We start from the raw sequence: 56,228 nt of genomic DNA, 5'->3' as shown, positions 1-56,228 counted from the left end.
GTGGTGGTGGTCTCGGTGGCGCTCTCGGTGTCGGTCACCGTGGCCGGCGGAGCCACCGCGGGAGCGGACGTCGTGGTCAGCGGAGTCAGCGTCGTGGTGGGGGTGGTTTCGGCGTCGTCACCGGTGATGGCCTTGGCCAGCCCGAACACGATCAGGGCGATCAGGACCGCGCCGACGGCGCCGAAGGACACCAACGCGACGGGTTTGCGGTACCAGGGCGCCTCAGCCGCGTCCTCGGGCGGCGGGGGCTGGTCGTAATCGCCGTAGCCGTAGTTGCTGAGCTGGGTCGGCTCATCTTCGGAGTAGTAGTTCTGGTCGTCAGAATCGCCGTATCGCGCCACGAAGATCGATAGTAGGCGCTCGGCGCTTACGTTCCGGGGTACAGCGTGCGTGTCACGTTGGTCCGCGGGCGGTTGCGGGTGGTTTCCGGTTCGTCGTCGCCTCCGCCATCCTCCTCGGTGGTCCGGGGGGCGCGGGTGGTGGAGCGACGGGACGACTCCGACTCCGACGTGGTGGTTGTTGTCGTCGTCGTCGTCGCATCCGGATTGATGTCGCTGGTCATCGGGGGGCTGGTGCTGGTGATCGTGCCCGTCGTCGTCGGGGTCGCCGATTCGCTGCCGCCGGTCGCCGACGACGACGAGGGCGGGATGTAATAGAGCGGGGCCTGCTCGGGCTCGGTGAACTCCCGGGACACCCACGAGATCACGCCGAACAGGACCGCGAGGGCCGCCACGGCGGCGACGCTGGCGCCGAGCAGAGTCGACGTCCGGTTGTGCCACGCGGTGGGCGGCACCTCCGCGGAGTCGTCGTCCCGTCGGGTCACGGGCACCGATAGTAGCCGTGACCAGCCATGCCGTCCGGGTCAGCCGATCTGGGGCACGATCTGCTCGGCGAAGAACTCGACGTGGTCCAGATCGGACATGTCCAGGACCTGCAGGTAGACCCGCTGCACCCCGGCTTCCAGGAACGGGCCCAGCTTGTCGACGACCTCGCCGGGCGTTCCGACGGCCGGCGAATTGGAGCGCAGCTCGTCGACCTCTCGGCCGATCGCGGCGGCACGGCGGGCGATCTCGTCCTCGTCGCGCCCGACGCACACCACGAACGCCGCCGAATAGGTCAGGGAGTCCTTGTCTCGGCCCTGTTTCTCGACGGCCGCAGCCACCCGGGCGTACTGCTCGGTCAGCGTCTCCAGAGGAACGAACGGGATGTTGAACTCGTCGGCGAAGCGCGCCGCCAGGGCCGGGGTCCGCTTGGCGCCACCGCCGCCGATGATGATCGGCGGATGCGGGTTCTGCGCCGGCTTGGGCAGGGCGGGTGACTCACTGATGGTGTAGTGCCGCCCGGCGTAGTCGAAGGTCTCACCCTGCGGGGTCGCCCACAGCCCGGTGATGATCTCCAGCTGCTCGGTGAGCCGGTCGAAACGCTCTCCGAGGGCGGGGAACGGAATGGCGTAGGCCTTGTGCTCAGCCTCGAACCAGCCGGCGCCGATCCCGAATTCGACACGGCCGCCGCTCATCTCGTCGACCTGGGCCACCGAGATCGCCAGCGGTCCGGGGTGCCGGAAGGTCGCCGAGGTCACCATCGTGCCCAGCCGGATCGACGAGGTCTCACGCGCCAGGCCGGCCAGCGTCACCCACGAATCTGTCGGGCCCGGCAGCCCGTCGCCGGCCATCGCGACGTAGTGGTCGGAGCGGAAGAACGCCGAATAGCCCGCCCGCTCGGCAGTCTGGGCGACAGCGAGCTGATCGGCGTAGCCGGCGCCCTGCTGGGGTTCGACGAAGACGCGGAAATCCACAGGGGTCGACGCCGCGGTTGTCACCGGATTTGTCTCAGCCACGCTTTCCCACCCTAGGCTCACAGCCCGCCGCGGGCCTGCTTGAGCCGCTCGATCACCTCGGGGGCGCCGTCGAACGACACCCACGCCTGATCGCGGCCGGCAGCGAACATCAGCAACTCGCCGGTGTCACCGGTCACCGACACCTCCGGTCCGCGCCCGACCGTCGCCAGCGTGTCGCCCTGCGGGGTGCGCAGGACGACTTTGGCCGGGGCCTTGCGCAGCGTCATCCGGGCCATCATCGCGACGGGCCTGCGCAGCGCTCCGGTGGTCTCCTCGTCGAGGGGCCGCGGCTCCCAGTCGCCCTGGGCGCGGCGGACATCCTCGTGGTGGATGAACATCTCGGCGGGGTTGGCCACCGGATCGAGCACCTTGAACGGCGAGTACACCGGTGGGCCGTCGGCGACCTGGCCCAGCAGCACGTCCCAGTCGGTGGAGGCGGCGGTGCGCTCCTGGACCCGCTCGGTGTAGTCGGCGAAGGCCGGTATCAGGATCCCCGGTGCGGCGTCGAGCCGTCGTTCCCGGACGACGAGATGGGCGGTCAGATCCCGGACGTCCCAGCCTTCGCACAGCGTGGGGGCGTCGGGCGGGGTGTCGCGGAACGTCGCCACCAGGGCGGCGCGCTCGCGTTGCGCAACGGTCATGATCTGCCTTTCGTTCAGCCCAGGGCGCGGTCGAGGTTGATGGCCGCGCTGATCAGCGACAGGTGGGTGAATGCCTGAGGAAAGTTACCGACCTGGTCTCCGGTCGCGCTGACCTGCTCAGCGTAGAGACCGACGTGGTTGGCGTAGGTGAACATCTTCTCCAGGGCCAGCTGCGCATCGCGCAGACGCCCGGCCCGGGTGAGCGCCTCGACGTACCAGAAGGTGCACAGGGAGAAGGTGCCTTCGTCACCGTCCAGGCCGTCGGTGGCCGGGTCGTAGCGGAACACCAGGCTGTCGGTGACCAGCTCCCGCTCGACGGCCTCCAGTGTCGACAGGAAGCGGGGGTCGGCCGGCGAGATGAACTTGACCATCGGCATCAGCAGGACGCCGGCGTCGAGGCGGTCGCCGCCCTCCACCTGGGTGAAGGCCTGCAGATCCGAGTTCCACGATTTGGTCATGATGCGGTGGTAGATCTCGTCGCGGGTGGCCGTCCACGTCACCAGATCGGCCGGCAGGCCGCGTCGGCGGGCGATGCGGATGGCACGTTCCAGCGCGACCCAGCACATCAGCCGGGACGTGGTGTGGGGGCGGGCCTGATCGCGGATCTCCCACATACCGGCGTCGTCGCGGGTCCAGTTGTCCACCAGCCAGTCGATGACGAAGACGACGTCGGACCACGCGTCGTAGCTGATCCCGGGACCGTATTTGTCGAACAGGTACACCGAATCGATGAGGTCGCCGTAGATGTCGAGCTGCAACTGCTCGACGGCGGCGTTGCCGACCCGCACCGGCGCCGAGCCGGCGTGCCCGCGCAGGTGGTCGAGCCGGAACTCCTCCACGGGCTCGTTGCCGTCGATGTCGTAGAGCACGCGCAGCGGCCCGAGGCCGTCCTTCTCGCGTTGGCCGCGGCCGAGCCGTTGGGACAGCCATTCGATGAAGGCGTTGGCCTCCTCGTTGAACCCGAGCCGCAGCAGCGCGTACAGGCTGAAGCCCGCATCCCGCATCCACACATAGCGGTAGTCCCAATTGCGTTCGCCGCCAACACGTTCGGGAAGACTCGTGGTGGGTGCGGCGATGATCGCACCCGTCGGCTGATGGGTGAGCAGCTTCAGGGTGATGGCCGAGCGCTCCACCATCTCGCGCCAGCGTCCCTCGTAGCGGGACTGCGCCAGCCAGGTCCGCCAGAACTCTGCGGTCGCGGTGAACAGCTCCTCGACGTCGTCGGTCCCGCCGGCGGCGTCGGCGGAATCGTCGGCGCCGAGCACCTCCAGGACGAACTCGGCCGTCTCCCCGGTCGTCAACGTCATCTCGGCGGCGACCACGCCGTCGACGACGGTGAGTTCGGTCGAGGACGTCAGCCGCATCCGGAGGTCTTCGGTGCGGAAGTCCACGGCCCGCGCGGTCGCCTCGACCGCGAATGTCGTTCTGCCGTAGTCGGGTCGAGCGTCGAGGCACATGCGCATCCGGGTCGTGCCGCGCACCGCGACCAGGCGGCGCACCAACCGCTGACGGTCGCCACCGCCGATCGGCATGAAGTCGTGGACCTCGACGACGCCGTCGTCGGTGAGGAACCGGGTGACGAGCGTGGCGGATTCGGGGAAGTAGAACTGGTGGGTTCGGCTGTGCTCGCACAGGGTGTCGAGCCGCCAGCTGCCACCGCGGTCGGGGTCGAGCACCGCGCCGAACACGCTGGGCGAGTCGAAGCGGGGCGCGCAGAACCAGTCGACGGTGCCGTCGGTGCCGACGAGTGCGCAGGTGCGCAGATCTCCGATGAGGCCGTGCTCCGCGATGGCGGGGCCGTCAGTCATCGGGCAATCGCCAGCCGCCGGGGCCCGGCAGCGTCACCGCGGCGTCGGGTCCCCAGGAGCCCATGTCGTACGGCTGCACGGCCGGCGGGTTGTCCAAGACCGGTTGGCACACCTGCCACAGCCGGTCGACCTCGTCGGAACGGGCGAACAGCGTCTGGTCGCCGCGCATGACGTCGAGCAGCAGACGTTCGTAGGCGTCGAGGCCGTCGTCCTCGTGGTCGTCGGGGGTGAGCTGCAACTCCGAGCTCACCGGGGCCACGGCCAGGTCGGGGCCCGGCAGCTTGGCGTTCAGCTCGAGGATCGCCGACGGTGTGGAGGTCAGGTCCAGAACCAGCTGATCGGGGCGCGGACGGCTGTCGCCGAACAGGTCGGGGGCCGGCCTGCGGAAGGTCAGGGTGACGGTTCTGCGATTGTCCCCCATCGCCTTTCCGGTGCGCAGATAGAACGGCACATCACGCCAGCGGTCGTTGTCGACGAAGGCCTCGAGGGCCACGAGCGTCTCGACCTCGGAGTCGTCGTCGACACCGTCCTCGTCGCGGTAGCCGTTGTACTGACCGAAGACCACCCGGGACGGGTCGAGCGGCCGCATCTGTTCGAACACCGCGGCTTTGGCGTTGCGCAGGGCGTCGGAATCCAGCGACGCGGGCGGTTCCATCGCCAGGAACCCGAGTACCTGGCACAGATGCGTGGACACCATGTCGCGGAAACAGCCCGTCGACTCGTAGAAGCTGCCCCGGCCCTCCAGGGCGAGGTCCTCCGGGACGTCGATCTGCACCGACTCGACATGGCTTCTGTTCCAGGACGGTTCGAGCAGCCCGTTGGCGAAGCGCAGTGCCAGGATGTTCTGGACGGCTTCCTTGCCCAGGAAGTGGTCGATGCGGTAGATCCGGTCCTCGTCGGCGACCGCCTCGGTGGCTGCGCCGAGTTTCCGCGAGCTCGCGAGGTCGGTGCCGAACGGCTTCTCGACGATGAGGCGGGCGCCGTCGGTGAGGCCTTCCCTGCCGAGCATCTCGATCATCGACTGCATCGCCGACGGCGGGACCGACAGGTAGATCAGCGTCTGCACACCGTCGCCGAGCTCGCCCTGCGCCTCACGGACTTTCGCGGCGAGGTCCGTACCGTCGTCGTCACTGGCGGATTGGAAGGACAGCCGGCCCACCAGGTCCTCGACGACCGTGTCGTCGACCTTCTTGACGGACTCGGACAGCCCGTCGCGCACGGAGTCGCGGAACTCCTCGATGCTGTCGGGGGAGGAGCGGCCCGAGCCGATGATGCGGTACTCCTGCGGGAGTCTGCCGGCGGCAGCGAGGCGGTACAGGCTCGGAAAGAGCATGCGGCGCGCCAAGTCTCCGCGTGCGCCGAACAGTACGAGGACGATGGGATCAGTCACGAGTCCGACTTCCGTAGTTGCAGCAGGGCGTTCTCGACGACCTCGGTCAGGGCGGGGTGGATCCAGTAGGGCTTGTCGGCGAGTTCGTCGGCGGTGATGCCGAAGTTCATCGCGACGACGAAGAGCTGGATGAGCGTGGCTGCCTGGGCGCCGAGGATGTGCGCGCCCAGAATGGTGCCGTCGGGGGTCGCGAGCACTTTGCACAACCCCGTGGTGTCCTCCATCGCCCACCCGTAGGCCACCTCCGAGTACTCGGCGATGCCGACGCGGTAGTCGAGATCGTCGTCGCGGCAACTCTTCTCGGTACGGCCGATGGATGCGATCTGGGGATTGGTGAACACTGCCGACGGGACGAGGTCGTGGCTGACCTCGCGCAGGTCGTCGGGGTGCAGCAGGTTGTGCTTGACTGCGGCGGCCTCGCGGTTGGCGACGTGCTTGAGCGGCACGGAGGTGCTGACGTCGCCGAGCGCGTAGACGCCCTCGACGGTGGCGCGGCAGTATTCGTCGACCACGATGCGACCGTCCTCGTAGGTCTGCAGATCGCCCTTCTCGACGTCGAGCCGGTCGCTGTTGGAGTGCCGCCCCGCCGCCACCAGGAGCGTGTCGGCGCGCACCTGCGATCCGTCGGTCAAGGTGATGACGATATCGCCTGCGCCGCCGGTGATCTCGGAGACTTCGGCGCCGCACCTCAGGTCGTACTGCGAGCGCATCAGGTCTGTGTAGGCGGTGCGCACCGCCTCGTCCTGGGGTCCACCCAGCAGCTGTCCCGATTTCTCGATGATCGTGACCCTGCTCCCCGCTGCGGCGAAGACGTGCGCCAGCTCGGCGGCGATGTAGCCCCCGCCGAGGACGGCGAGGTGTTCCGGCGGCGCGTCGAGGCGCATGACGGTGTCGGACGTCTCGAAGGGCACCCCCGACTCGGCGACGGCGTCCGGGACGACGGGGCGCCCGCCGGCGGCGATGACGATCCGCGGTGCGCTGACGTCGACCGGGTCGCCGTCGGTCGAGATCTGGAGCTGGCCGGGCGCGGTGAAGCGCGCGTGTCCGTCGTAGACGGTGATGAAATCGCTGTCCCGGCGGCCCTGCTCACCGTCGGCGGCCACGGCGTCGGTGCGCCCGAAGACCCGGTCGCGGACCTCGTCCCAGCGCATTCCGCGCATGTCCGCGTCGACACCGAACCGGCCGGCACCGGCGACGGTGTCCGCGATCTGGGCGGTGTAGGACAGCATCTTCGACGGGATGCAGCCGTAGTTGACGCACGTGCCGCCGAACTTCCGGTTGTCGACGATGGCCACGTCGAGGTCGGCGAAGTCGTCGTCGATGACCATGTTCCCCGAGCCCGCGCCGATGACGATCAGATCGTGTGTGCGCACCCGCCTGTGTTCCCTGATCGGGTTCGAGGTCAAACCCCGCCCAGGTGACCCGTGTGTGACGCGGGGGTCAGAACGCTGAGGGTCAGAACGCTGGGGGTCAGAACGCTGGGGGTCAGAACGCTGGGGGTCAGAACGCTGGGGGTCAGAACGCTGGGGGTCAGAACGCTGGGGGTCAGAACGCCTCGACGCCTTCGACGCTGATCACCATGCCGCGGCCGGTGCCGTCATTGGTGAATCGGGTGCCGTTCTCGTCGGCCTCGATGGTCCACCCGACCGCGGAGTACGTCCGGTAGTCCAGCGTCACCGCCGGAATGGCGCCGAGATTCCCCAGCACCCAGCTCAGGTCCCCGCCGGCGCTCAACCGGACGCCGTTGGCCGGGCTGCCGTCGACCTCGGGGGCGTTGGTGAACGCCGATTCGCAGCCCACCTCCTGCTCGTCGAGCTGGCAGCGGGTCTTGCCGGTCTTGGTCTGGACGAACACGAAGCCGTTCTGCGGCTGCAGCACCTCGCCGCCGGACGGACGGGGTGCGCTCGGGGCGGGTGCGGGCGCACTGCTGGGCGGCGGGGCCGGTGGCGCAGTCGTGGGCCCGCTGGGTCGCGGTGTCGGGAACTCCGGCTCGGCGAAGGAATCGGGGCTGCGGGTGGCGGTGCCGTCGACGGTCGACGAGCAGCCCACGACCGCGACGGCGCATGCGAGCGCACCCGTGGTCGCGAGCAGACGCCTTCTCATCGCCGCCAGCCTACGCAGCATGTGACGTGAGTGACTGGAGTGACTCGCCTGGGATCGGGACGGGTTTCGGCGCCAGCGGGTGTCCCCCCCGGGAACAAAATCCGCAACAGGCCCGTTGACCCCATCGACAGTTGAGTGAATCAGACTCAAGTTCGGCTTGACACGAATGCGGTGTCGGGAGCAGTCTTGAGCGCGGTGCACTCAGTACACGAAATCGTTCTATTCAGGAGGCAGTAACTATGGCTCGTGCGGTCGGTATCGACCTCGGGACCACCAACTCCGTCGTCGCAGTGCTGGAGGGTGGCGATCCCGTCGTCGTCGCCAACTCCGAGGGCTCCCGGACCACCCCGTCGGTCGTCGCGTTCGCGCGCAACGGCGAGGTGCTGGTCGGCCAGCCCGCCAAGAACCAGGCGGTGACGAACGTGGACCGGACCATCCGTTCGGTCAAGCGCGAGATCGGCACCGACTGGTCCGTGGAGATCGACGGCAAGAACTACACCCCTCAGGAGATCAGCGCCCGCGTGCTGATGAAGCTCAAGCGTGACGCCGAGAGCTACCTGGGTGAGGACATCGCCGACGCCGTCATCACGGTGCCCGCGTACTTCAACGACGCCCAGCGTCAGGCCACCAAGGACGCCGGTCAGATCGCCGGCCTCAACGTGCTGCGCATCGTCAACGAGCCGACCGCCGCAGCGCTGGCCTACGGCCTGGACAAGGGCGAGAAGGAACAGACCATCCTGGTCTTCGACCTCGGTGGCGGCACGTTCGACGTGTCCCTGCTGGAGATCGGCGAAGGCGTCGTCGAGGTGCGTGCCACCTCCGGCGACAACCACCTCGGTGGCGACGACTGGGACGACCGGATCGTCGAATGGCTGGTCGACAAGTTCAAGAACACCAGCGGAATCGACCTGACCAAGGACAAGATGGCGATGCAGCGGCTGCGTGAGGCCGCCGAGAAGGCCAAGATCGAACTGAGCTCCTCGCAGAGCACGTCGATCAACCTGCCCTACATCACGGTCGACGCCGACAAGAACCCGTTGTTCCTCGACGAGCAGCTGACCCGCTCGGAGTTCCAGCGCATCACCCAGGATCTGCTGGACCGCACGCGCAAGCCGTTCCAGTCCGTGATCAAGGACGCCGGCATCGCCGTCGGCGACATCGACCACGTCGTGCTGGTCGGTGGCTCCACCCGCATGCCCGCGGTGACCGACCTGGTCAAGGAGCTCACCGGCGGCAAGGAGCCCAACAAGGGCGTCAACCCCGACGAGGTCGTCGCGGTCGGCGCCGCCCTGCAGGCCGGCGTGCTCAAGGGTGAGGTCAAAGACGTTCTGTTGCTGGACGTCACACCGCTGTCGCTCGGTATCGAGACCAAGGGTGGCGTGATGACCAAGCTCATCGAACGCAACACCACGATCCCGACCAAGCGCTCGGAGACCTTCACCACGGCCGACGACAATCAGCCCTCGGTGCAGATCCAGGTGTTCCAGGGTGAGCGCGAGATCGCTTCGCACAACAAGCTGCTCGGCTCGTTCGAGCTGACCGGCATCCCGCCGGCCCCGCGCGGTGTCCCGCAGATCGAGGTCACCTTCGACATCGACGCCAACGGCATCGTGCACGTCACCGCCAAGGACAAGGGCACCGGCAAGGAGAACACGATCAAGATCCAGGAAGGCTCCGGCCTGTCCAAGGAGGAGATCGACCGGATGATCAAGGACGCCGAGGCGCACGCCGACGAGGATCGTCAGCGTCGCGAAGAGGCCGACGTCCGCAACCAGGCCGAGTCGCTGGTCTACCAGACGGAGAAGTTCGTCAAGGAGCAGCGAGAGGCCGAGGGCGGCTCCAAGGTCCCCGAGGACACCCTGACCAAGGTCGACGGCGCCATCGCCGACGCCAAGACCGCACTCGCCGGCACCGACATCGCCGCCATCAAGTCGGCCATGGAGAAGCTCGGTGAGGAGAGCCAGGCCCTGGGTCAGGCGATCTACGAGGCCACCCAGGCCGAGCAGGCCGCCGGTGGCGCGGCCGGTGGTGACTCCGCCGGCGCGTCGGGCGGAGGCGACGACGTGGTCGACGCCGAGGTGGTGGAGGACGACAACCCGAACGGCGGCGAGCGCAAGTGAGCGACGCCGATCGTAAGGACGAGCCGATCACCGTCACCGACAAGCGGCGCATCGATCCCGAGACCGGACAGGTGCGTGAGTCCCCGGCCGCCGGCCCGGCCCCCAGTGGGCCGGAGTCGGAGGCGGGGGCCCCTGCCGCGGACGGGGCCACGGAGAGCAGCGCTGAGCTCGACGAATTGAAGTCGACGCTGCAGCGGGTCAAGGCGGAGTACGACAACTACCGCAAGCGCACGCTGCGAGATCAGCAGGTGATCGCGGAACGGGCCAAGGCCTCGGCAGTGGTTCAGCTGCTGCCGGTGCTCGACGACCTCGACCGCGCTCGCAGCCACGGTGACCTGGAGGCCGGGCCCCTGAAGTCGGTCGCGGACAAACTCGCGACCGCACTTGAGGGACTGGGGCTTTCGGGGTTCGGCGAGGAGGGCGACGCGTTCGACCCCGCGTTGCACGAGGCCGTGCAGCACGAGGGCGAGGGCACGCACCCCGTCGTCGGAACCGTGATGCGGCGTGGCTACAAGGTCGGCGACCAGGTCGTCCGGCATGCGCTGGTCGGTGTCATCGACACAGTTCCAGACACCGTGCCCGACGCGTCCGGGGCGGGCAATGCCGACGCTTCGGCGCCGCAGCCCTCAGAATCAGAGAACTGATTGAACATCACGACGAGCAGGTGAGGAGGTGACGCGATATGGCCCAGCGAGAGTGGGTTGAGAAGGACTTCTACAAGGTGCTCGGCGTCGCCTCCGACGCCGACGAGAAGGACATCAAGCGGGCCGCCCGCAAGATCCTCGCCGAGAACCATCCGGACCGGAACCCGGGCAACACCGAAGCCGAGGAGCGGTACAAGGCCGCCTCCGAAGCCAAGGAGGTGCTCACCGATCCGGCGAAGCGCAAGGAGTACGACGAGACCCGCCGCTTGTTCGCAGGCGGCGGTTTCGGTCGCGGCCGCTACAGCGGCGGAGGCGGTTTCAGTGGTTTCGGTGGCGGCGACGGACAGGAGTTCAATCTCAACGACCTGTTCGATGCCGCAGGGCAATCCGGCGGCGCGAACATCGGTGACCTGTTCGGTGGGCTGTTCGGCCGCGGCGCACAGCAGCCGCGTCCGAGCCGCCCCCGGCGGGGCAACGACCTGGAGACCGAAACCGAGCTGAGCTTCCTGGAGGCCACCAAGGGCGTGGCGATGCCGCTGCGGCTGACCAGCCCGGCCCCGTGCACGAACTGCCACGGCAGCGGTGCCCGGCCCGGAACCAGCCCGAAGGTGTGCCCGAACTGCAACGGGGCCGGCGTCGTCAGCCGCAACCAGGGCGCGTTCGGTTTCTCCGAGCCGTGCACGGAATGCCGTGGCAGCGGGTCGATCATCGAGAACCCGTGCGAGGAGTGCAAGGGCACCGGCGTCACGACGCGGACGCGCACGATCAACGTGCGGATCCCGCCGGGCGTCGAGGACGGCCAGCGGATCCGGCTGGCGGGGCAGGGCGAGGCCGGCCTGCGCGGGGCGCCCTCGGGCGATCTGTACGTGACCGTCCACGTCAGGGCCGACAAGGTCTTCGGCCGTAACGGCGACGACCTCACGGTGACCGTGCCGGTCAGCTTCCACGAATTGGCGCTCGGCACAACGCTGTCCGTGCCCACGCTGGAGGGCAAAGTCGGAGTCCGGGTGCCCAAGGGCACGTCGGACGGTCGCATCCTGCGGGTCCGGGGCCGCGGCGTTCCCAAACGCGCCGGCGGACACGGTGACCTGCTGGTGACCGTCAAGGTTGCGGTGCCGCCGAATCTCGAAGGCGAAGCCGCCGAGGCGCTGGAGGCCTACGCCAAGGCCGAACGCGCCAGTGGCTTCGACCCGAGGGCGGGTTGGGCAGGCTCGCTGTGATGGGCGCGCGCAAGGATCCCAACGAGCAAGCCAGGACGTTCCTGATCTCGGTGGCCGCCGAGCTGGCCGGTATGCACGCTCAGACGCTGCGTACCTACGACCGGCTCGGCCTGGTCAGCCCGCAGCGCAGTTCCGGTGGGGGACGGCGCTATTCGCAACGTGACGTCGAGCTGCTGCGCGAGGTGCAGCGGCTGTCGCAGGACGAGGGCGTCAACCTCGCCGGGATCAAGCGCATCATCGAGCTGACCAATCAGGTCGAGGCGCTGCAGGCGCGGGTCCGCGAACTCAGCGACGAGGTGGAACACCTGCGGGCCCAACCGCGCGCCAAGTCGACCGCGCTGGTGGTCTGGCAGCCCCGCAATCAGCGCCAGGCGCCGCGCGGCTAGAGCACCGCGCGGCGGCTAGGTCACCGTGATGCGGAACTGCGCGACCGCGGATTCGCCCGGCGCCACCTCGCGGTAGCCGCCGCGGCGCAGCGCGTCGGTGGCCGCAGCCATCGGCTCGAAGCACACCACGTCGTCGTCCCCGGGGGCATAGACCTGCGCGGCGGTGTAACCCTCGTCGAAGTGCACCTCGATGCGGCGGTCGCCGCCGGAGAGGGCGAACACCGAGCCGGCGGCGACCTCGTCGAAACCCTCGTCGATGAACTTGTCGGCCAACACGTCTGAGGCAGCGGCACGCGGCTCGACGCGGCCCGTCGGGATGCCCCACGCGTTGACCGGCTGGTAGCGCATGGCCGGGGTCTCGATCTGCCACTGCGCTCGCGGCACACCGGGCAGTTGCAGGTAGGGGTGGAACCCGAAGCACATCGGTACCCGGGAACCCGTCGTCGCCGTGACGGTCGTCTTCACCGTCAGCGTGCGGTCCTGCAGCGTGATGTCCAGCGTCAGCAGATGCGGGAACGGGAACGTCGCCAGCAGCGCGGGCCGAGACGCGAAGTCCAGTTCGGCGGTCAGCTGCGACTCGAGCAGCGTGGTGACGGTCCAGTCCCGGTAACCGCCCAACGTGCCGTGGATGGGCACCCCGTGCTGATCGGTGCGCACCCCGCCGGTGCCGGGGGTCAGCGTCACCACCGCGCCGTCGACGCCGTAACCGTTGCTGCTCAAGCGATTCGCCCATGGGTAGAGGATGGGGATGCCCATGGTCTTGTGGTTGGACACGTACGCCTGCAGGCCGCGGCGCTGGCCGAGCAGTTCCACCCCGTCGTCGGACAGCGACGTGGCCACCATTCCGGCGACCGGGACGTAGGTCGCGGTCAGCGACGACGACGGATCTCGCAGCGTGACGGTTTCGAACTCCTCCATGGCAGCGATCCTGCCATGGCGGACTCAGTTGGCCAGGGGATCGTGCTGGATCCTGTCGGCGGGTGCGCCCTTGGCCACCAGCGCCGCCTTGGTCGCGCGCACCATCTCCGGCCTGCCGCAGAGCAGGATCTGCCGGTCACCCCAGTTGCCGTACCGCGTCACCACCTCCGGGAGCAGTCCGACCTGGCGCACGTGCAGCCCGCGGGGCGGGGTGTTGTCGGGGAACGCCGACGCCCAGGGTGGGTCGAAGTTCAGCTCCGACACCGGCGTCACGGACAGCCACGGGTTCGTCGACGCGATCTTCCACAGGGTGTGCAGATCGTAGAGTTCGCACGGGTACTTCGCCCCGAAGAACAGGTGCACCCGGGGGTTCACGCTGAAGCGGGTCAGGTCCATGATCAGCGACCGCAGCGGTGCGAGCCCGGTGCTGCCCGCGACCATGAGCACGTCGCCGGCGTCCCGGTCGATCTCCATCGCGCCGTGCGGGTTGGCGACGCGCCACCGGTCACCGGGACGCGCCTCGCCGACGATCGCGGTGCTGACCATGCCGCCGCCGACCGAACGGACGTGGAATTCGACGTACCCGTGGGGGTCGGCGGGGATCGCGGGGCTCAGGTAGCGCCAGCGCCGCGGCCACTGCGGAACCTGCACCGGCACGTACTGGCCGGGGTGGTAGTTCAGCGCATGGTCCATCTTCAGCCGGATCACCGACACGTCACGGGTGGGCCGCAGATGCTCGAGCACCGTGCCGTCGCAGAAGGGCGGGCTCGTCTCGGCGTCCGCGGCCCCGCTCATCACCCCGACGACGAGGTTCACCACGTCGTCCACCGCCTCGGAGAGGCGCCGGTCCCACCGGTCGTAGAGAGCCTTGCGCAGGGTCACCAGGAGGGCGTCCTGCAGCGTCTTGTAGTGGGCTGCGGTGACGCCGTACTTGCGGTGGTCACGGCCGAGCTGGGCCAGGAACGCGACGGGTTCCTCGGCGCGCTGGGCGATCAGTTCGTCGCACAGCCAGCACAGGGCCTGGGCGAAGACCCGCCGCTGGCCGGTCATATCCGGCGGGAACAGGTCGCGCGCCGAGAGGTCGGCGGCGAACCAGTGGGTGTAGAAATCCCCGACGAGCGTCGCGGACCCGAGGTCGAGATCGAACGCATCCCGAAGGATGCGCATCGATTCCCGGTCTTCGAGTCCCACGCCGCACGATCCTAAGTCACCGCGGAGGTGCCGTCCGACCACGAAGGGCGGCCGCGACGGTCAGCGCGGTGCCCGCCAGGATCCAGCAGGTCAGGACCAGGGCCGGGGTCGAGGCGCCGGCCCCGCCGAACGACACCGCCGAGCGCAGCAGGGTCGCGGTGGCGCCCTGCGGGAGCAGCTGCCCGAGCGCTCCCCAGCCGGCGGGAAGCAGCTCGGGGGCACTCGACAGCCCTGACAGCGGATTGCCGACGAGCAGTGCCAGCCCGGCTCCGCAGACCAGTCCGATCCGGCCGAACAACGAGCCCAGACCGAGCACGAGCAGCAGCGCGGCGGCGATTCCCGCGGTCAGGGCGCCCGCGACGCCCCTGAAGTTCTCGTCGACCGATCCGAGCACGAACCGCAGCAGTGCGGCGAGGGTGACGGCGGCGACGACCGAGAACACCAGCGCGGTGGCGAACCGCAGCCACACCTGGGTGCGCAGCGCGAGGACCAGGGCGATGGCCGGCAGAATTCCCGCCAAAGTGAGGGGCAGGGCCGACGCCGCGAGTCCGGCCCCGCGGGGGTCCCGCGCGGTGGGCGGGGCGAGGTCTTCGGTTCGGACCGGGATCCCGCTCTGGCGGCTGAACTCGGCGCCCAGCTGGGTCAGGAGCTGGGCGACCATCGGACTCGCGCCCGAGGCGACGACCAGCGAGGCCTGGCCGCCGGGGCGGTCCGGCAGCGCGATGCCGCCGTAGACGTCGCGGTTCCTGACGGCGGCGGCCAGTGCGGCCGCACCGGGGTAGTAGGTGACGGCGAACGCGCCGGGCGCCTTCTGTTCCAGCATGTCGGCGACCTGACCGCCTGCCGCCTGCGGACCGGCGGCCCCGATCGGGACCTCGTGGGGGCCGGAGCGGGCGGCGGGGAGCGCGAAGGCGATCGCGACGAGCGCGAGCAGGGCCGTGACCGCGGCGACGATGCCGGCGGCCCGTGCGAGGGCGGTGGGCTCGTGCGCGGTGCCGGTGCGGGCGTGGGTCTGCGGGGTGGTGGCGGTCATGGCTACACCTTTTTCATTCATCGTTGAATTGCTTGGTGATCAGAGGGTAAGACGGGCCGGCGCTGATTTCAACAGCTATTGAAATGTTAGGGTCGTCCGGTGCCGCGAGCAGCCCAGGCGCCCCGGCGGCGGGGCCGCCGTCAGGGTGATCCGGTGTCCAGAGAGGCCGTTCTCACCGCCGCCAAGACCCGCTTCGCCCGGGACGGGTACGAGAAGACGACGCTGCGCGCGATCGCCGGAGACGCCGGGGTGGACGCCGCGATGGTGCTCTACCTGTTCGGCTCGAAAGAGGAGCTGTTCCGCGAGTCCCTGCGACTGGTCATCGACCCCGCCAAGCTGGTGGCCGCACTGGCGGGCGCCGAGGGCGACGCGGACGACATCGGCACCAGGATGGTGCGGACCTACCTCGGTGTGTGGGAATCCCCCGACAGCGCCCAGACCATGCGGGCCATGCTCGCGTCGGCGACGTCGAACACCGACGCCCACGATGCGTTCCGCAGTTTCATGCAGAACTACGTGTTGACCGCGGTGGCCGGCGTTCTCGGCGGTGACGAGCAGGCCCGGCTGCGGGCGATGCTGGCCGCGAGCAGCCTGGTGGGCACGGCCGTGCTCCGCTACCTCATCGGTGTGCCGCCGCTGTCCGAACTGAGTACCGACGACGTCGTCCGGCTCGTCGCACCCACGGTCACGCGCTACCTGACCGCCGACGCCGACGAGCTGGGATTACCCGACTAGAGCGTGAATCCCTTTGTACAGCAACAGAAGACCGATCACGATCAGGATGCCGGCCACCAGGGCCGCGTGCTGGCGCTCCATCCACGCCCTGATCCGGTTCAGCAACGGGTCGAGCCGTTCGCCCGAGACCGCGTAGGCCAGGGTCGGTAGCGCCACCGAGGACCCCGCCACGAGGACGAACCACAGCACCGCCCCCCAGACCGCCGGAGTGTCCACCCCCGCGGAGCCGATCGCCAAACCTGCTGCGGCACAGATGAGCAACACCTTGGGGTTGATCACCGTGAGTGCGGCCGCGGTGACGCCGGCCTTCGCGGGGGTCAGCGTGCCGATCCGGGTCATCCACCCCGGCATGTGCGCGGACGTCGTGCGCTTCACCCACTTGTAGGCGCCGTACACGAGCAGTGCGGCACCGACGGTGATCCGCAGCCACGACGCCCAGCTCGGCGGCTTCGTGCCGATCCCGCCGATGAGATTGGACAACTCCAGGAAGACGCCGGTCAGCACCGCCAGCCCCAGCAACCAGCCCGCGAGGAACGCCAGGCCGGCAGGCCTGGGCCGGGGCGATCCGAGCACGAGCACCGCCGGGATGATCGACACGGGGGAGAGCGCCACGACCAGTGCCAGTGGAATCAGCTCCGTGAGAACGGACACCCAGAGACTCGGCACCGGGCAAACCTAGCAAGGAGCCTGCCCGCGTGCGGGTCTATGGGCTCTCGGCGTGCGCGTCGGTATCGTCACCCCGTGACCCGGGACACCCGCCCCGATGCGGGCACGACGCTGACCGCCGTCACCGTGTTCCACCGCCGCGGGGATACCGCGGCATTCGACACCTGGGCACAGGACCTTCTCGGCTCCGCGCGGTCGGCGCCGGGCCATCTCGGCGGCCGCGTCTCCGTGCATGACGCGCCGACCCTGGATTGGGCTGTGGCGGTGGACTTCTCCGATGAAGACGCCATGCACTCGTGGCTCGACAGCCCGCAGCGGGCACACGTCCTGGAATCGGGCCAGGAACTCGGATACTGGCGCAGCTCGGCCGAGCTCATTCTGTCCGGCGACTGCCCTGCCTCGCCCGGGGTCGGGGTGTTCCGCCACACCGTGGCCGTGGGCAGCGACCAGGAGTTCCAGCGTTCGCAGGCACAGCTGGCCGCCGTCGCGGCCGGCCTGCCCGGCTACGAGGGGACCACGCTGCTGCCGGCCGACCGCAGCGGCGACTGGGCCTCGATCGTGCGGTTCCGCACGGGACGGCAGCTGTCCGGCTGGATGCGGTCGGCCGAACGCACCGACGCTCTGAGCCGGCTGCGGTCGACGCTGAGCCGGGACTTCTCGGCCGTGTCGAACACCACGCCGTTCGGCACGACGGTCCGGGTCGAGGACGGGCAGACGCTGATGACCCCGAACTGGAAGTCGGCCATGCTCGTCCTGCTGGTGCTCTACCCCACCGTCATGCTGCTCTCCCGCTTCCTCGGCCCGGTCCTCGGTGACATCGGCGCGCCCCCGTGGCTGAGTCTGTGGATCAGTCAGATCGTGAGCGTCACCGCGATGCAGTGGTGGCTCATGCGCGCCGCCTCGCGGCCGTTCCGGCGATGGCTCGACCCCGTGGACGGGGCAGGCGCGCGCGTGTCGGCAATCGGCGCCGCCGTCATCGTCGCCGGGTACGGCGTGACGTTGCTGGTGTTCGCGCTGGTGCGCGAGCTGCAGTTCTGGGACTACTCCGGCTAGCGGCCGGCCGGTACCGATGACTTCGGCGGCCCGCCCTGGTCGGAATTGGAGATGCAGAACACGAAAGGAAGCATCCCCATGTCGTTCGAGCACGTCCTGGCCGTCGTCCACGTCTCCGACGTCGACCGCAGCAGACAGTGGTACACGTCGTTCTTCGGCAGGGCCGAGGACAACAACCCGATGCCCTCGCTGGTGGAGTGGCAGGTGCTCCCCGGCGCCTGGGTGCAGGTGTTCCACGACCCGGGCCGGGCCGGCACCGACGAGGTCAACTTCGCCGTCGACGATCTCGAGGCCCACCTCGGCCGGCTCCGTGAACGCGGCGTGGAACCCGGGGACATCGTCGAGGCGAGCAAGGGTGTCCGGCTCTCGCGCGCCGACGACCCGGACGGCAACGTCGTCAGCCTCATCGGTGGGTTCCGGGTCGACTACTGACGCCGACCACTGATCCGTGGCCTGACGTTGGTCGGTCGCTCATGTGCGGGACACCTGGCGGCGGCACAGTGGATGCGTGCTGGTCCTGGCGCCCGAGACGTTCCACCGCTGGTGTCACCGCGTGACCGCACGCCTGCCCTGGGGTCTGGATCGGCTCGTCGCGCCGACGCTGTTGGGCTTCTGCCTGATCAACAGTTTCACCTTCGGGGTCGACCTGGTGCTGCTCGTGTCGTTGCGGGGTGGTCTCGGCGTCCCGTACCCGGTCGCGGTGACCGTGGCCTATGCGTGCGCGTTCGCCCTGAGCTACGCGTTGAACCGGTACTTCAACTTCCGCTCCCACGCGCCGGCGGGGCCTCAGCTGGCGATCTACGTCGTCGTGGTGGTGGTCAACTACCTGGCGTTCATCCTCGCGCTGTCGACGCTGCTGACGACCTTCGGTGTCGACTACCGCATCGCCCGGCTCATGGCCGGGGCGTGCGAGGCGGTGTACATGTACTGCGCACTGCGCTGGGTGGTGTTCCGCAAGGCCTAGTGGGTCCCGGGCCGCCGAGTTCTGCGTGAGGGCTGTGCGCTCGGGACTTTCGCGACCGCCATGCAGAACTGGCGGCAGCTAGTCGTGACGGATGTTCTCGCGCAGCGTCTTTCCCGGGTACGAGGTGCGGTAGCGGCCGCGACGCTGCAGTTCGGGCACGACCAGGTCGACGAACTCCTCGAAACAGCCCGGCGTGTAGGTGGCCAGCAGCATGAAGCCGTCGGCGCCACCGTCGTCGAGGAACACCTCCAGCTGGTCGGCCACCGACGCGGGGGTGCCGATGACCTGGGGCATCGAGAAGCGGAACGCGTAGATGTCGGCGGCCTCGGCCACCGTGACCCGCTCGCCGGCGCCGGTGGCCACCAGTGCGTCCTTGACGCCCTGGATCCCCGGCACCGGGATCTCGTCGAGCGGGCTGGACGGGTCGAACGTCGAGAAGTCCACGCCCAGTTGGCCGCTCAGCATCGCCAGCGACGCCTCGGGGCGCAGCAGCGACCGCAGGTGCGCCGCCTTCTCGTGGGCCTCGGCCTCCGTCGCGCCGACGATCACCTGGGCGCCGTAGTAGAGCTTGACCACCTCGGGGTCTCGTCCGGCGGCGCCCACCCGGGAGCGGATGTCGTCGGAGTAGGCACGCATCGACGCGACCGTCGGCTGGATCGCGAAGATCGCCTCCGCCGTGGACGCGGCGAACCTCCTGCCCTGTTCGCTGGCCCCCGCCTGCCAGAGCACAGGCCTGCCCTGCGGTGAGGGTGTCACGAAATGCCTTGCCCGGCAGCGGAAGTGCTTGCCCTCGAACACCACTTCGCGGATCTTCTCCGGGTGGGCGTAGACACCGGTCTCGCGGTCGGCGACAACGGCATCGGGCTGCCACGAGTCCCACAGCCGACAGCACAGATCGACGTACTCGGCGATGCGCTCGTAGCGGATCGACCGGTCCGGCATCTCCTGCCCGTACGCCGCGAATTCCGACGGCGAATACGAGCCGACGATGTTCCAGGCGATCCGCCCGCCCGAGAGGTGATCGAACGTCGAGAGCCTGCGTGCCATCGAGTACGGATGCTCGAACGCCGTCGAGAGCGTGATGCCGACGCCGAGATGTGTGGTGGCGCCGGTGATGATCGGTGTCAGCGCCGCCGGTTCGTGGGTCGGCGCCTGCACCGCGTACCGCACGGTGGCATCCGAACTGTTCTCGAACGAGTTGTACGGCGCCAGTTCGTCGGCCAGGAACACCGCGTCGAACAGGCCGCGCTCCAGGGTGCGGGCCAGATGCTCCCAGTAGGGCGGGGTTGCGTAGTCCCAGCCGACCTTGTCCTGCGGGTGGCGCCACATGCCGACGGAATGGCTGCTGACGCCGTGCTGCATGAAGGCGAGGAAATGAGCTTTGCGAGTGTGGCCGCTGATCAGTACTCCTGCAGGCTCTCGCGCAGCGTGGTGCCGGGGTAGCGGGTGCGGAACCGGCCGCGCTTCTGCAGTTCGGGCACCAGCAGCTCGGTCATGTCGTTGAAGCAGCCCGGGGTGTCGGTGGCCAGCATCATGAAACCGTTGCAGCCGCCCTCGTCGATGTACTGCTCCATCTGGTCGGCGACGTCCGACGGTGTGCCGACCGCGACCGGGGCGCCCATCGAGACCCCGTAGATCTGGGCGGCTTCGCGCACGGTCACCGGGGCCCCGTCCTTGGCCTCCAGGATCGCGTCGAACAGGCCGCGGATGCCCTGCACGTCGGCGTCGACGACGTTGTCGTCGAGGTCCAGGGTGGAGAAGTCGAAACCGGTGTGGCCGGACAGGATTCCGAGCGCGCTCTCGATCTGCACCTTCTCGACGAACTCGGCGTAGCGATCGTTCGCGCGGCCCTTGTCGCGGTCGATGATCGTCTGCAGGCCGTAGATCAGCTTCACCGATTCGGGGTCGCGCCCGGCGTTGTCGGCCCGGGTCCGGATGTCGTCGGCGTAGGCGCGCATGCTCTTTGGGGTCGGGAAGATGCCGAACACCGATTCGGCGTGCCGTGCCGCGAATTCCCGTCCCTGCTCCGAGGATCCGGCCTGCCAGAGCACCGGCCGCTTCTGCGGGGACGGGGCGACGAAGTGGCGGCCCTTGGAGCGGAAGAACTCGCCCTGGAAGTCGACCTCGCGCACCTTGGCCGGGTCGGCGAAGACGCCGTTCTCCCGGTCGTAGACGATCGCGTCGTCGTCCCAGGAATCCCACAGCTGGTAGAGCAGCTGCATGTACTCCTCGACGACCTCGTAGCGCTTGTCGCGCGGGGTCAGGTTCTCCTTGCCCATCGCCTGGAACTCGCTCTTGGAGTACGAGGTGACGATGTTCCACCCGACGCGGCCGCCCGTGAGGTGATCCAGTGTCGAGAGCTGACGGGCCATCATGTACGGCGGCACAAAGGAGGTCGACAGCGTGATGCCGATGCCGAGGTGCTGGGTGAACGCGCCGACGATCGGCACGACGCTGGCGGGTTCGTGCACCGGACACTGGCCGGCGAACTTCACCACCGGATCCGAGTTGCCCTTGTACGTGGTGTACGGGGCGAGTTCGTCGGCGATGAACATCGCGTCGAAAAGCCCACGTTCCATGGTCCTTCCGAGATCGCGCCAGTACTCCGGACGCGACCAGTGGTAGCCGACCTTGTCGCGCGGGTGCGCCCACATGGTCGACGCATGGTTCATCACGCCGTGCTGGACGAAGCCCAGCAGGTGCATCTTCTTCTTCGTGCTCACGCGTTGCTCCTTGCGTCGATGAGGAAGGCGGCGATCACGGCGACCGCGGAGCCGACGGCCAGGATGGCCGGCACGTACCAGAACACCGGGCTGACGCCGAGCAGCGCGATGACCGAGGTCGAGACCAGCACGGCACCAAGGGCTTTCCAGCTGAACGAGCCGGCGTCGTTGGCCTCCAGTGCGTCGACATCGAGATCGGCCGTCTCGCCACTGGCTGCCAGCGCCAGCACGTCCCGGCGGACCCGGAAGAACGCCTGAACGCCCAGCGTGATGTAGACGGCGGCAATGACGATGCCGACGATGACGGCGATCCAGAACGCGATCATCGGACCGGGTCCAGGTCGTCGAGCTCGGCGGCGGCTTGGCGTTTGTCCTCGGACAGCGCGCCGCCGCGCGTCTTCAGCGAGTCGTAGTCGAACGACTGTTTGGACAACAGGCTGATACCGACAGCGGCCACGAGCGAGATCGCCTCCAGGGTGATGATTCCGGTGAGTTCGCCGACGTATTCGCGGACGGGGTAGCCGACGGCGATGGCGAGCAGCAGGCTGGTCACGAAAGCCGTCGAGGTCATGCGCTTCCAGAAGATCGCCAGCCCCAGCGGGATGATCAGCGCGGCCTTGATGAAGTAGACGGTGTTGACCAGCTCGACGTAGTCGATCCCGGAGCTGACTACGATGCCGCCGAGCACGCCGGCGATGATGATCGACGCTTTCGTCCAGCGGAACAACGACTTCGGTGCGATGTCGGGTTTGAGGGGCTTGAGGATGTCGACGGCCACCACCGACGACAGCGCCGAGAACGCGCCGTCGATCGTCGAGTAGCAGGCGTTGAGGATGATCAGGACGTAGAGCGCGATCAGGATCAGCGGCAGGCCGAGATTGCTGACCACGTATGGCCCGACGCCACCGGGACCGGCCGCGCCGAGGTCCTCGACGTCGAGGTTGAACGCGAGCGCGACCAGGCCGAGCAGGCCCATCGCGATCGGGATCGGGTAGAACCACAGGCCCGCCCACACGAACGTGCGCCCCATGGTCGCGGGTTTGAGCGCCCACGCCTTCTGCCAGAACGTCTGGTCGGCCATGGTGGAGGCGAGCAGGCCGAGGGCCAGCGAGATGCCGAACGCCGCGGCGGCCTGGGTGTCGAAAGCGTTGAGCAGCTGGGGACCTGCCTCGTCGACGCGCCGGAAGACGACGTCGGGACCGCCGACCTTGGCCAAGACGTACAGCACGACCACGGCGGCGGGCACGGTGATCAGCAGCGTGTTGAACGTCGCGGTGATCGCCGACGTCCACAGCCCGCCGAAGTAGGAGTACACGGTGACGGTGGCGAGCGTGACGATCAGCACGACCGTCGGGTTCAGCCCGAAGACCACGCCCGTCACGAGCACCACGCCGAACAGGTTGATGAAGATCTCGGCGAGCAGGCCGAGCAGCATCGCGACGAGCATCACCGTGGTCGCGGGCTTGTTCTGGAAGCGTTCGCGGATGAACTCGACGATCGTGTAGCCGGCGGGCATCTGGCGCCGCAGCTTCAGTGCGAACGGCACCATCACCATGACCGCGAGGCCGTTGGGCACGACGAACCAGATCAGGCCCGAGATTCCGAACGTGTACGCCTGGGCGGACGACATCATCACGGCCATCGACCAGGTCCACACGGCGATGACGGATCCGACGCCGAAGCCGAACCCGATGCGCCGGTCGGCGATGACGAAGTCATGGGTGTTCTTCACCATCGAACGGACGGTGAACGCGACCACGAACATGAATGCGCCCAGACCCAGCATCAACGCGATGCCGATACCGGGCGACAGATCGGACGGATGGAACACGAGAACTCCTCGGCAGATTCAGCGCACCACGACGGAACAGGTTGCAGCACAACGTCTATGAATGCGCCCGGCCCGGTCGGCTGTGGTTGAGGTGGGGAGTGCGGCGAGCGGACTCCCGCCACGTCGTAGTGGCTGCGTCAGCTTCGTCGTCGTGATTACTTAAGAACAGAATATAATTCAGGGTGAGTGAAACCGCAGTGCGAGACGGCGGGGAGTCAGCTGCCCTCGAACTGGTTCTCGCCCAGGCTTTCCACGAATGCGGGCCCCAGCAGGTCGAGTTCGCGCCGGTAGTCCTGGGCCCAGGTGCCGAACGGATGGTGCGCCAGGTACTCGTTGCGGAACCGGTCGTCCTCGGACACCTCGGTGGTGCAGAACGACGGGATGGCCAGGTCGGTCACCGGGCCGTCGCGTTCCACCTCGGCGAGCAGCAGCGGGGCATCGGCCCCGAGGAAGTGGTCGATGACCCAGCCGTCCTCGCCCAGCCACACCGACGAGCGGACCTTGAGCACGACGTGGGGGGCGCGCGACACGATCTGGCCCGCCACCAGAGGGTCGAGTTCGCGCTCGGCCTCGTAGCGGGTGCCGCCGGCCGCGGGACCCTTGGCGGTCATGGTGCCCATGGCGTCGGGACCCAGGGCGGTGACGAGCTCGGCCGGGGTCCCCGACAGCTCGGCGGGCGCGGGCCCCTGGAGGCGGACACGCACCGCGTATCCGTCCGCGGCGAACAGGTACGCCTGCGCGATCAGCAGCGGGGTGGGATCGGAGGCTGCGACCGCGGGCATCTCCTGCACGAAGAACTTCCGCTCGAACTCGAAGTCGCCGGAGCCGTCGTCGGACATGTCGCGACGGTAACCCCGCCGATGTGCGCCACAGCGGACATGGCGTCCGTGTCCACTTGCCGAAGATCGCGAAAAAAATCTAGAGTTGAGCGGAACACACTCAACCTTGACTGCGTTGTAGAAGGCGACAAGCATTTCAAGGGCCCGTTGTACGGCCCTTACGTACATGGAAAGGGAGGTGTCGTGGATTCGTTCAATCCGACGACCAAGACCCAGGCGGCCCTGACATCGGCGCTGCAAGCGGCCACTGCCGCGGGCAACCCGCAGATCACGCCCGCCCACCTGTTGATGGCACTGCTGACGCAGAACGACGGCATTGCCGGACCGCTCCTGGAGGCCGTCGGAGTCGACCCCGCGACCGTCCGTGCCGAGGCTCAGCGTCTGCTGGACCGGCTGCCCAGCGCCAGCGGCTCGAGCTCGCAGCCGCAGCTGGCGCCCCAGGCGATCGCCGCGATCACCGCGGCCACCCACCTGGCCACCGAGATGGACGACGAGTACGTCTCGACCGAACATCTACTGTTCGGGCTGGCCAGCGGGGACACCGACACGGCCAAGCTGCTGACCAACCACGGCGCATCGCCCCAGGCGCTGCGCGAGGCGTTCGTCAAGGTGCGCGGCAGCGCCCGCGTGACCAACCCGGACCCCGAGGGCACCTATCAGGCGCTGGAGAAGTACTCGACCGACCTGACCGCGCGTGCCCGGGAGGGCAAGCTCGACCCGGTCATCGGGCGCGACCACGAGATCCGTCGCGTGGTCCAGGTGCTCAGCCGCCGCACCAAGAACAACCCGGTGCTGATCGGCGAGCCCGGTGTCGGCAAGACCGCGATCGTCGAGGGCCTCGCCCAGCGCATCGTGGCCGGCGACGTGCCGGAGAGTCTGCGCGACAAGACCGTCGTCTCGCTCGACATGGGTTCGATGGTGGCCGGTGCGAAGTATCGCGGTGAGTTCGAGGAGCGCCTCAAGGCCGTCCTCGACGACATCAAAAACTCGGCCGGGCAGATCATCACGTTCATCGACGAGCTGCACACCATCGTCGGCGCCGGCGCGACCGGCGAATCCGCGATGGACGCGGGCAACATGATCAAGCCGATGCTGGCCCGCGGTGAACTTAGGCTGGTCGGCGCGACCACGCTCGACGAGTACCGCAAGTACATCGAGAAGGACGCCGCGCTGGAGCGTCGCTTCCAGCAGGTGCTGGTCGGCGAACCGTCCGTCGAGGACACCGTCGGCATCCTGCGCGGGCTCAAGGACCGCTACGAGGTGCACCACGGCGTGCGCATCACCGACTCCTCGCTGGTCGCGGCGGCCACGCTCAGTGACCGCTACATCACGTCGCGCTTCCTGCCCGACAAGGCGATCGACCTGGTCGACGAGGCCGCGTCGCGGCTGCGCATGGAGATCGACTCCCGACCCGTCGAGATCGACGAGGTCGAGCGCCTGGTGCGACGGCTGGAGATCGAGGAGATGGCGCTCGCCAAGGAGGAGGACGCCGCAAGCAAGGACCGGCTGGAGAAGCTGCGTGCCGAGCTGGCGGACAAGAAGGAGGAGTTGGCCGAGCTGACGACGCGCTGGCAGAACGAGAAGAGCGCCATCGACATCGTCCGCGAGCTCAAGGAACAGCTGGAAACGCTGCGTGGCGAGGCCGACCGGGCCGAGCGCGACGGCGATCTGGCCAAGGCCGCCGAGCTGCGCTACGGCCGCATCCCCGAGGTCGAGAAGAAGCTCGACGCGGCGCTCCCGCACGCCGAGGCGCGTGAGAACGTGATGCTCAAGGAAGAGGTCGGCCCCGACGACATCGCCGAGGTGGTCGAGGCGTGGACCGGGATCCCGGCCGGGCGGATGCTCGAAGGCGAGACCGCCAAGCTGCTGCGCATGGAGCAGGAGCTGGGCAAGCGTGTCGTCGGGCAGCGCAAGGCCGTGCAGGCCGTCTCCGACGCCGTACGGCGGTCGCGTGCCGGTGTCGCCGACCCCAACCGGCCGACGGGCTCGTTCATGTTCCTGGGCCCGACCGGCGTCGGTAAGACCGAGCTGGCCAAGGCGCTCGCGGAGTTCCTGTTCGACGACGAGCGGGCGATGGTCCGCATCGACATGAGCGAGTACGGCGAGAAGCACTCGGTGGCCCGTCTGGTCGGTGCCCCTCCCGGCTACGTCGGTTACGACCAGGGCGGTCAGCTGACCGAGGCGGTCCGCCGCCGTCCGTACACGGTCATCCTGTTCGACGAGATCGAGAAGGCCCACCCGGACGTGTTCGACGTGCTTCTGCAGGTGCTCGACGAGGGCAGGCTGACCGACGGCCAGGGCCGCACCGTCGATTTCAGGAACACGATCCTGATCCTGACGTCCAACCTGGGCGCGGGCGGATCGGAGGACATGGTGATGGCCGCGGTGCGCTCGGCGTTCAAGCCCGAGTTCATCAACCGGCTCGACGATGTGATCATCTTCGACGGGCTCGACCCCGAGCAGCTGGTCTCCATCGTCGACATCCAGCTCGCACAGCTGGCCAAGCGGCTGGCCCAGCGCCGGCTGACGCTGGAGGTGTCGCTGCCCGCCAAGAAGTGGCTGGCCGAGCGTGGGTTCGACCCGCTCTACGGCGCCCGGCCGCTGCGCAGGCTGGTGCAGCAGGCCATCGGCGACCAGCTGGCCAAGATGCTGCTGGCAGGAGACGTGCACGACGGCGACGTGGTGCCGGTGAATGTCAGCGCGGACGGGGACTCGCTGATCCTGGGCTAGGGATGAGCGCTTGCGCGCTTGCGCGAAGACCCGAGAGCCGGCATGAGCGCTTGCGCGAAGACCCCGCCACACGTCGGTGTGGCGGAGTTTTTCGCGTGCGGGGCCGTCGAGAGTGCGTCCAGCGCGCGATCCGGGCCGCAACAGCGATCTGAGCGCACTCTCGGCGCGGTGAAAGGCGCGGTGATCGCCGCTGTGATCTGCGCTGTGACCTGGTTGTGATCAGCTCGGGTTCTCGCTTGGGGCCGCTGAGAAGTTACTCTGGACGCAATGGTCCCGCTTTGGTTCACGCTGTCCGCACTCTGTTTCGTGGGTGCGGCGGTTCTGCTGTACGTCGATCTCGACCGGCGCCGCGGACTGGGCCGTCGCCGCAAGTCCTGGGCCAAGTCGCACGGCTTCGACTACGAACACGAGTCCGCCGACATCCTCCAGCGCTGGAAGCGCGGCGTGATGTCCACGGTCGGCGACGTGACCGCCCGCAATGTGGTCCTCGGCCAGATCCGCGGCGAGGCGGTGTTCATCTTCGACCTCGACGACGTCGCGACGGTGATCGCGCTGCACCGCAAGGTCGGCACCAACGTCACGGTCGACATGCGTCTCAAGGGCATCAAGGAGCCGCGCGAGAGCGACATCTGGCTGCTCGGGGCGATCGGTCCGCGCATGGTGTACTCCACGAACCTCGACGCGGCCCGCCGTGCCTGCGACCGCAGGATGGTGACGTTCGCCCACACCGCGCCCGACTGCGCGGAGATCATGTGGAACGAAGGCAACTGGACGCTGGTCAGCATGCCGGTGACCAGCACGCGCGCCCAGTGGGACGAAGGGCTGCGCACCGTGCGCCAGTTCAACGATCTGCTGCGTGTGCTGCCCCCGGTGCCGACGGCCGCGACGGGTCAGCCCGTCGCCCGGCGCGCCGGTTCGCCGAGCCGCCCGATCACGCCCGCCCCGGCCGGCCGCGAGCTGCCGCCGGGCCACGCCGGACAACCGCGTCCCGAGATCGGCAGGCCCGATGCGGCACGCCGTCCCGCCGCGCCGCCTCAGCCAGCCCCGCGCAACGGGCGGCAGTCCCCGAACTATCAGCGATAAGTATTCTCTGGGGCATGCCACGCCCCGTCGCCCTGATCACCGGACCGACGTCCGGGCTCGGTGAGGGTTTCGCCCGCCGGTACGCCGCCGACGGCCACGACCTGGTGTTGGTCGCCCGGGACGCCGCGCGGCTGGAAAGCCTTGCTGCCGAACTGCGCGACGAGGCCGGCGCCGGCGTCGAGGTGATCCGCGCCGACCTGGCCGATGCCGACGACCGCGCCGTGGTCGCCGACCGTCTCCGCGCCGGTGTCCAGGTGCTGGTGAACAACGCCGGTTTCGGGACGTCCGGCGAATTCTGGTCGGCCGATTACCAGGTCCTGCAGTCCCAGCTGGACGTCAACGTCACCGCCGTCATGCAGCTCACGCACGCCGCCCTGCCGCCGATGCTCGCCGCGGGCAGGGGCACGGTGCTCAACGTCGCCAGCGTGGCCGGGTTGCTGCCCGGCCGCGGCTCGACGTACTCGGCCTCCAAGGCGTGGGTGGTGTCGTTCTCCGAGGGTCTCGCCAACGGCCTGGGAGACACCGGTGTCGGCGTGCACGCCTTGTGCCCGGGCTTCGTGCGCACCGAGTTCCACGAGCGGGCCGGCATCGACATGGCGGGCACCTCGTCCTTCCTCTGGCTCGAGGTCGACGATGTGGTGCGCGAGACGATGGCCGACGTCGCCAAGAACAAGATCGTGATCATCCCGGGCCTGCAGTACAAGGCGCTCACCACCGGCGGTCGCCTGGTGCCTCGAAACGTGGTGCGCGCGTTGACGAAAGTGGTGGGCAAGGGCCGTGGCCGGACCTGAGAACCTGTGCGGGTAATCGCCGTCCTGGCAGCGATCCTGCTCGCTGTTACCTCGTGCTCGGGCGACTCCGCCGACAGGCAGGACGTGTTCTCGGCCCCGGCGGCGCTGATGGGGGAGTCGCTGACACTGCTGGGCTGGAACATGTCGGTAGCCAATCTGCGCTTCGACACCGACCACGTCCTGGTCGACGTCGAAGCGGCGCCCGCTCAGCAGGGGCAGCCCCACGCGAAACCCGAGGACATCCGGTTCGGCCTCTACGGCGCGCTCGCCCATCCCATCGAAGCGCGCGGGGTCGGTGGTTGCGGAGACGTGACAAGCCTTGACCTGCAACCGTTGTCGGCGACACCGGACCGCATGTCCGGGACCGTGTGCCTGGGTCCGCTGCGCGACCAGTCCCAGGTGCGCGGGGTCTATGCGTACTCGCCGCGTGACCGCATCGCCGGCACCACCGCCGCGTACCCCGCGGCGTTCCCGGTCGGCGTGCTGCCGACGAACTCGAACGACACCGGGCTGACCATGAAGACCAGCAGCGTCGATGCTTTCCGTGCCGACGGCTCCCAGCTGGCCCCCGCGGCGCTGGGAGACCCGACGGCGTTCGAGGGCAACGGTTACATGCTGCTGGGCCTGGAGGTCGACGGTCTGGCCGCCCGCTACCGCGAGGACTCGGCGCAGCGCGGCGGGCCGATGATGGTGCTGGCCGCGCCGACGGTGCAGGGCAAGGGGTTCAGCCATGCCTGCGACATCTACGGCGCGTCCGTGCTCGTCCTGCCCGAGGCGTCCCGCGAGGGCGTCCAGCTGCGCGCCTCGCTGTGCACGCAGGGTGAGATCAACCAGGCACTGCTCTACGCGACGGTGTCGCTGACCGCGACGCATGCCGCGCTGTGGCAGACCAGGGATGACTGAGCCGCCCGGCCCCACCGAGTGGGGCCAGGGTCCCGGGGTGGGGCCGTGGGAGGGGGACCCGCCCGACGACCCGCGGTACGACCCGGAACTGCTGCGCAGTGGTGACACCCGCAATGTCGTTGACGCCTACCGCTATTGGACGCGCGAGGCGATCATCGCCGACATCGATGCCCGCAGGCACCCGCTGCACGTCGCGATCGAGAACTTCGGCAACGATGCCAACATCGGGGGCGTGGTGCGCACCGCGAACGCGTTCGCGGTCGACACGGTCCACATCGTGGGCCGCCGTCGGTGGAACCGCCGCGGCGCCATGGTCACCGACCGCTATCAGCGGCTGCGCCACCACGCCGGCACCGCCGAGCTGCTGGACTTCGCCGCCGACGCCGGGTTGGACGTCGTCGCCGTCGACAACGTCCCGGGCGCGGCCCGCCTGGAGGACGTCGCCCTTCCGCGGGAGTGCCTGATGATCTTCGGCCAGGAAGGGCCGGGGATCACCGACGACGCGAAAACCGGTGCGCGCCTAACGGTGTCGATCGCCCAGTTCGGCTCGACACGCAGCATCAACGCCGCCGTCGCCGCCGGCATCGCGATGCACGCCTGGATCAGGCAGCACGCCGACCTCGACCGGGCCTGGTGAGCCGGGCCGCAGAAGCCACCAGACGGCGACGGACGCGGTGAGCAGCAACGCGGCGCCGACGCCCGAGGCGACCGAAAGCCCGTGGGTGAAAGACTCTTTCGCGGCGTCGAGCAGCACCGTCTGCTGATCGGCGGGTAGGTTGTTCGCCGCGTGGATGGCGTTCGGCAGCGAATCGCGAGCCTGTGCGGCGACGGCGGCGGGGACCCCGGGAGCGATGACGACGCTGCGGTACACCGCGGTGACGATCGAGCCCAGCGTGGCGATGCCCAGCGCCATCCCCAGCTCGTAGGCGGTCTCGGAGACCGCCGCCGCGGCGCCCGCGCGTTCCTTCGGCACACTGGCCAGGATGACGTCGCTGGCCACCGTGAACGCCAAACCCAGCCCCACGCCGACGACGAACAGCGAAATGCCCAGCGGCAGATACGGAGCCGTCGGGGTGAACACGACCAGCGTCGTCATCAGGGCCGCCATCGCGACGCCGACCAGCGCCAGGCCGGTGGTGAGCACCGAGCGGTGGGAGAAGTGACGCACCGCCACCCCGGCCAGCACACCGAACACCGTGGCGGTCACCGCCGCAGGCAGTTCCGCCAGCCCGGCCTTGAGCGGGCCGTAGCCGTGCACCAGCTGGAAGTACTGGGACAGGAAGAACACCAGCCCGGACAGGCCGAGCACCGAGAGCAGGTTGGCCGCGACCACCCCGGAGAACCGTGGGTTGGCGAACAGACGTACGTCGATCAGCGGTGTGGGGAGGCGCAATTGGCGACGCACGAACATCGTCAGCGCCGCGGCGCCGACGGCCCCCGCAACCAGGATGTCGGCGCCGACGCCGTCTGCGAGACCCGTGAACCCCTCCTTGATCGCGTAGACCAGGCCGAGCATCCCGACCATCGACAGCCCGACGCTGGGCAGATCCCACGGACCCGGGTCCGGGTTGCGGTGTTCGGGCAGCAGGATCACACCGCCGACGAGCAGCACGAGCATCACCGGGATGTTGATGAGGAAGACCGAGCCCCACCAGAAGTGTTCCAGCAGTACGCCGCCCACGACGGGCCCGAGCGCGGCGCCCGCGGAGAACGCCGACGCCCAGATGCCGACGGCGATGCTGCGCTCCCGCTGGTCGGGGAACAGCCCGCGGATCAACGCCAGTGTCGCCGGGGCCAGCGTGGCGCCGGCCATGCCGAGCAGCGCGCGGGTCCCGATCAGCATCTCCGGACTGCCCGAATAGGCGTTCAGCACCGAGAACGCCGCGAATGCCGTGGCGCCGCAGAGCAGCAGCTTCTTGTGCCCGATGCGGTCGCCCAGGCTGCCCATGCTGATGAGCAGCGCGGCCAGCACGAACGAGTAGATGTCGCCGATCCAGAGCAGCTGCGTGCCGGTGGCGCCGAGGTCGGCGCTGATGAACGGCGTCGCCAGCGCGAGCACGGTGCCGTCGATGCCGATGAGCAGGACGGCCAGCGTGAGGACGCCGAGGGCGAACCATCTTCTGCTCATTTCTTCACTCCGTGAAGGTGGGTCATGAGGAGGTCACTCCGTTGAGTAGCAGCTCGATGATGAGGCGGTCGAAGTCGCGCGCGGCGGCGCGGCCGGCGCGGATCGCCCACGCGGTCGCGCCGATCAGGCTGTGGAACGCCTCGGTCAGCCACGCCGCGGTCAGATCGGGCCGGAACTCGCCGTCGCGCTGCCCGCGCAGGAACAGTTCGGTGATCGCGGTGTCGATCTCGTCCCAGATCTCCAGGGTGGTGTCGAGGTCGAGCTCCTGGCTCTGGCTGTACAGCAGGGCGAGGTACGGCGAGACCGGCTCGCAGGCGCTGACCAGTCGACGCAGTGCCTCGGTGGCCGAGTCCTCCTGCAGCCGAGCGGCTTTCAGCACCTCGCGCATCTCGGCGATCGCGAGCTCCTCGAGTGCCGCCATCAGCGCGAGCCGGCCGGAGAAGTGCCGGTGCAGCGTGGCCCGGCTGACGCCGACGGCGGTGGCGATCTCGTCCTGGGTGGCGTTCGGCCGTCGGCCGAGGAAGTCGGCGGCGGCGCGCAGCAGCTGATCGCGACTCGAGGACATGAGACAACTGTAGCTCACATGAGACATATTTGTCTCATAGCCTGTCGGCGTCCGGTAGGGCAGGATCATCCGCATGGATCAGATGTGGGCCAACCGCGCGGCCAGCGCCGAAGCCGCCATCGCCGCGCGGCACCTCAGGCAACTATGGGGGCTGCCGGGCACCCAGCTCGGCGTCGTCGCGTGGCCCGCCGCAGGCCGGCAGCGCCGCTTCGGGATCTGGCACTACTGGTGGCAGGCGCACCTGCTGGACAACCTGGTCGACGCGCAGGTCCGCGACCCTCGGCCCGAACGTCTCGCCTCCCTCAACCGGCAGATCCGTGGGCACCGGTGGCGCAACCTCGGCAAGTGGACCAACAGCTACTACGACGACATGGCGTGGCTCGCGCTGGCGCTCGAACGTGCAGGCCGGCTGGCCGGGGTGGGCAGGCCCAAGGCCCTCGACACCTTCGCCGACCAGTTCCTCACGTCGTGGGTCCCCGAAGACGGCGGCGGCATCCCCTGGCGCAAACAGGACCAGTTCTTCAACGCCCCCGCCAACGGGCCCGCCGCGATCTTCCTCGCGCGCCACGGCGACCGGTTGCGCCGCGCGCAGCAGATGGCCGACTGGATCGACGAGACGCTGATCGACCCCGAGACGCACCTCGTGTTCGACGGCATCAAGGGCGGGTCGCTGGTGCGGGCGCAGTACACCTACTGCCAGGGCGTCGTGCTGGGCGCCGAGACGGAACTGGCCCTGCGCACCCAGGACCCGCGCCACGCAGAACGGGTGCACCGCCTGGTCGGCGCGGTCGCCGAGCACATGGCCCCCGGGGGCGTGATCAAGGGCGCCGGCGGCGGGGACGGCGGCCTCTTCAACGGCATCCTCGCGCGCTACCTCGCCCTGGTCGCCACCACGCTGCCGGGCGACTCGCCCGAGTCCGTCCAGGCCCGCGAGGTCGCGGCGACCACGGTGCTGACCTCGGCGCGCGCGGCCTGGGACAACCGTCAGACCGTCGACAACCTCCCGCTGTTCGCCGCGTTCTGGGAGCGCACCGCCGAGGTGCCGGCGGCGGGGACCGGAGACGCACAGTTCGTCGAGGGTGCGGTGAACTCCTCGGAGATCCCCGAACGCGATCTGTCGGTCCAGCTGGCCGGGTGGATGCTGATGGAGGCCGCGCACAGCGTCGCGGGCGGCACGTCGGCCTCGGTGACCGAGAGTGACAGTGACTGAAGCGACCGCCCAGCGGGGTTTCCCGCTGCTGCCCTCGCGGCTCAACCGGGGCAGCAAGGCCACCAGAACCACCGACAACACCGCGGCCGCACTGCTGCTGACGTTCACCGTCATCGCGATCCTGTGGGCCAATTCTCCGTGGGCAGATGTCTATTCGGCCCTGCTGAACACCCATGTCGGCGTCAGCGTCGGTGCCCATCACTTCGACATGACGGTCAAGCACCTCGTCAACGACGCGTTGATGACGTTCTTCTTCTTCATCGTCGGACTGGAGGTCACCCGCGAGTTCACCATCGGCGAGCTCACCGATCGCTCCCGCGCCGCGGTCCCGGTGGTCGCCGCCGCGGCCGGCCTGGTGCTGCCCGCCGTCGTGTTCCTGGCGTTCAACCCGTCCGGCGAGAACGCCGCGGCATGGGGCGTGGTCATCTCCACCGACACCGCGTTCTTGGTCGGGGCGCTGGCCATCATCAAGCCGATGTTCCCGGCGCGCGTGCGGCTGTTCCTGCTCACCCTGGCCGTGGTCGACGACGTCGGGGCGCTCATCGCGATCGCGGTGTTCTACTCCGACGCCGTGCAGGTCGGCCCGCTCGTAGTGTCGGTGGCGCTGATCGCCGCGCTGGCGCTGGTGCGCTACCTGCCCAAAGAGCGCGGCCCGGCGTACGCGGTCCTCGGCGTGGCGCTGTGGATCGCGCTGTATCTGGCAGGCATCCACCCCACGCTCGCCGGCGTCGCCGTCGCGCTGCTCATCCCCGTCTTCACCCCGGAGCGTCGCCCCGTCGAGCGGGCGGTCGAACAGATCCGGGCCTTCCGTCAGTCGCCCAACTCCCAGTACGCGCGCGCCGCGAGCCGCTCACTGAGGGAGTCGATCTCGATCAACGAGCGGCTGCAGGCCGCGGTCGGGCCGACCGTGTCGTTCGTGATCCTGCCGCTGTTCGCGCTCGTCAACGCCGGGGTGTTGCTCGACGGCCAGAGCCTGATGACCGCGCTGCGCTCACCGCTGACGTGGGGCGTGGTCGCGGGCCTGGTGATCGGCAAGTTCCTCGGCATCACCGGTGCGACGTGGCTGATGCGGCGCACCGGTCTCGGCGAGCTGGCCCCCGGGCTGACGTTGCGCCGGATCGCCGGTGGCGCGGCGCTGTCGGGCATCGGGTTCACGATCTCGCTGTTCATCGTCGACATCGCGATCGCCGATCCGAGTCGTCAGGACCAGGCCCGCATCGGCGTGCTCGCCGCGTCGGTCATCGCCTTCGCATTCGGGTGGGCCATCTTCCGGATGACCGACTGGCTGAGCCCGCCCGAACCCGTCGGTCTCAAGCTGATCCGGCCCGTCGACCCCGACCGCGACCACTCCCGCGGCCGGCGCGACGCGCCGCTGACACTGGTCGAGTACGGCGACTTCGAGTGCCCGTTCTGCAGCCGCGCGACCGGGGCGATCGACGAGGTGCGCGCCCACTTCGGCGACGAGCTGCTCTATGTGTGGCGCCATTTCCCGCTCGAGCGGGCCCACCCGCGGGCCTTCGACGCCGCCCGCGCCAGCGAGGCCGCGGCGCTGCAGGGCAGGTTCTGGGAGATGGCGCGCCAGCTGTTCGCCCATCAGGACGACCTGGAGTGGTCGGACATGTACCGCTACGCCGTGGCGGCGGGGTGCGACATCGAACGCTTCGACCAGGACGTGCGGGTGCACTCGTCGAAGGTGCTGCACCGTGTGCAGGACGACGCCGAGGACGCCGATGCGATGGACCTGAACGCGACGCCGACGCTGTTCGTCAACGGCAAACGGCACAAGGGGCCGTGGGACGCGGCGAGCCTGATCCGGGCGCTCGAAGAAGGACGGGAGGGCCGCTCGCAGGGACCGATCTAGGTGGGCTGCTCGTCGGCTTCCATGGGCGGGGTCGGGATGCCGGCCCGTTTGGCGGCCCTGCGGCGCTTGTACCACTCGATCGCGATCGGCAGCACCGACAGGATCACGATGCCGATGACGATGGGTTCGAGCAGCTTCTGGATGATCTCGATACGGCCCAGCCAGTAGCCGAGCAGTGTCAGACCGGCGCCCCATACGATCGCGCCGACGGCGTTGTAGAGGGTGAACACCGCGTAGTTCATCTTGGCCGCACCCGCGGTGATCGGTGCCAGCGTCCGCACGATCGGCACGAACCGCGCCACCACGATCGCAAACGGTCCGCGCTGCTCGAAGAACAGGTGGGCCTCGTCGAGGTACTTCTGCTTCAGGAACCGGGCGTTCGGCTTGAACATCGCGGTGCCGACGTTGCGGCCGATCCAGTAGCCGACCTGCGCGCCGAGGACCGCCGCGATCGGGATGAACAGCAGCAGCTGCCACAGCTGGAAGTCGGCGTTGGCGACATTGCCCTCCTTGGACGCCGCCGCGGTGCCCGCGGCGAGCATGCCGGCCACGAAGAGCAGCGAATCACCCGGCAGCACCGGGAACAGGACGCCCGACTCGACGAACACCACGACCAGCAGCCCGATCAGCGCCCAGGTGCCGAAGTAGCTCAGGAGGTTGATGGGGTCCAGAAAATCCGGCATCAGGGCAAGAGTGTCGACAACCACGGCTCCCTAGGGTACCGGCGCTAGTGTTTGACCATGTCGACCCACAAGTCCACCCATACGGCCGTGCAGGTTGCCTCCGCCAACGAATCGCTGACCGTCGTCGAGGTCGAGACCCCGTCCACGCCGCCGGGTCACGTGCGCCTCTCGGTCGCCGCGTGCGGGGTGTGCGGCACCGACCGGGAGTTCCACGCCGGCCACTTCCCCGGGCTGCAGTGGCCCATCACGCTCGGTCACGAGATCGCCGGCACCGTCGCCGAGGTCGGAGACGGCGTCGAGGACTTCGCCGAGGGTGACCGGGTGGCCGTGGGCTGGTTCGGCGGCAACTGCAACCGCTGCGTCCCGTGCCGCAAGGGCGCGTTCATGCAGTGCCAGCGCATGCAGGTGCCCAGCTGGCACTACCCCGGGGGCTACGCCGAAACGGTGATCGTCCCGTGGACCGCGCTCGCGCGGATCCCCGAGGGGATGTCGTTCGTCGAGGCGGCGCCGATGGGATGTGCGGGGGTGACGACGTTCAACGGCCTGCGCCAGACGCGCGCCAAGGCCGGCGACGTGGTCGCCATCCTCGGTGTGGGAGGGCTCGGGCATCTCGGCGTGCAGTGGGCGCGGGCGATGGGATTCGAGACCGTCGCGATCGGCCGCGGCACCGGCAAGGCCGAGGAGGCCAAGGAGTTCGGCGCCCACCACTACCTCGATTCGACCGCGCAGGACGTCGCCGCAGAACTGCAGAAGCTGGGCGGTGCGGCCGTCGTCCTGGCCACCGCCAACAACGCCGAGGCCATGGCTGCGACCGTCGGTGGGCTGGGGCCGGCCGGCGAACTCGTCGTGGTCGGGGTGACCGCGGACAACCTGCCGATCAGCCCGCTGGACCTGATCAATGCCGGGCTGTCGGTGAGCGGGCACCCGTCGGGGACGGCCCGCGACGTCGAGGAGACGATGCACTTCGCCCAGTTGACCGGAGTGCGCGCGAAGACCGAGGAGGTCCCGCTGGACCGGGCCGCCGAGGCGTTCGATGCGATGGACGCCGGCCGCGCCCGTTACCGCATGGTTCTGACCGTGTGAGACCGACGCGTTCTTGAGATACTTGCCTGCAACCCCGGCCGAGAGGAAACGTCATGCCCATCGCCACGCCTGAGGTCTACGCCGAGATGCTGACCCGGGCCAAGGAGCACTCGTTCGCGTTCCCGGCCATCAACTGCGTCGGCTCGGAGAGCGTCAACGCCGCGATCAAGGGCTTCGCCGACGCCGGATCCGACGGCATCATCCAATTCTCCACCGGCGGAGCCGAATTCGCGTCCGGTCTGGGGGTCAAGGACATGGTGACCGGTGCGGTGGCACTCGCCGAGTTCGCGCATGTGGTCGCCGCCAAGTACGACGTCACCGTGGCCCTGCACACCGACCACTGCCCCAAGGACAAGCTCGACACCTATGTCCGGCCGCTGCTGGCGATCTCGTCGGAAAGGGTGCGCGCGGGCGGCAATCCGCTGTTCCAGTCGCACATGTGGGACGGCTCGGCGGTGCCGATCGACGAGAACCTGTCGATCGCACAGGAACTGCTGAAGCAGGCGGCCGCGGCGAAGATCATCCTGGAGATCGAGATCGGCGTCGTGGGCGGCGAGGAGGACGGCGTCGAGGCCGAGATCAACGACAAGCTCTACACCACGCCGGAGGACTTCGAGAAGACCATCGAGGCCCTCGGGACCGGCGAGCACGGCAGATATCTGCTGGCCGCGACGTTCGGCAACGTGCACGGCGTCTACAAGCCGGGCAACGTCAAGCTCAAGCCCGAGGTGCTCGCCGAGGGCCAGAAGGTCGCGTCGGCCAAGCTGGGACTCGACGAGGGTTCCAAGCCGTTCGACTTCGTATTCCACGGCGGCTCAGGGTCTTTGAAGTCCGAGATCGAGGACTCGCTGCGCTACGGCGTGGTCAAGATGAACGTCGACACCGATACCCAGTACGCGTTCACCCGTCCGATCGTCGGGCACATGTTCTCCAACTACGACGGCGTGCTGAAGGTGGACGGCGAGGTCGGCAACAAGAAGGTGTACGACCCTCGTAGCTACTTCAAGAAGGCCGAGGCCTCGATGAGCGAGCGCGTCGTGGAGGCGTGCAACGACCTGCACAGCGCAGGCCGCAGTGTGTCGGCCGGCTGAGCCGCCAATCGGACCGGAGCCGGCTGAGCCGGCAATCAGGCCGGAGCCGGCTGAGGCGGCTTACTGAGGGGCCTGGCAGATCTTCCACTGCTCGTCGCGGAACTGCAGGTCGAAGCTGCGGGTGGAGCGGGTCTGCGGGGCGTAGGCCATGAACGTCGTGACGTTGGCCTCGGCGTGGTCACCGTTGACGACGATCTGGTCGATGCTGGCGACCACCGGGTAGCGGCCGGCCTCGGCGACGCGACGGTGGGTGTCGGACCACTTCTTGTCGTCGAGGCTGTTGTAGGACTCGGCCGTCGTGCCGCACGTGATGCTGCGCAGCGTCGCGAGGTCGCCCTTCTCGATGGCGGCGTCGTAGTTCTGGATGGTGGTGCGGACGTTCTCCTCCTGGGAGGCCGCCGGTGAGGACTGGCGGGTCAGCAGCACGGTGGCGGCGATCGCCACCGCCGCCAGCGCCAGGATGACGAGCACGATCGCCACCACCCAGCCCCACTTGCGCTTCGGTCTGGGCGGTTTCGGCGCGTCGCCGCGTGCCGGGATCGCCTGCGGCGCAGCGGGTTTCTGGGCTCCGAACGCCTCGGTGGGCGCGTTGCCCGGATCGCGGACCGTGAACGCCTCGGTCTCCGGGTCGTTGGGCCGGTTGATGATCTGCGTCGAGCCGGCGTCGAAACCCGACGGGGCAGTGAACCGCCGCTCGCCCTGACCCGCCGTGGAATCCCCGTCCTGCGGTTCGGCGGGGGCGAACACCTCGGTGGCCGGCTCGTGCTCGCTGTCGGCCCCCTGCAACACCTCGGTCTCGGCCTCGCGCGACTCCGGAGTCGTCTCGTCCGGGTCGTCTGGCCGTCCTGCGTTCGACATACCGCGGAGCTTAGCCATCCGCAGTGACGGCCGCCTACGCCCTCACGGCACAATGGGGCTCATGACTCGGATGGGTGACCTCCTCGGACCGGACCCTGTGTTTCTGCCCGGCGATCCCGAAGCAGAGGCCGAACTCGACGCGGCGGAGAACCCGTCGATCGTGGCCGCGGCGCATCCCGCGGCGTCGATCGCGTGGGCGGTGCTCGCCGAGCAGGCGCTGAAGGCCGAGCAGGCCGTCGCCGCCTACGCCTACGCCCGCACCGGGTACCACCGCGGCCTGGACGCGCTGCGCCGCAACGGGTGGAAGGGATTCGGTCCCGTGCCGTTCTCGCACGAGCCCAATCAGGGGTTCCTGCGCTGCGTCGCGGCGCTGGCCCGCGCCGCCGAGGCGATCGGCGAGACCCCCGAGTATCAGCGGTGCCTGGACCTGCTCGACGACTGCGATCCCGCGGCCCGCGTCGAGCTGGGTCTGAGCTAGCGGTTCTGGCTCTCGCACTCGCAGTCGGCGGCGGTGTCCGGCGGCTCGACCTGCACGGTCGCGTGGTCGAGTCCGCGGGCGGTCAGCACGGCGCGGGCATCGTCGAGGACGCGCGCGGAGTCGCGATTGCTGGTCAGGTGCGCGGTCACCATGTCCTTGCCGGGTACCAGCGTCCACACGTGCAGGTCGTGCACCTCGGTCACCCCGTCCACGGCGCACAGCGCCGCGCGGAGTTCCTCGACGTCGATGTGGCTGGGTGAGGACTCCGAGAGGATCCGCAGCGCGGCGCGGGCCAGGGCGATGGCCCGGGGGAGCACCCACAGCGCGACGAGCACGGCCACGACGACGTCGGCGTAGGGCCACCGGGTCGTGACGGTGACGATGCCGGCGATGAGGACACCGATGCTGCCGACGGTGTCGGCGACGACCTCCATGTAGGCGCCCTTGACGGCCAGGCTGTCCTCGGAGTGCGACCGCAGGAGCAGGACTACGGCGGAGTTCGCGATCAGGCCGGCGAGCGCGACGACGATCATCGGAACGCCGGGGATGTCGGGCGCGTCGCCGAAGCGCTCGATCGCCTCGTAGAGGATGAACGCCGCCACACCGAGCAGCAGCACGGCGTTGGCGACGGCGGTGAAGACTTCGGCACGGTGCCAGCCGTAGGTCCGCGACGGCGAGGTGCTGCCCCGTCTGGCGAGCAGCACGGCGGTCAGCCCCATGAACATCGCGACCAGGTCGGTCAGCATGTGGCCGGCGTCGGCCAGCAGCGCGATCGAATTGATCGCCAGTGCGGTGGTCAGCTCGACGACGAAGAAGACGGTGAGGATTCCCGCGGCCAGGACCATGCGCGAGACCTTGGTGTCACCACCGTGGCCGTGATCGTGTCCTGCACCCATGCCCAGCAATATATGCATAATGCTGCATATGTGGCAAGGGCGCTAGCGCCAGGCCGACCAGAACCGGGTCAGCTGGCCGCCGATCGCCGACAGGGTGGAATTCACCCCGGACAGATCGAACAGCCAGTACACCGCGCCGAAGAACCACTGGTTCAGCGGTGGTGCGATCAGCAGGATGAGCAGGATGAAGAAGCCCCACTGCTTGGCCGGGGCCACCGCACGCTGCGTCTGCGGGCTCAGGTGCGGCTCGAGCGCGCCGTATCCGTCCAATCCCGGCACCGGCAGCATGTTCAGCAGGAACGCGGTCACCTGCAGGAACCCCAGGAAGGCCATCCCCGCCCAGAACACCGCGTGCGCCGGGTCGTAGAACAGCCGGGTGAGTGCGAGCAGTAGTACCGCGAACACCAGGTTCACCGCGGGACCGGCGAGGCTCACGATCGTCTTCTGCCGTGGGCTCATGAACGCGGTCTGCACGAACACCGCCGCGCCGGGCAGGCCGATCCCGCCGAGCGCGATGAAGAGCACCGGTAGCCCCAGCGACAACAGCGGATGGGTGTACTTGAACACGTTCAGCGTCAGGTATCCGCGTGCCGCGACGTCGTGGTCGCCGAATCGGTACGCCGAGAAGGCGTGCCCGAACTCGTGCAGACACAGCGTCACGACCCAGCCGGCGATGACGAACACGAAGACCGCGACGTAGGCCATCGGCCGGGCCTCCGCGCCCGCCGTCCACGCCAGGGCCCCGCCCGCGGCGGTCACCGCGATCAGCGCCAGGAAGATCGGACTGGGCCGCACCGACCGGCGCAACGGGCGAATGCTCACCTCGCCGAGGCTAGACCTTCAGCCAGCCCTCGGTGTGGCGGTAGAACGTCGACCGGCGAACCGGCCGCGGCACCGCGTCGCCGTCGCGCACCACGCGCGCACCGGTGGTGCCGAGCTGCGCGGCGCGACCGCTGACCCATCGCCGGGGCCGCCACCGGCCACCGGCCACCGCGGCCCGCAACCCGGGCATGGTGGCGATCGGCTCGATCCGCACGGCCGGCACCTCGCCGTCGAAGAGCCGCTCGTCGTCGACGACGGCCTCGCCGCGCAGCGTGCGCTGCCCGTCCGGGGGACGCCAGAGCGCGGCGCCGACGATGACGGTGCCGGTCTCGTCGCGGATCAGCGGCACCCGGGTCGCCGCGGAGGTGCACGCGCGCCGGGCCTGCCAGAAGCGCCGGACATGGGCCACCTCGACGTCGAGCCGGTCGGCACGCAGCAGCGCCGTCAGCACCGTCGCGAGGTCCCTGGGCGGGCCGACCACGATCAGGCGCCGGTACGACGTGAGGTCGCCGGCGCCGACGTCGACGGCGGGCAGCCGGCGCAGCGCGCGCGGAATGCGGCCCGCGCCGGGGCGCACGACAGCGACTTGCCGGATCATCGAGGGGTCCAACGAGCTCCTGAGATAGGGTGGGTCACCGGCTGCACACAGTATCGAAGCGCAGCAATGAGCGGAAAGACGCGAGAGGCTCTGCGATGCCGGCAATCGTCCTCATCGGCGCCCAATGGGGCGACGAGGGCAAAGGTAAGGCCACCGACCTTCTGGGCGGGCGGGTTCAGTGGGTGGTTCGTTACCAGGGGGGTAACAACGCCGGGCACACCGTGGTGTTGCCCAGCGGCGAGAACTTCGCCCTGCACCTGATCCCGTCGGGCATCCTGACCCCGGGCGTGACGAACGTGATCGGCAACGGTGTGGTCGTCGACCCGGGGGTGCTGCTCACCGAACTCAAGGGTCTCGAGGACCGCGGTGTGGACACCGAGCGGTTGCTGATCTCGGCCGACGCGCACCTGCTGATGCCCTATCACGTCGCGATCGACAAGGTCGTGGAACGGTATGCCGGCAGCAAGAAGATCGGCACCACGGGCCGCGGCATCGGGCCGTGCTACCAGGACAAGATCGCGCGTCAGGGCATCAGGGTCGCCGACGTGCTCGACCCGAGCCTGCTGGCCGAGAAGATCGAGGGCGCACTGGAATTCAAGAACCAGGTGCTCGTCAAGATCTACAACCGCAAGGCGCTCGACACCACCGAGGTCGTGGAGAACCTGCTGGCCCAGGCTGAAGGATTCCGGCACCGCATCGCCGATGCCCGCCTGCTGCTCAACGAGGCGCTGGAGAACGGCGAGACGGTCCTTCTGGAGGGTTCGCAGGGCACGCTGCTCGACGTCGACCACGGCACGTATCCCTTTGTCACGTCCTCGAATCCAACCGCGGGCGGCGCGTCGGTGGGCTCGGGCATCGGCCCCACCCGCATCACCACCGTGCTGGGGATCCTGAAGGCCTACACCACCCGCGTCGGGTCGGGACCGTTCCCGACCGAGCTGTTCGACGAGTACGGCGAGTACCTCGCCAAGACCGGTGGCGAGGTCGGTGTCACCACCGGGCGGCGGCGCCGCTGCGGATGGTTCGACGCCGTGATCGCACGCTATGCGACCCGCGTCAACGGCATCACCGACTACTTCCTGACCAAGCTCGATGTGCTGTCGAGCCTGGAGACGGTGCCGATCTGCGTCGGCTACACCGTCGGCGGCAAGCGCACCGACGAGATGCCGATGACCCAGAGCGACATCGCCCGCGCCGAACCGATCTACGAGGAACTGCCGGGCTGGTGGGAGGACATCTCGGGCGCCCGGGAGTTCGACGACCTGCCGGCCAAGGCGCGCGACTATGTGCTGCGCCTGGAAGAGCTTGCGGGCGCCCATGTTTCGTGCATCGGCGTGGGTCCGGGTCGCGATCAGACGATCGTGCGCCGCGACATCCTGGCGCCGAGGTGACGGCCGAGGACCCCAGGGCCCTGGATCCCGACTACGACAGCCACGGCGGGTTCCCCAACTTCACCCCGGCCGAACCGGGGGCCGGGTTCGGGCGGTTCCTGACGGCCATGCGCCGTGCGCAGGACCTGGCGGTGTCGGCCGACCCGGATGCGGCCACCTGGGACCGGGCGGCCGATCTCGCGGAGGATCTCGTCACGCTGCTGGAGCCGTTCGAAGCCGGCGAGGGGGTGGGTCCAGCCAACCGGGTGCCGTCGCTGCCCGGGGCCGGCAGCCTGCTGATGCCCCCCTACCGGGTGACCACGTTCGAGCCCGCGGGTGTCGAGCTGGAGGTACAGTTCAGCCGGTTCTCGGTGGGCGGGAACCGTGCCGTCCACGGCGGCGTGCTTCCCCTGTTGTTCGATTCGGTGTTCGGCATGGTGATCCACGCGGCCGGTCGTCCGATCAGCAGGACAGCGTTCCTGCACGTGGAGTACCGCAAGGTGACACCCATCGACACGGTGCTGACCGCACGCGGCTGGGTTCGCGAGGCACAGGGACGGAAAGCGTTCGTCAACGCCGAACTGCGTGATCCCGACGGAAACCTGCTCGCCGAGGCGAACGGTCTGATGATCAGGCTGCTGCCCGGGCAGCCGTAGTTCGGGAGGCGCGGGGGGCGCATGGAGAAGGGGTTGCGCGACTTCGTCCGCAGCTGGTGGAACCAGCCGAACGACTTCGAGTGGCTCGTCCGGCATTTCCGTTCCCGGGGTCTGCTGCGACTGCACCAGGTGTTCATCGGTGCCTTCTCCCTCCTGTACGGCGCGATCGCGCTCCTGACGGCCGCGTTCGCCTATCTCGACGGCGGGAACGTCGCCGCCCCGGCGCTGGTGCTGGCGATCGCGGCCAGCTCGACGCTGCTCGGAGTGTGGTGGATCGTCGGGCCGTGGCCGACCGAACGGCAGTCGATCGCGTTCGCCGTGTACGCCGATCTGGCCGTCGTCGCGGTGATGGCCTGCTATCAGGACGCGTTCATCGCGATGCCGGGCCTCGCGCTGCTGGCGACCAACGGCATCTACATCGTCGTCGTGCACGGCCCGCGCGCGCTGCTGCTGCACCTGGCGTTCACCGCCGTGGTGCTCGGGGTGTGGTTCGGGTGGGCCGTCGCCCAGGCCACGATGCCGCTGTCGGTGGTGGCCGTGCGGCTGCTCGTGCTGCTCCCGCTCTCGGCGGTCCCCGTCATCGTGCAGTCCTATCTGCTGGCCCTGCGGATGGGTGCCGTCGACTCGATGCACGATCCGCTCACCCGGCTGTACAACCGCCGTGGTCTCGAGGTCCACGTCGACGATCTGGTGACCCCCGGCGGAACCCATCTCGGGGTGCTGGCCGTCGACATCGACAAGTTCAAGGCGATCAACGACGGGCACGGACACGACGTCGGAGACCGGGTGCTCGTCGCGGTGGCCGACGCGGCCCGGGACGCCGTCGCCGCCGTGGGGGTGCGGTCGGTGACCGCCCGCACCGGAGGCGAGGAGTTCGTCGTCGTGCTCGACGGGGGCCCGGAGTCGGTGCGCCGCGTCGCCAAGCTCCTGCACCTGATGGTGTCGCGGTGCGAGACCCCGGCGGTGCCGACCGTCAGCATCGGGGCGGCCACGGCCCCCCTCGGCGACGGGGACGTCGGCGCCCTGGTCCGCGACCTGATCGAGCGGGCCGACGCCGCGATGTACCGGGCCAAGCACCTCGGCGGCAATCAGACCGTCGCGTCCGGAGGCGCCGTTCGTGCCGACGAATGATGTCCCTGGTGCCACGATGGGTCGGTGACCCACCCGGCAGACCGCCACCTGCGCAGACTGAGCACCCCGCGGGCCGCGGCGTTCGCCGGTGTGCTGTTCGCGCTGCTGTTCGGTACCGCGCTCGTGCTGATCCGGCTCTCCCTGCCCGACGGGGACGCGCCGGGATCGCAGTGGAGCCCGGACCCCGTTGCGCACGGCTCGACCCACCTGTTGCGCATCGCGGTCGTGCTGATGCCGTTCTCCGGGATCGCGTTCCTCTGGTTCCTCGGGGTGGTCCGCGACGGGCTCGGCACCCTGGAGGACAAATTCTTCTCGACCGTGTTCCTCGGCAGCGGCCTGCTGTTCCTGGCCATGATCTTCGCCTCGACCGCGGTGGGCGCGGGGCTCATCGCGACGGCGGAGTTCGCCGGAGACGGGACCCGCACCGAGGTGACGGCGTTCGGGCACGCGCTGTTGATGGCGCTGTCCAACACCTATGCGCTGCGGATGGGGGCGGTCTTCATGATGTCGCTGGCCACCATCTGGTTGCGGACGCGGCTCATGCCGACGTGGCTGGTGGTGACGACCTACCTGGTGTCGGTGTGCGTCCTGGTGGCCAGTGACGTCAGCCGGTGGATGACCATCGCATTCCCGATCTGGGTGCTCGTGGTGAGCCTGCTGCTGCTGGTGCGGTCCGGGGTCATCGATCTTCCAGACTCAGAGCGCTCGCCGGGCACAGCTTGACCGCTTCGGCGGCCCGCTCGGCCTCCTCGCCGGTGACGTCGTCGTGCAGGATCTCGACGATTCCGTCGTCGTCCTGGTCGAAGACGTCGCCGGCGACCATCACGCAGTTGCCCGCCTGGATGCACAGCTCGCGATCGGCCGATACTTTCGTCACCAGCTCACCTCCAACGACTTCAGACCGTAGATGAAGTGGAACGACCGGAACTGCACATCGGCGAAGTCCTCGGCGAGACGCAGCCCGGGGAACCGGCGCAGCAGCGCCGGGAACGCGATCTGCATCTCCATCCGGGCCAGCGGCGCGCCGAGGCAGTGATGCACCCCGTGTCCGAACGCCAGGTGGCCCGCCGCCCCGCGGGTGATGTCGAATTCCTCTGCCCTGTCGATGAACTGGCCGTCCCGGTTGCCGCACGGCAGCGACGCGAACACCAGGTTGCCGGCCGGGATGGTCACGCCGGCGAGCTCGACCTCGGTGGTGGTGATCCGCGGGATCGACGTCTGCACGATCGACAGGTAGCGCAGCAGTTCCTCGATCGCCGGCGCGACGGCCCCGGGCTCGTCGCGCACGGTGACGAGCTGATCGGGATGCCGCAGCAGCGCGAGAACGCCGAGGGCCAGCATGTTCGACGTCGTCTCGTGCCCGGCGAGCAGCAGCAGCCCGGCGACCCCGATCAGCTCGTCGTCGGTCAGCTCGTCGCCGTGTTCGCGGACGAGCATGCCGAGGATGTCGTCGCCGGGCCGGACGCGGGCGCCCTCGACGAGGGAGGTCATGTAGGCGCGGCCCTCGCGCTGCAGTTCCAGACGTTCGGGGATCGGGATGGACAGGTCGAGCTGCCGGGCGCTGCGCCGCTGGAAGTCGTCCCGGTCGGCGTACGGAACGCCGAGCAGCTCACAGATCACCAGCGAGGGGATGGGCAGGGCGAAATGCTCGACGAGATCGGCGGGACTGCCGGCCGCGGCCAGCGCGTCGAGCTGCGCATCGACGATCTCCACGATGCGCGGCTGCAGCCGTTTCATCCGCCGATGCGTGAACTCCGGGGTCAGCATCCGGCGTAGCCGCTGGTGTTCGGGCGGGTCCAGGCCGAGCAGGTTGCCCGCCCGGTTGCGGGCCTGTTCGTCCTCGTCGATCGGCGGGGCGCCGGGGACGACGAACCCCGGTGGCCGCCCGTTGGAGAACCGCGCGTGATCCGACAGCACGGTCTTGATGTCGTCGTAGCGGGTGACGAGATACACCTGCATGCCGAACGCGTTGGTGACGGTGCGGACGCCCTCGCGATCGCGGATCTCACCGAGTTCCGGGATCGGGTCGAAGGCGTTCCGCCGCATGTGCAGTGGCGGTTGCCCGGGGGCGGCCTCACCGGTGGCCTGACTCATCTTTCGACGCTACCTGCCGGACAGGAAGTCCCCGATCAGCGCGTTGACGAGCGCGGGGTTCTCCAGGCCCGCAAGGTGTGCCACGCCATCGAGCACCACCATCTGCGCGCCGGGGATGGCCCTGGCCATCGCGGCTGTCTCGGCCACCGGGAACGTCGCGTCCTCGTCGCCGGCCACCACGAGCACCGGCGCCGTCACCTGCGACAGCAGGGCCCGCTGATCGGGACGGTCGGGGACGACGCTGCGGACCGCCCAGCGTGCCGAGCCCACGTCGACCGATTCCACCTGCGCGCGTACGGCGGCCACGACCCCGGGGCGGTCCCGGAAGGTCGTCGGTCCGAGGAAGGCCCGCAGCACCGAGCGGGTCAGCGGTGGCCGGATGCGGCCCGTCAGCCGGGCGGCCTGCAGGAGCAGGCCGTACTCCAGCTTCTGGCGCCGCCCGGCGGGGGAGGCGGTGCAGTTCATCAGCACCGCGCGCCGGGCCCGGTCGGGGTGGCGGGCCAGGAACGTTCCGCCGATCATGCCGCCCCACGAATTGCCCACCACGTGGGCCCGGTCGATGTGCAGGGCATCGAGGACCTCGACGATGCTCTGGGCGCACTGGTCGAAAGTGAAGGTGGTACAGAGCTTTTCGCTGAGGCCGTGACCGGGTGGGTCGATCAGGACCACCCGGTGGTCGGTACCGAAATGCTCGGCCTGCGCATGCCACATGTCGCCGGTCATCAGCAGGCTGGGCCAGAAGGCGATGGCCTCCCCGTGCGCGGGGCCGGCGCTACGGACGTGCAACCCCCCCAGCGCGGTGCGCACCGCGTGACTCTCCACGGGGGGAACGGTAGCCCTTCAGGGCAGGCCACCAGATCTTCGGTCCGATCAGCGTGAACAGCGCCGGGATGATCACCGTGCGCACCAGGAAGGTGTCGAGCAGGATGCCGAGGCCGACGATGATGCCGACCTGGGTGAGCACGATCAACGGCAGCACCCCCAGCACGCAGAACACCGCCGCGAGCACGATGCCCGCGCTGCTGATCACCGCCCCGGTGGCCGAGACGGCCCGCACGATGCCGTCCCGAGTGCCGTCCCTGGTGCCGTCGTCGGGGGTCTCCTCCCGCGCTCGGGTCACGAGGAAGATGGTGTAGTCGACCCCGAGCGCGACCAGGAACAGGAACGCGAACAGCGGAGCGGTGTTGTCGAGTCCCGGGAAGCCGAACAGGTGCACGCTGGCCCAGCCGCCGAGACCGAGGGCGGCCAGTGCGCTGAGCACGGTGACACCGACCAGGACCAGCGGTGCGAGCGCCGAACGGAGCAGCACGTACAGCACGAGCAGGACCACCACCAGGATGGCGGGCACGACGACCGCACGGTCGTGTCCGGCTGCTCCCGCGGCGTCCCGCGCGACGGCGTCGGATCCGCCGACGAGGGCGCCGGGGTCGGCGGCGTGCACCGAGTCGCGCAGCGCGTCAATGGTTTCGAACGCCGTGTCCGAGGCGGGCGCGGCGTCCAGCACGACTGACCACTGGCTCATCCCGTCCGGAGAGTCTCCGGCGGGGGTCGCCGACACGATCCCCGGGGTGTCGGTGATGGCGCGCTGCACCTGCGCGCTGCGGTCGGTCGATGCGATGACCCGGGTGGGATCGGTCAGACCGCTGGGGAAGTGCGCAGCCAATGTCTCGAACCCGCTGACGGATTCGGCTTCGACCCGGAACTGCTCGGTCTGCGAGAGGCCGACCGGTGTGGCGAACAGGCCGGTGCACAGTAGCGCGAGCGTTCCGAGGGACACCACGGCGACGCGGCCCGGTCGGCGCGCGACGGCCGCGGCCACCCGGTGCCACACGCCGGTGTCGGTCAGCGGGGTGGCGCCGACGGCAGGGATGAACGGCCAGAACAGTTTCCGGCCGAACAGGGCCAGCGCCGGCGGGAGCACCAGCAGGACGAACACCGCGGCGACGACCAGCCCGGCGGCGGCCTGCACACCCAGGCTGCGCGTGCTCGGCGACGAGGCGAACAGCAGGGTCAGCAGTGCCAGCACCACCGTGGCATTGCTGGCCACGATCGCCGGACCGGCGCGGCGGACCGCGGTGTCGAGGGCGTCCCGGTGAGAGGCGCTGCGGCCCAACTCTTCCCGATAGCGCGAAATCAACAGCAGCGCGTAGTTGGTGCCCGCGCCGAACACCAGCACGCTGGTGATGCCCGACGTCGAGCCGTCGGGGCTCATCCCGAGTCCCTCGGCCACGGCACTGCCGATGACGGACGCGACCCGGTCGGCGAACGCGATCACGAGCAGCGGCACCAGCCACAGCACCGGTGAGCGGTAGGTCACGATCAGCAGCAGTGCCACCACGGCCGCAGTGACCGCCAGCAGCGTGAAATTCGCGCCGGAGAACGAATTCGCGATGTCGGCGCCGAACGCGGGTCCACCGGTCACCTGTGTGCGGAGGTCGTCGGGGAGCTTCTCGGCGGCGGTCGCACGCAACTCCGTGACCGTGTCGGTGAGGTCGAAGCCGGAGAGCTCCGCCGACAGCGGCACCACCACGATCGCGGCCTGCCCGTCCTCGGACAGTTGCGGCGGCGGGCCCGGGAACGCCGAGGTGACCGCGCCCAGGTCCGAGGGGGTCAGGCGGGCGTCGTCGGTGCGGGTGACCACCAGGATCGCCGGAACCTGGTCGCCACCGGGGAAGCTGCTGCGGACCGCGTCGGCGCGGGCGGACTCGGAGGCCGGCGGCACGGCCACCGGGGACTGCTCGGCGGAGTCCCCGCTGCCGAGCAACCCCAGCAGGGCGCCGGACGCGAGGACGATGACGACGGCGATCAGCCACGAGAAGCGACGGCTCATGCAGCCAATATTTCAGATGATTAACAATTAAGCAATTGAAACTTCGGCTAGGCTGACGACGTGCACGACGACGACCGCGCGGCTCTGGAGGCGCTGATGGCTGCCGACCTGCGGGCGCTCACGGCCGCATCCGACGCGGTCGGTCAGACGTTCGCGGCCCGGCACGCGGTGACCGCCAACGACTTCCGGGCGCTGCTGCACGTCACGGTCGCCGAGGGTTCCGGGCGCCCGCTGACCGCGGGGGAGCTGCGGCAGCGGATGGGGGTGTCCGCCGCCGCGATCACCTATCTGGTGGAGCGGATGGTCGACTCCGGGCATCTGCTGCGCGACGTCGACCCCGCCGATCGGCGTCGCGTGAAACTGCGGATGTCCGACCACGGCATGGAGGTCGCCCGCGGATTCTTCACGCCGCTCGCCGAACACGCGCACACCAGCATGGCCGACCTGTCGGACGAGGACCTGCGGGCCGCCCACCGGGTGTTCACCGCGCTCGGCGCCGCGATGCAGACGTTCCTCGCCGAGCTCGGACCCCGGTAGGCCCCAGCGCACCAGCGCGACCGTTTCTCACTCCCGGTTGAGGGTCGCCTCCTCCAGATCGAGGCCGTGCAGCATGGCCCGCAGCACCTCGTCGTCGATGGTGCCGCGGTCGCGTTCGGCGATGAACGCCGCGCGTTCGGCGGCCAGCATCTCCAGGCGCAGGGTGCGGAACACGCCCATCGGGGATTCCGAGCGGGTGTCGTCGACTCGCTGCCACCCCGCCTGACGCCGCCGGGCGTTCCACGCCCGCAGGACGTCGGCGGCGTGCTCGTCGACGTCGGGGGCACCTCCGGCGAGCAATGCGTCGAGACGATCCGCGGCCGCCTGGCCGGCCTTGTCCCGGGCTGCCGCCGCAGCCAGCGCGTCGGCGCGCTCCTGGGCGCCCCGGGTGTCGAGCCGGCGGATCAACCACGGCAGCGTCAGCCCGTGCAGCAACAGCGTGCCGACCACGACGACGAACGTCAGGAACACGATGTGGGGCCGTCCGGGGAAATCGGCCCCGCCCAGCGTCGTCAGCGGCACACCGAACGCCGCGGCCAGCGACACCACGCCGCGCATGCCGGCCCAGGCGACGATGAACACCTGCCCGGGTGCCGGGGCGGGCTCGGCGGCGCGGACCCGTGCCGAGAGCAGCCTCGGCAGGTAGGCGAACGGATACACCCAGACGATCCGTACGGCGATGACCGTCGCGAGAACCGCGACCGAGGACGTCACGATGACCGCCGCCGAGATCCCCCGCAGCCCCTCGACCACTGCCGGCAGCTGCAGGCCGATCAGCAGGAACGCGAACGACTCCAGCACCAGCTGGACCGCTTTCCACACCGCGGCGTCCTGCAGGCGCGCGGCGTAACCGGCCCGCGTCGCGCGCTGTCCGCTGAGTAGCGCGGCGACCACGACGGCCAGTACCCCGGACCCGTGGATCTCCTCGGCGGCCAGGTAGACCAGGAACGGGGCGACCAGCCCGATCGCGCTCTCGACCAGCGGATCGTCGAGACGCGAACGGATGAACACGATGAGCTGGCCGAGCACGTAGCCGGCGGTGACGCCGCCGACCAGGGCGAGCCCGAAGGTCTGCAGGCCCGCCTGCCAGGTGGCGGTCGCGCCGATGGTCGCGGCGAGGGCCACCTTGTAGGCGGTCAGCGCGGTGGCGTCGTTGAGCAGGCTCTCACCGCCCAGCAGCGTCATGGTCCGCCGCGGGAGGCCGAGCCGGCGGCCGATGGCGCCGGCCGACACGGCGTCGGGCGGCGCGACGATCGCGCCCAGTACGAACGCCGCGGCGACCGTCAGCTCGGGCACCGTCCGGTAGGCGACGAACCCGACGACGGCGGTGGTCACCAGCGGCAGCCCGACGGCGAGCAGCCCGATCGCGCGCTTGTTGGCGCGCAGGCTCACATAGCTGCTTTCAAGCCCCGCCGACCACAACAGTGGTGGCAGCAGCACGTAGAGCACCATGTCGGGGTCGAGTTCGAGCTCCAGGATCCGCCCTACCCCGGGGATCAGCCCCACCGCCAGCCCGGCCACGACCAGGAACAGCGGTGAGGACAGGTCGTAGCGGCGGGCCACGGCTGCCAGCAGGACCGACACCGCGAGGATCGCCAGCAGCGAGGCACTCATGTTCCGATTCTGTCGCCCGGTCTGGCAGGCTGAAAATCGATGAGCGATTTGGAGACACCGCACGCCCGCGAGACGGTGATGCTGCTGGGTGCCGGTGAGCGCAGCCACGAGCTCGCGTCGGCCTTCCAGCGCCTGGGCGCCCACGTCGTGACGGTGGACGCCGCGACCGATGCGTCGTCGCTGACCGCCGCGATCGACGAGGCGGCTCCGCGCTACGTCGTCGTCGACGCGGAGTCGGTGCCGACCGACACCCTGATCGCCGTCGCCGAGCGCGACGGCGTGGAGGTGTTCCCGACCCCGAGGGCGGCCCGCCTGGCGCTCGACGGCGAAGGTCTGCGGCGGCTGGCGGCCGACGAGCTGGGCCTGCCGACCGCGCCGTTCTGGTTCGCCGGCTCGGTCGAGGAGCTCACCGCGGTCGCGCAGCACGCGGGTTTCCCGCTCGTGGTCAAGCCGCTCGCGGCGGCCCCGGGCGAGGGCGAGTCGGTGCTGGTGCGGCCCGAGGACGTGGAGCCCGCCTGGCGTAGCGCGGTCGCGGGCGGGAAGCTCAGCATGCAGCGTGTCCTGGCCGAGACGGTGGTCGAGGTCGACGCCGAGGTGACCCTGCTGACGGTGCGCACCACCGGACCCGCGGGCCCCACCGTGTCGTTCTGTGAGCCGATCGGGCACCGTCAGACCGGCGGCGAGGCGCTGGAAGCCTGGCAGCCGCAACAGCTTTCGGCCACTGCGCTGGACTCGGCGAAGTCGATCGCGGCGCGCATCGTCAACTCTCTCGGGGGTCGCGGGGTGTTCGCGGTGGAGGTGCTGGTGCGCGGCGACGAGGTGTACTTCTCCGATGTGCGGCCGCGTCTGCAGGACGCCGGGCTGGTGACGTTGCGCTCGCAGCGGCTGTCCCAGTTCGAACTGCACGCCAGGGCCGTCCTCGGCCTGCCCGTGGACACCATCATGATCTCGCCGGGAGCCGTCGAGGTGACCCGCGCTCAGGACGGCGCCGCCGCGCCCGCGCCCGGTGACCTGCGGGTGGTGCTGGCCGACGCCCTCGCCGTCGCCGAGAGCGACGTTCGGGTGTTCCCCGACGCGGAGGGCACGCTGGGCCTGTCGCTGGCGACCGCGCCCGATCCGATCGTGGCCCGCGACCGCGCCCGGCGGGTCGCCGCGGCGCTGCGCAAGCTGTGGGTGGCCGGATGAGCGCGAAATCGGGGAAGCCGGGCGCCGACGACGCCGACGACAGGTCGAGTGGATCGGCCATCGCGCCGTTCCTGGGCGCCCTGGCAATCATTGTCGCCGTCGTGATCGGAATCTGGCTGATCAACATATTCTCCGGTGACGACCTGACCGACGCGCAGCAGATCGCGCGCGCCGCGTCGGGGCAGAACGATGCCCTGCAGCGCGAGAGCTACCAGGATTTCCAGGCGTTCACCTGCGCCGCGCAGCAGGGTGACGAGGCGAAGGTCCTTGACGCGCAACGCGAGTCGGAGGCCAGCCGAGGGGCGCGCTACGTCGACAAGGTGGACGCCGTGGCGGTCGAGGGCGACCGGGCCACCGCCGACATCACCTACTACTTCGAGGGTGACCGCGACGCCAAGGAGACGGTCGAGATGACCTTCGCCCGCGAGGACGGGGCCTGGAAGGTCTGTTCGACCGGTCCCAGTTAGCTATGGAACACTGCAGTTCGTGAGCTATGCCGGAGACATCACGCCTGAGGAGGCGTGGAAGCTGCTGAGCGAGAACCCCGATGCGGTGCTCGTCGACTGTCGGACCGACGCCGAATGGCGCTTCGTCGGGCTCCCCGACCTGTCCTCGCTGCAGCGCGACGTCGTCTGCATCGAGTGGAACCGCACCGACGGCAGCCGCAACGACGGTTTCGTCGAGGACCTGAAGGCCGCGGGGATCGCTGCGGGCGAGCGGCCGGTCGTGTTCCTGTGCCGCTCCGGCAACCGGTCGATCGGTGCGGCCGAAGCGGCCACCGAGGCCGGTATCGCACCGTCCTACAACATCCTGGACGGATTCGAGGGGAACCTCGACGAGAGCAAGCATCGCGGCGGCACCGGCTGGAAGGCCGTCGGACTCCCCTGGGTCCAGTCGTGAGCGCGGACGCCGACGGGGTGCCGTCGGTTCCGTCGGTTCGCATCCCCACCGCCCTTCCTGAGGGGGTCAGCCAGGCCACGATCGGGGCGCGCGGCGGGCTGCTGAGGTCGGGTTTCGAGGAGACCGCCGAGGCGATGTACCTGACGTCCGGTTACGTCTACGAGTCGGCCGCCGACGCCGAGAAGGCGTTCACCGGCGAGATCGACCGCTACGTGTACTCGCGCTACGGCAATCCGACGATCTCGATGTTCGAGGAGCGGCTGCGTCTGCTCGAAGGCGCCCCCGCCTGCTTCGCGACGTCGACGGGGATGTCGGCGGTCTTCACCGCGCTGGGCGCGCTGCTCGCCGCCGGTGACCGCCTGGTGGCCGCGCGCAGCCTCTTCGGGTCCTGCTTCGTGGTCTGCAACGAGATCCTGCCGCGCTGGGGCGTGGAGACGGTGTTCGTCGACGGCGAGGATCTCGACCAGTGGGAGGAGGCACTGTCTGTTCCCACCCAGGCGGTGTTCTTCGAGACACCGTCGAACCCGATGCAGTCGCTGGTCGACGTCGCCGCGGTGTGCGACCTCGCGCACGCGGCCGGGGCAAAGGTCGTGCTGGACAACGTGTTCGCCACCCCGATCCTGCAGCAGGGGATGCCGCTGGGCGCCGACGTGGTGGTGTACTCCGGCACCAAGCACATCGACGGGCAGGGCCGCGTGCTCGGCGGCGCGATCCTGGGCGACAAGGACTACATCGACGGGCCCGTCCAGAAGCTGATGCGCCACACCGGGCCCGCGCTGAGTCCGTTCAACGCGTGGACGCTGCTCAAGGGACTCGAGACACTGGCTCTGCGAGTGCAGCACCAGACGGCCTCGGCGCACCGCATCGCCGAGTTCCTGGAGGGCCATTCCGGGGTGAGCTGGGCGAAATACCCCTTCCTGGAGTCGCATCCGCAATACGACCTCGCCAAGCGGCAGATGACGGGCGGTGGCACCGTGGTGACGTTCGAACTGGACGGCGGCACCAAGGAGCGCGCGTTCGAGGTGCTCGACAAGCTCCAGATCGTCGACATCTCGAACAACCTCGGCGACTCCAAGTCGCTGATCACCCACCCCGCCACCACCACCCACCGCGCGATGGGCCCCGAGGGGCGCGCCGCGATCGGGTTGGGCGACGGCGTCGTGCGCATCTCGGTCGGCCTGGAGGGCACCGACGATCTCATCGCCGACCTCGACAGAGCTCTGGGCTGAGTGTCCCGGGGTTCGGACGCGAAGAAGGCGCGCCGTAAGAAGCGCCAGAGCGTCCGCGACCGCACCTGGCTGCCGGCAGGCGTCGCCGAAGAACTCGAAATCGCTTCGCAGCTGGAAGAATTCGACGCCCGGCTGACCGAACGCGGGTGGGAGTTCTCCGACGACGTCGACGACGAGACCGGCGTGGTGTGGTACTGGCCTGCCTCGCACGCCGATGCGGAGGTCCCCGACGAGTCCGTCGACGTCACGGTGATCCTGCTGACCCCCGAGGACGGCGGCGAGACCGCCCACGTCGTGTTCGTGGGCTCCTCGGACGATTACCAGTTCAACCTCGAGGAGCTGTTCGAGTACCTCGATGCGATCGAGGCCTACCGGATCGGCGAGCCCCTCCCGGTGTTCGGCTAGCTGTACTGACCACGGACGTTGGTGACGGCGTGGTGAGGTGACAAGACGAAGACCTCCGAGTGGAGTGCGAGCTGTCTAGGAACGCTCACCAATCTCGGAGGTCTTCGTGGTTCACCGTAATGCCCCCTTGTCCGAAACCGGTCGTCTGCGGCTAGCGCAATGCGTCGTCGACGACGGATGGTCGCGTCGGCGGGCTGCCGAACGCTTTCAGGTGTCGGTCACCACCGTCTGTCGCTGGGTCGACCGCTACCTCAAGCTGGGTAAGGCCGGCATGGCCGACCGCAGCTCGCGGCCCCACCACAGCCCCAACCGCACCCCGATGCGGACCGAGCGACGCATCATCGGCGTGCGCGTCACCCGCCGCTGGGGGCCGGCCCGGATCGCCTACTTGCTGA

General features: G+C 69.4%; 58 protein-coding genes (1 of these 58 running past the window's edge). 29 read left to right on the top strand and 29 right to left on the bottom strand.

Annotated elements, in window-relative coordinates; all coding sequences use genetic code 11:
- The 8 genes from FHR72_RS00290 to FHR72_RS00255 form a co-directional block, all read right to left on the bottom strand.
- Positions 1–341, bottom strand: the 5' portion of a protein-coding gene (locus FHR72_RS00290) for a hypothetical protein (RefSeq protein ID WP_183465905.1). The gene continues 172 nt to the left of window position 1, outside the view; the window shows 341 of its 513 coding nt (coding positions 1–341); it begins with the start codon at positions 339–341; its stop codon lies beyond the left edge, outside the window.
- Between the two features lie 26 nt (positions 342–367).
- Positions 368–823 carry a hypothetical protein gene (locus FHR72_RS00285; RefSeq protein WP_311736005.1) on the bottom strand — a complete coding sequence of 152 codons (456 nt, stop codon included), beginning with the start codon at positions 821–823 and terminating at the stop codon, positions 368–370.
- Positions 824–862: 39 nt separating this feature from the next.
- Positions 863–1,795 (bottom strand): LLM class F420-dependent oxidoreductase, encoded by a 933-nt coding sequence (locus FHR72_RS00280; RefSeq protein ID WP_183466536.1) that lies wholly within the window; start codon positions 1,793–1,795, stop codon positions 863–865.
- 59 nt (positions 1,796–1,854) lie between these two features.
- Positions 1,855–2,478 (bottom strand): TIGR03085 family metal-binding protein, encoded by a 624-nt coding sequence (locus FHR72_RS00275; protein ID WP_183465901.1) that lies wholly within the window; start codon positions 2,476–2,478, stop codon positions 1,855–1,857.
- A gap of 14 nt (positions 2,479–2,492) precedes the next feature.
- Positions 2,493–4,286 carry a glycoside hydrolase family 15 protein gene (locus tag FHR72_RS00270; RefSeq protein WP_183465899.1) on the bottom strand — a complete coding sequence of 598 codons (1,794 nt, stop codon included), beginning with the start codon at positions 4,284–4,286 and terminating at the stop codon, positions 2,493–2,495.
- The gene (zwf, locus tag FHR72_RS00265; RefSeq protein WP_183465897.1) at positions 4,279–5,676 is read right to left on the bottom strand and encodes a glucose-6-phosphate dehydrogenase; all 1,398 of its coding nucleotides are present in this window, start codon (positions 5,674–5,676) and stop codon (positions 4,279–4,281) included. The genes FHR72_RS00270 and zwf overlap by 8 nt, the downstream gene beginning before the upstream one ends.
- Positions 5,673–7,049, bottom strand: coding sequence for a mycothione reductase (locus FHR72_RS00260; RefSeq protein ID WP_183465895.1), 1,377 nt, complete (start codon positions 7,047–7,049; stop codon positions 5,673–5,675). Before FHR72_RS00260 ends, zwf begins: the two co-directional genes overlap by 4 nt.
- 172 nt (positions 7,050–7,221) lie before the next feature.
- Positions 7,222–7,779 (bottom strand): hypothetical protein, encoded by a 558-nt coding sequence (locus FHR72_RS00255; protein ID WP_183465893.1) that lies wholly within the window; start codon positions 7,777–7,779, stop codon positions 7,222–7,224.
- Between the two features lie 239 nt (positions 7,780–8,018).
- Here FHR72_RS00255 and dnaK point away from each other — a divergent pair, with 239 nt between their 5' ends.
- The 4 genes from dnaK to FHR72_RS00235 are packed head-to-tail and all read left to right on the top strand — an operon-like array spanning position 8,019 to position 12,149.
- Positions 8,019–9,899, top strand: a complete 1,881-nt coding sequence (gene dnaK / locus FHR72_RS00250; protein WP_183465891.1) for a molecular chaperone DnaK — start codon at positions 8,019–8,021, stop codon at positions 9,897–9,899.
- The gene (gene grpE, locus FHR72_RS00245) at positions 9,896–10,543 is read left to right on the top strand and encodes a nucleotide exchange factor GrpE (RefSeq protein ID WP_183465883.1); all 648 of its coding nucleotides are present in this window, start codon (positions 9,896–9,898) and stop codon (positions 10,541–10,543) included. Before dnaK ends, grpE begins: the two co-directional genes overlap by 4 nt.
- Before the next feature lie 38 nt (positions 10,544–10,581).
- Positions 10,582–11,763 carry a molecular chaperone DnaJ gene (gene dnaJ / locus FHR72_RS00240; protein WP_183465881.1) on the top strand — a complete coding sequence of 394 codons (1,182 nt, stop codon included), beginning with the start codon at positions 10,582–10,584 and terminating at the stop codon, positions 11,761–11,763.
- Positions 11,763–12,149: a heat shock protein transcriptional repressor HspR gene (locus tag FHR72_RS00235; protein WP_183465879.1), complete on the top strand. Its 387-nt coding sequence runs from the start codon at positions 11,763–11,765 to the stop codon at positions 12,147–12,149. The genes dnaJ and FHR72_RS00235 overlap by 1 nt, the downstream gene beginning before the upstream one ends.
- Before the next feature lie 15 nt (positions 12,150–12,164).
- Here the strand turns inward: FHR72_RS00235 and FHR72_RS00230 are convergent, their stop codons facing one another.
- The 3 genes from FHR72_RS00230 to FHR72_RS00220 are packed head-to-tail and all read right to left on the bottom strand — an operon-like array spanning position 12,165 to position 15,291.
- Complete coding sequence (locus FHR72_RS00230; protein WP_183465877.1) at positions 12,165–13,067, bottom strand: aldose 1-epimerase; 903 nt, start codon at positions 13,065–13,067, stop codon at positions 12,165–12,167.
- A 24-nt stretch (positions 13,068–13,091) separates the two neighbouring features.
- Complete coding sequence (locus FHR72_RS00225; protein WP_183465875.1) at positions 13,092–14,258, bottom strand: FAD-binding oxidoreductase; 1,167 nt, start codon at positions 14,256–14,258, stop codon at positions 13,092–13,094.
- Between the two features lie 16 nt (positions 14,259–14,274).
- Positions 14,275–15,291 (bottom strand): ABC transporter permease, encoded by a 1,017-nt coding sequence (locus FHR72_RS00220; protein WP_183465873.1) that lies wholly within the window; start codon positions 15,289–15,291, stop codon positions 14,275–14,277.
- 99 nt (positions 15,292–15,390) lie between these two features.
- Between FHR72_RS00220 and FHR72_RS00215 the strand changes: the two genes are divergently transcribed.
- Positions 15,391–16,026 carry a TetR/AcrR family transcriptional regulator gene (locus tag FHR72_RS00215; RefSeq protein WP_183465871.1) on the top strand — a complete coding sequence of 212 codons (636 nt, stop codon included), beginning with the start codon at positions 15,391–15,393 and terminating at the stop codon, positions 16,024–16,026.
- Here FHR72_RS00215 and FHR72_RS00210 read toward each other — a convergent pair.
- Entirely contained in the window at positions 16,015–16,692 is a 678-nt protein-coding gene (locus tag FHR72_RS00210) for a GAP family protein (RefSeq protein WP_183465869.1), read from the bottom strand. The two genes, FHR72_RS00215 and FHR72_RS00210, sit on opposite strands and share 12 nt — an antisense overlap.
- Before the next feature lie 75 nt (positions 16,693–16,767).
- On the opposite strand from FHR72_RS00210, the gene FHR72_RS00205 reads away from it, so the two are divergent.
- The 3 genes from FHR72_RS00205 to FHR72_RS00195 all read left to right on the top strand — a co-directional run bounded on the left by FHR72_RS00205 (position 16,768) and on the right by FHR72_RS00195 (position 18,709).
- A complete protein-coding gene (locus FHR72_RS00205; RefSeq protein WP_183465867.1) occupies positions 16,768–17,745 on the top strand; it encodes a putative antibiotic biosynthesis monooxygenase in 978 nt (325 codons plus the stop codon).
- 78 nt (positions 17,746–17,823) lie between these two features.
- Positions 17,824–18,177, top strand: coding sequence for a VOC family protein (locus FHR72_RS00200; RefSeq protein WP_183465866.1), 354 nt, complete (start codon positions 17,824–17,826; stop codon positions 18,175–18,177).
- A gap of 76 nt (positions 18,178–18,253) precedes the next feature.
- Positions 18,254–18,709 carry a GtrA family protein gene (locus FHR72_RS00195; protein ID WP_183465864.1) on the top strand — a complete coding sequence of 152 codons (456 nt, stop codon included), beginning with the start codon at positions 18,254–18,256 and terminating at the stop codon, positions 18,707–18,709.
- A gap of 78 nt (positions 18,710–18,787) precedes the next feature.
- Here FHR72_RS00195 and FHR72_RS00190 read toward each other — a convergent pair whose 3' ends face one another.
- The 5 genes from FHR72_RS00190 to FHR72_RS00170 form a co-directional block, all read right to left on the bottom strand.
- Positions 18,788–20,071 carry an LLM class flavin-dependent oxidoreductase gene (locus FHR72_RS00190; RefSeq protein WP_183465862.1) on the bottom strand — a complete coding sequence of 428 codons (1,284 nt, stop codon included), beginning with the start codon at positions 20,069–20,071 and terminating at the stop codon, positions 18,788–18,790.
- Positions 20,072–20,109: 38 nt separating this feature from the next.
- Positions 20,110–21,432, bottom strand: a complete 1,323-nt coding sequence (locus FHR72_RS00185) for an LLM class flavin-dependent oxidoreductase (RefSeq protein WP_311736003.1) — start codon at positions 21,430–21,432, stop codon at positions 20,110–20,112.
- Positions 21,429–21,758 (bottom strand): hypothetical protein, encoded by a 330-nt coding sequence (locus FHR72_RS00180; RefSeq protein ID WP_183465860.1) that lies wholly within the window; start codon positions 21,756–21,758, stop codon positions 21,429–21,431. The genes FHR72_RS00185 and FHR72_RS00180 overlap by 4 nt, the downstream gene beginning before the upstream one ends.
- The gene (locus tag FHR72_RS00175; RefSeq protein ID WP_183465858.1) at positions 21,755–23,263 is read right to left on the bottom strand and encodes a sodium:solute symporter family transporter; all 1,509 of its coding nucleotides are present in this window, start codon (positions 23,261–23,263) and stop codon (positions 21,755–21,757) included. The genes FHR72_RS00180 and FHR72_RS00175 overlap by 4 nt, the downstream gene beginning before the upstream one ends.
- A gap of 215 nt (positions 23,264–23,478) precedes the next feature.
- The gene (locus tag FHR72_RS00170) at positions 23,479–24,102 is read right to left on the bottom strand and encodes a CYTH domain-containing protein (RefSeq protein ID WP_183465856.1); all 624 of its coding nucleotides are present in this window, start codon (positions 24,100–24,102) and stop codon (positions 23,479–23,481) included.
- 183 nt (positions 24,103–24,285) lie between these two features.
- On the opposite strand from FHR72_RS00170, the gene clpB reads away from it, so the two are divergent.
- The 5 genes from clpB to FHR72_RS00145 all read left to right on the top strand — a co-directional run bounded on the left by clpB (position 24,286) and on the right by FHR72_RS00145 (position 30,246).
- A complete protein-coding gene (gene clpB / locus FHR72_RS00165) occupies positions 24,286–26,832 on the top strand; it encodes an ATP-dependent chaperone ClpB (protein WP_183465854.1) in 2,547 nt (848 codons plus the stop codon).
- Positions 26,833–27,099: 267 nt separating this feature from the next.
- Entirely contained in the window at positions 27,100–27,915 is an 816-nt protein-coding gene (gene ttfA / locus FHR72_RS00160) for a trehalose monomycolate transport factor TtfA (RefSeq protein ID WP_183465852.1), read from the top strand.
- A 14-nt stretch (positions 27,916–27,929) separates the two neighbouring features.
- Positions 27,930–28,706 carry an SDR family NAD(P)-dependent oxidoreductase gene (locus FHR72_RS00155; RefSeq protein WP_183465850.1) on the top strand — a complete coding sequence of 259 codons (777 nt, stop codon included), beginning with the start codon at positions 27,930–27,932 and terminating at the stop codon, positions 28,704–28,706.
- A 6-nt stretch (positions 28,707–28,712) separates the two neighbouring features.
- Positions 28,713–29,609, top strand: coding sequence for a hypothetical protein (locus FHR72_RS00150; RefSeq protein ID WP_183465848.1), 897 nt, complete (start codon positions 28,713–28,715; stop codon positions 29,607–29,609).
- Positions 29,602–30,246 carry a TrmH family RNA methyltransferase gene (locus tag FHR72_RS00145; RefSeq protein WP_183465846.1) on the top strand — a complete coding sequence of 215 codons (645 nt, stop codon included), beginning with the start codon at positions 29,602–29,604 and terminating at the stop codon, positions 30,244–30,246. Before FHR72_RS00150 ends, FHR72_RS00145 begins: the two co-directional genes overlap by 8 nt.
- Here FHR72_RS00145 and FHR72_RS00140 read toward each other — a convergent pair.
- Entirely contained in the window at positions 30,130–31,737 is a 1,608-nt protein-coding gene (locus FHR72_RS00140; RefSeq protein WP_183465844.1) for an MFS transporter, read from the bottom strand. The two genes, FHR72_RS00145 and FHR72_RS00140, sit on opposite strands and share 117 nt — an antisense overlap.
- 22 nt (positions 31,738–31,759) lie before the next feature.
- On the bottom strand, positions 31,760–32,302 hold the full coding sequence (locus FHR72_RS00135) for a TetR/AcrR family transcriptional regulator (protein ID WP_183465842.1): 543 nt from the start codon (positions 32,300–32,302) through the stop codon (positions 31,760–31,762).
- 73 nt (positions 32,303–32,375) lie between these two features.
- Between FHR72_RS00135 and FHR72_RS00130 the strand changes: the two genes are divergently transcribed.
- On the top strand, positions 32,376–33,512 hold the full coding sequence (locus FHR72_RS00130; RefSeq protein ID WP_183465840.1) for a glycoside hydrolase family 76 protein: 1,137 nt from the start codon (positions 32,376–32,378) through the stop codon (positions 33,510–33,512).
- Positions 33,505–35,373 (top strand): Na+/H+ antiporter NhaA, encoded by a 1,869-nt coding sequence (gene nhaA, locus FHR72_RS00125; protein ID WP_183465838.1) that lies wholly within the window; start codon positions 33,505–33,507, stop codon positions 35,371–35,373. Before FHR72_RS00130 ends, nhaA begins: the two co-directional genes overlap by 8 nt.
- On the opposite strand, the gene FHR72_RS00120 is transcribed toward nhaA, so the two are convergent.
- Positions 35,370–36,056 carry a DedA family protein gene (locus tag FHR72_RS00120; protein WP_183465836.1) on the bottom strand — a complete coding sequence of 229 codons (687 nt, stop codon included), beginning with the start codon at positions 36,054–36,056 and terminating at the stop codon, positions 35,370–35,372. The two genes, nhaA and FHR72_RS00120, sit on opposite strands and share 4 nt — an antisense overlap.
- A 57-nt stretch (positions 36,057–36,113) precedes the next feature.
- Between FHR72_RS00120 and FHR72_RS00115 the strand changes: the two genes are divergently transcribed.
- Both FHR72_RS00115 and fbaA read left to right on the top strand, forming a co-directional pair.
- Positions 36,114–37,139 carry an alcohol dehydrogenase catalytic domain-containing protein gene (locus FHR72_RS00115; RefSeq protein WP_183465834.1) on the top strand — a complete coding sequence of 342 codons (1,026 nt, stop codon included), beginning with the start codon at positions 36,114–36,116 and terminating at the stop codon, positions 37,137–37,139.
- Positions 37,140–37,192: 53 nt separating this feature from the next.
- Positions 37,193–38,230: a class II fructose-bisphosphate aldolase gene (gene fbaA, locus FHR72_RS00110; protein WP_183465832.1), complete on the top strand. Its 1,038-nt coding sequence runs from the start codon at positions 37,193–37,195 to the stop codon at positions 38,228–38,230.
- A 60-nt stretch (positions 38,231–38,290) separates the two neighbouring features.
- Here the strand turns inward: fbaA and FHR72_RS00105 are convergent, their stop codons facing one another.
- Positions 38,291–39,088: an Rv0361 family membrane protein gene (locus FHR72_RS00105; protein ID WP_183465830.1), complete on the bottom strand. Its 798-nt coding sequence runs from the start codon at positions 39,086–39,088 to the stop codon at positions 38,291–38,293.
- 61 nt (positions 39,089–39,149) lie between these two features.
- Between FHR72_RS00105 and FHR72_RS00100 the strand changes: the two genes are divergently transcribed.
- A complete protein-coding gene (locus FHR72_RS00100) occupies positions 39,150–39,566 on the top strand; it encodes a DUF3151 domain-containing protein (protein WP_183465828.1) in 417 nt (138 codons plus the stop codon).
- Here the strand turns inward: FHR72_RS00100 and FHR72_RS00095 are convergent.
- From FHR72_RS00095 to FHR72_RS00085, 3 genes are read right to left on the bottom strand one after another with little or no spacing between them, the layout of a single operon-like run.
- On the bottom strand, positions 39,563–40,462 hold the full coding sequence (locus FHR72_RS00095; protein ID WP_183465826.1) for a cation diffusion facilitator family transporter: 900 nt from the start codon (positions 40,460–40,462) through the stop codon (positions 39,563–39,565). The genes FHR72_RS00100 and FHR72_RS00095 overlap by 4 nt on opposite strands.
- Before the next feature lie 42 nt (positions 40,463–40,504).
- Positions 40,505–41,284: a site-2 protease family protein gene (locus FHR72_RS00090; RefSeq protein WP_183465824.1), complete on the bottom strand. Its 780-nt coding sequence runs from the start codon at positions 41,282–41,284 to the stop codon at positions 40,505–40,507.
- A gap of 10 nt (positions 41,285–41,294) precedes the next feature.
- A complete protein-coding gene (locus FHR72_RS00085; RefSeq protein ID WP_183465822.1) occupies positions 41,295–41,882 on the bottom strand; it encodes a peptidase M50 in 588 nt (195 codons plus the stop codon).
- 95 nt (positions 41,883–41,977) lie between these two features.
- Here FHR72_RS00085 and FHR72_RS00080 point away from each other — a divergent pair, with 95 nt between their 5' ends.
- Genes FHR72_RS00080 through FHR72_RS00065 form a run of 4 tightly spaced genes read left to right on the top strand, consistent with a single transcriptional unit; the run spans position 41,978 to position 45,762 of the window.
- On the top strand, positions 41,978–43,273 hold the full coding sequence (locus FHR72_RS00080; RefSeq protein WP_183465820.1) for an adenylosuccinate synthase: 1,296 nt from the start codon (positions 41,978–41,980) through the stop codon (positions 43,271–43,273).
- The gene (locus tag FHR72_RS00075) at positions 43,270–43,908 is read left to right on the top strand and encodes a PaaI family thioesterase (protein ID WP_183465817.1); all 639 of its coding nucleotides are present in this window, start codon (positions 43,270–43,272) and stop codon (positions 43,906–43,908) included. The genes FHR72_RS00080 and FHR72_RS00075 overlap by 4 nt, the downstream gene beginning before the upstream one ends.
- Positions 43,909–43,929: 21 nt before the next feature.
- Positions 43,930–45,039 carry a GGDEF domain-containing protein gene (locus FHR72_RS00070; RefSeq protein WP_183465815.1) on the top strand — a complete coding sequence of 370 codons (1,110 nt, stop codon included), beginning with the start codon at positions 43,930–43,932 and terminating at the stop codon, positions 45,037–45,039.
- Positions 45,040–45,063: 24 nt separating this feature from the next.
- The gene (locus tag FHR72_RS00065; protein WP_183465813.1) at positions 45,064–45,762 is read left to right on the top strand and encodes a hypothetical protein; all 699 of its coding nucleotides are present in this window, start codon (positions 45,064–45,066) and stop codon (positions 45,760–45,762) included.
- Here FHR72_RS00065 and FHR72_RS00060 read toward each other — a convergent pair.
- The 4 genes from FHR72_RS00060 to FHR72_RS00045 are packed head-to-tail and all read right to left on the bottom strand — an operon-like array spanning position 45,719 to position 49,963.
- On the bottom strand, positions 45,719–45,916 hold the full coding sequence (locus FHR72_RS00060; RefSeq protein WP_183465811.1) for a ferredoxin: 198 nt from the start codon (positions 45,914–45,916) through the stop codon (positions 45,719–45,721). The two genes, FHR72_RS00065 and FHR72_RS00060, sit on opposite strands and share 44 nt — an antisense overlap.
- A complete protein-coding gene (locus tag FHR72_RS00055; protein ID WP_183465809.1) occupies positions 45,913–47,133 on the bottom strand; it encodes a cytochrome P450 in 1,221 nt (406 codons plus the stop codon). Before FHR72_RS00055 ends, FHR72_RS00060 begins: the two co-directional genes overlap by 4 nt.
- A 9-nt stretch (positions 47,134–47,142) precedes the next feature.
- On the bottom strand, positions 47,143–47,955 hold the full coding sequence (locus tag FHR72_RS00050) for an alpha/beta fold hydrolase (protein WP_311736002.1): 813 nt from the start codon (positions 47,953–47,955) through the stop codon (positions 47,143–47,145).
- On the bottom strand, positions 47,906–49,963 hold the full coding sequence (locus FHR72_RS00045) for an MMPL family transporter (RefSeq protein ID WP_183465807.1): 2,058 nt from the start codon (positions 49,961–49,963) through the stop codon (positions 47,906–47,908). Before FHR72_RS00045 ends, FHR72_RS00050 begins: the two co-directional genes overlap by 50 nt.
- Before the next feature lie 60 nt (positions 49,964–50,023).
- Between FHR72_RS00045 and FHR72_RS00040 the strand changes: the two genes are divergently transcribed.
- A complete protein-coding gene (locus FHR72_RS00040; RefSeq protein ID WP_183465805.1) occupies positions 50,024–50,500 on the top strand; it encodes a MarR family winged helix-turn-helix transcriptional regulator in 477 nt (158 codons plus the stop codon).
- Between the two features lie 27 nt (positions 50,501–50,527).
- Here the strand turns inward: FHR72_RS00040 and FHR72_RS00035 are convergent, their stop codons facing one another.
- The gene (locus FHR72_RS00035; protein WP_183465804.1) at positions 50,528–52,114 is read right to left on the bottom strand and encodes a Na+/H+ antiporter; all 1,587 of its coding nucleotides are present in this window, start codon (positions 52,112–52,114) and stop codon (positions 50,528–50,530) included.
- Positions 52,115–52,153: 39 nt separating this feature from the next.
- Here FHR72_RS00035 and purT point away from each other — a divergent pair, with 39 nt between their 5' ends.
- The 6 genes from purT to FHR72_RS00005 form a co-directional block, all read left to right on the top strand.
- Positions 52,154–53,299: a formate-dependent phosphoribosylglycinamide formyltransferase gene (gene purT / locus FHR72_RS00030; protein WP_183465802.1), complete on the top strand. Its 1,146-nt coding sequence runs from the start codon at positions 52,154–52,156 to the stop codon at positions 53,297–53,299.
- On the top strand, positions 53,296–53,766 hold the full coding sequence (locus FHR72_RS00025; protein ID WP_183465800.1) for an Rv0361 family membrane protein: 471 nt from the start codon (positions 53,296–53,298) through the stop codon (positions 53,764–53,766). The genes purT and FHR72_RS00025 overlap by 4 nt, the downstream gene beginning before the upstream one ends.
- 19 nt (positions 53,767–53,785) lie before the next feature.
- Positions 53,786–54,199: a rhodanese-like domain-containing protein gene (locus tag FHR72_RS00020; RefSeq protein WP_183465798.1), complete on the top strand. Its 414-nt coding sequence runs from the start codon at positions 53,786–53,788 to the stop codon at positions 54,197–54,199.
- Between the two features lie 17 nt (positions 54,200–54,216).
- On the top strand, positions 54,217–55,428 hold the full coding sequence (locus FHR72_RS00015; RefSeq protein ID WP_183466533.1) for an O-succinylhomoserine sulfhydrylase: 1,212 nt from the start codon (positions 54,217–54,219) through the stop codon (positions 55,426–55,428).
- Positions 55,429–55,833, top strand: coding sequence for a hypothetical protein (locus FHR72_RS00010; protein WP_183465797.1), 405 nt, complete (start codon positions 55,429–55,431; stop codon positions 55,831–55,833).
- 106 nt (positions 55,834–55,939) lie between these two features.
- Positions 55,940–56,228: leucine zipper domain-containing protein (locus FHR72_RS00005; RefSeq protein ID WP_183465795.1), on the top strand; the 289-nt coding region annotated here is incomplete at its 3' end.

This window comes from Mycolicibacterium iranicum (assembly GCF_014190915.1).
Classification (GTDB): Bacteria; Actinomycetota; Actinomycetes; order Mycobacteriales; family Mycobacteriaceae; genus Mycobacterium; species Mycobacterium iranicum_B.
Note: the sequence above shows the minus strand (reverse complement) of the source record. Positions and strands in the feature narration are given on the sequence as shown.

What these genes read in the sequence shown, in the direction of transcription:
- FHR72_RS00135 (WP_183465842.1), bottom strand. Translation starts at nt 32,302, where the DNA reads ATGTCCTCGAGTCGCGATCAGCTGCTGCGCGCCGCCGCCGACTTCCTC.
- FHR72_RS00055 (WP_183465809.1), bottom strand. Translation starts at nt 47,133, where the DNA reads ATGAGTCAGGCCACCGGTGAGGCCGCCCCCGGGCAACCGCCACTGCAC.
- FHR72_RS00080 (WP_183465820.1), top strand. Translation starts at nt 41,978, where the DNA reads ATGCCGGCAATCGTCCTCATCGGCGCCCAATGGGGCGACGAGGGCAAA.
- FHR72_RS00155 (WP_183465850.1), top strand. Translation starts at nt 27,930, where the DNA reads ATGCCACGCCCCGTCGCCCTGATCACCGGACCGACGTCCGGGCTCGGT.
- FHR72_RS00120 (WP_183465836.1), bottom strand. Translation starts at nt 36,056, where the DNA reads ATGCCGGATTTTCTGGACCCCATCAACCTCCTGAGCTACTTCGGCACC.
- FHR72_RS00130 (WP_183465840.1), top strand. Translation starts at nt 32,376, where the DNA reads ATGGATCAGATGTGGGCCAACCGCGCGGCCAGCGCCGAAGCCGCCATC.
- FHR72_RS00100 (WP_183465828.1), top strand. Translation starts at nt 39,150, where the DNA reads ATGACTCGGATGGGTGACCTCCTCGGACCGGACCCTGTGTTTCTGCCC.
- FHR72_RS00145 (WP_183465846.1), top strand. Translation starts at nt 29,602, where the DNA reads ATGACTGAGCCGCCCGGCCCCACCGAGTGGGGCCAGGGTCCCGGGGTG.
- dnaK (WP_183465891.1), top strand. Translation starts at nt 8,019, where the DNA reads ATGGCTCGTGCGGTCGGTATCGACCTCGGGACCACCAACTCCGTCGTC.
- FHR72_RS00025 (WP_183465800.1), top strand. Translation starts at nt 53,296, where the DNA reads ATGAGCGCGAAATCGGGGAAGCCGGGCGCCGACGACGCCGACGACAGG.
- FHR72_RS00070 (WP_183465815.1), top strand. Translation starts at nt 43,930, where the DNA reads ATGGAGAAGGGGTTGCGCGACTTCGTCCGCAGCTGGTGGAACCAGCCG.
- FHR72_RS00045 (WP_183465807.1), bottom strand. Translation starts at nt 49,963, where the DNA reads ATGAGCCGTCGCTTCTCGTGGCTGATCGCCGTCGTCATCGTCCTCGCG.
- FHR72_RS00275 (WP_183465901.1), bottom strand. Translation starts at nt 2,478, where the DNA reads ATGACCGTTGCGCAACGCGAGCGCGCCGCCCTGGTGGCGACGTTCCGC.
- FHR72_RS00140 (WP_183465844.1), bottom strand. Translation starts at nt 31,737, where the DNA reads ATGAGCAGAAGATGGTTCGCCCTCGGCGTCCTCACGCTGGCCGTCCTG.
- FHR72_RS00220 (WP_183465873.1), bottom strand. Translation starts at nt 15,291, where the DNA reads ATGACCGCCACCACCCCGCAGACCCACGCCCGCACCGGCACCGCGCAC.
- dnaJ (WP_183465881.1), top strand. Translation starts at nt 10,582, where the DNA reads ATGGCCCAGCGAGAGTGGGTTGAGAAGGACTTCTACAAGGTGCTCGGC.
- FHR72_RS00180 (WP_183465860.1), bottom strand. Translation starts at nt 21,758, where the DNA reads ATGATCGCGTTCTGGATCGCCGTCATCGTCGGCATCGTCATTGCCGCC.
- FHR72_RS00230 (WP_183465877.1), bottom strand. Translation starts at nt 13,067, where the DNA reads ATGGAGGAGTTCGAAACCGTCACGCTGCGAGATCCGTCGTCGTCGCTG.
- FHR72_RS00095 (WP_183465826.1), bottom strand. Translation starts at nt 40,462, where the DNA reads ATGGGTGCAGGACACGATCACGGCCACGGTGGTGACACCAAGGTCTCG.
- FHR72_RS00200 (WP_183465866.1), top strand. Translation starts at nt 17,824, where the DNA reads ATGTCGTTCGAGCACGTCCTGGCCGTCGTCCACGTCTCCGACGTCGAC.
- FHR72_RS00105 (WP_183465830.1), bottom strand. Translation starts at nt 39,088, where the DNA reads ATGTCGAACGCAGGACGGCCAGACGACCCGGACGAGACGACTCCGGAG.
- FHR72_RS00190 (WP_183465862.1), bottom strand. Translation starts at nt 20,071, where the DNA reads ATGCAGCACGGCGTCAGCAGCCATTCCGTCGGCATGTGGCGCCACCCG.
- FHR72_RS00255 (WP_183465893.1), bottom strand. Translation starts at nt 7,779, where the DNA reads ATGAGAAGGCGTCTGCTCGCGACCACGGGTGCGCTCGCATGCGCCGTC.
- purT (WP_183465802.1), top strand. Translation starts at nt 52,154, where the DNA reads ATGAGCGATTTGGAGACACCGCACGCCCGCGAGACGGTGATGCTGCTG.
- FHR72_RS00085 (WP_183465822.1), bottom strand. Translation starts at nt 41,882, where the DNA reads ATGATCCGGCAAGTCGCTGTCGTGCGCCCCGGCGCGGGCCGCATTCCG.
- FHR72_RS00115 (WP_183465834.1), top strand. Translation starts at nt 36,114, where the DNA reads ATGTCGACCCACAAGTCCACCCATACGGCCGTGCAGGTTGCCTCCGCC.
- FHR72_RS00170 (WP_183465856.1), bottom strand. Translation starts at nt 24,102, where the DNA reads ATGTCCGACGACGGCTCCGGCGACTTCGAGTTCGAGCGGAAGTTCTTC.
- FHR72_RS00035 (WP_183465804.1), bottom strand. Translation starts at nt 52,114, where the DNA reads ATGAGTGCCTCGCTGCTGGCGATCCTCGCGGTGTCGGTCCTGCTGGCA.
- FHR72_RS00270 (WP_183465899.1), bottom strand. Translation starts at nt 4,286, where the DNA reads ATGACTGACGGCCCCGCCATCGCGGAGCACGGCCTCATCGGAGATCTG.
- fbaA (WP_183465832.1), top strand. Translation starts at nt 37,193, where the DNA reads ATGCCCATCGCCACGCCTGAGGTCTACGCCGAGATGCTGACCCGGGCC.
- ttfA (WP_183465852.1), top strand. Translation starts at nt 27,100, where the DNA reads ATGGTCCCGCTTTGGTTCACGCTGTCCGCACTCTGTTTCGTGGGTGCG.
- FHR72_RS00235 (WP_183465879.1), top strand. Translation starts at nt 11,763, where the DNA reads ATGGGCGCGCGCAAGGATCCCAACGAGCAAGCCAGGACGTTCCTGATC.